The 57671-nt window shown below is 70.3% G+C and carries 38 protein-coding genes (2 of these 38 cut by a window edge); 19 read left to right on the forward strand and 19 right to left on the reverse strand.

Going from position 1 to position 57671, the window contains the following annotated elements; genetic code table 11:
* The 4 genes from JYK02_RS06125 to JYK02_RS06140 all read left to right on the forward strand — a co-directional run.
* A protein-coding gene (locus JYK02_RS06125; RefSeq protein WP_207049417.1) for a non-ribosomal peptide synthetase crosses the window boundary here: on the forward strand, positions 1-12896 show its end. It extends 13228 nt beyond the left edge of the window; the window shows 12896 of its 26124 coding nt (coding positions 13229-26124); its start codon lies off the left edge, out of view; its stop codon occupies positions 12894-12896.
* Entirely contained in the window at positions 12893-13351 is a 459-nt protein-coding gene (locus JYK02_RS06130; protein WP_207049419.1) for a hypothetical protein, read from the forward strand. The genes JYK02_RS06125 and JYK02_RS06130 overlap by 4 nt, the downstream gene beginning before the upstream one ends.
* Before the next feature lie 178 nt (positions 13352-13529).
* Positions 13530-13778, forward strand: a complete 249-nt coding sequence (gene rpmE / locus JYK02_RS06135; RefSeq protein ID WP_014395188.1) for a 50S ribosomal protein L31 — start codon at positions 13530-13532, stop codon at positions 13776-13778.
* Positions 13779-14009: 231 nt separating this feature from the next.
* Positions 14010-14888, forward strand: a complete 879-nt coding sequence (locus tag JYK02_RS06140) for a DNA-methyltransferase (protein ID WP_207049420.1) — start codon at positions 14010-14012, stop codon at positions 14886-14888.
* Positions 14889-14894: 6 nt separating this feature from the next.
* On the opposite strand, the gene JYK02_RS06145 is transcribed toward JYK02_RS06140, so the two are convergent.
* Positions 14895-16649 carry a M1 family metallopeptidase gene (locus tag JYK02_RS06145; RefSeq protein WP_207049422.1) on the reverse strand — a complete coding sequence of 585 codons (1755 nt, stop codon included), beginning with the start codon at positions 16647-16649 and terminating at the stop codon, positions 14895-14897.
* A gap of 129 nt (positions 16650-16778) precedes the next feature.
* Between JYK02_RS06145 and JYK02_RS06150 the strand changes: the two genes are divergently transcribed.
* Together JYK02_RS06150 and JYK02_RS06155 are read left to right on the forward strand one after the other, a co-directional pair.
* Entirely contained in the window at positions 16779-19169 is a 2391-nt protein-coding gene (locus JYK02_RS06150) for a 3-hydroxyacyl-CoA dehydrogenase/enoyl-CoA hydratase family protein (protein WP_207049424.1), read from the forward strand.
* An 81-nt stretch (positions 19170-19250) separates the two neighbouring features.
* On the forward strand, positions 19251-20423 hold the full coding sequence (locus tag JYK02_RS06155) for a thiolase family protein (RefSeq protein ID WP_207049426.1): 1173 nt from the start codon (positions 19251-19253) through the stop codon (positions 20421-20423).
* A 54-nt stretch (positions 20424-20477) separates the two neighbouring features.
* Here JYK02_RS06155 and JYK02_RS06160 read toward each other — a convergent pair whose 3' ends face one another.
* The gene (locus JYK02_RS06160; RefSeq protein ID WP_207049428.1) at positions 20478-22316 is read right to left on the reverse strand and encodes a MutS-related protein; all 1839 of its coding nucleotides are present in this window, start codon (positions 22314-22316) and stop codon (positions 20478-20480) included.
* 166 nt (positions 22317-22482) lie between these two features.
* Here JYK02_RS06160 and JYK02_RS06165 point away from each other — a divergent pair, with 166 nt between their 5' ends.
* Positions 22483-23379, forward strand: coding sequence for a hypothetical protein (locus tag JYK02_RS06165; protein ID WP_207049430.1), 897 nt, complete (start codon positions 22483-22485; stop codon positions 23377-23379).
* A gap of 87 nt (positions 23380-23466) precedes the next feature.
* Here JYK02_RS06165 and mrpC read toward each other — a convergent pair whose 3' ends face one another.
* The 3 genes from mrpC to JYK02_RS06180 all read right to left on the reverse strand — a co-directional run bounded on the left by mrpC (position 23467) and on the right by JYK02_RS06180 (position 26936).
* A complete protein-coding gene (mrpC, locus tag JYK02_RS06170; protein ID WP_014395195.1) occupies positions 23467-24213 on the reverse strand; it encodes a Crp/Fnr family transcriptional regulator MrpC in 747 nt (248 codons plus the stop codon).
* Positions 24214-24478: 265 nt separating this feature from the next.
* Complete coding sequence (locus JYK02_RS06175; protein WP_207049433.1) at positions 24479-25942, reverse strand: sigma-54-dependent transcriptional regulator; 1464 nt, start codon at positions 25940-25942, stop codon at positions 24479-24481.
* 7 nt (positions 25943-25949) lie between these two features.
* Positions 25950-26936 (reverse strand): sensor histidine kinase, encoded by a 987-nt coding sequence (locus JYK02_RS06180; protein WP_207049435.1) that lies wholly within the window; start codon positions 26934-26936, stop codon positions 25950-25952.
* A 76-nt stretch (positions 26937-27012) separates the two neighbouring features.
* On the opposite strand from JYK02_RS06180, the gene JYK02_RS06185 reads away from it, so the two are divergent.
* Together JYK02_RS06185 and JYK02_RS06190 are read left to right on the forward strand one after the other, a co-directional pair.
* On the forward strand, positions 27013-29859 hold the full coding sequence (locus JYK02_RS06185) for a fused MFS/spermidine synthase (protein WP_347402439.1): 2847 nt from the start codon (positions 27013-27015) through the stop codon (positions 29857-29859).
* A 174-nt stretch (positions 29860-30033) separates the two neighbouring features.
* The gene (locus JYK02_RS06190) at positions 30034-30300 is read left to right on the forward strand and encodes a hypothetical protein (protein ID WP_207049444.1); all 267 of its coding nucleotides are present in this window, start codon (positions 30034-30036) and stop codon (positions 30298-30300) included.
* 102 nt (positions 30301-30402) lie between these two features.
* Here JYK02_RS06190 and JYK02_RS06195 read toward each other — a convergent pair whose 3' ends face one another.
* Both JYK02_RS06195 and JYK02_RS06200 read right to left on the reverse strand, forming a co-directional pair.
* Entirely contained in the window at positions 30403-31866 is a 1464-nt protein-coding gene (locus JYK02_RS06195) for a hypothetical protein (protein ID WP_207049446.1), read from the reverse strand.
* 17 nt (positions 31867-31883) lie between these two features.
* Positions 31884-33080: a hypothetical protein gene (locus JYK02_RS06200; RefSeq protein WP_207049447.1), complete on the reverse strand. Its 1197-nt coding sequence runs from the start codon at positions 33078-33080 to the stop codon at positions 31884-31886.
* Positions 33081-33580: 500 nt separating this feature from the next.
* On the opposite strand from JYK02_RS06200, the gene JYK02_RS06205 reads away from it, so the two are divergent.
* Genes JYK02_RS06205 through JYK02_RS06225 form a run of 5 tightly spaced genes read left to right on the forward strand, consistent with a single transcriptional unit; the run spans position 33581 to position 38642 of the window.
* On the forward strand, positions 33581-34909 hold the full coding sequence (locus JYK02_RS06205) for an amidohydrolase family protein (protein ID WP_207049455.1): 1329 nt from the start codon (positions 33581-33583) through the stop codon (positions 34907-34909).
* Positions 34910-34923: 14 nt separating this feature from the next.
* Positions 34924-35910: a class I SAM-dependent methyltransferase gene (locus tag JYK02_RS06210; protein ID WP_207049457.1), complete on the forward strand. Its 987-nt coding sequence runs from the start codon at positions 34924-34926 to the stop codon at positions 35908-35910.
* Positions 35911-35943: 33 nt separating this feature from the next.
* Positions 35944-37164, forward strand: a complete 1221-nt coding sequence (locus tag JYK02_RS06215; RefSeq protein ID WP_207049459.1) for a serine/threonine protein kinase — start codon at positions 35944-35946, stop codon at positions 37162-37164.
* 22 nt (positions 37165-37186) lie between these two features.
* On the forward strand, positions 37187-37984 hold the full coding sequence (gene truA / locus JYK02_RS06220; protein WP_207049466.1) for a tRNA pseudouridine(38-40) synthase TruA: 798 nt from the start codon (positions 37187-37189) through the stop codon (positions 37982-37984).
* Between the two features lie 22 nt (positions 37985-38006).
* Entirely contained in the window at positions 38007-38642 is a 636-nt protein-coding gene (locus JYK02_RS06225) for a hypothetical protein (protein ID WP_347402440.1), read from the forward strand.
* 43 nt (positions 38643-38685) lie between these two features.
* Here the strand turns inward: JYK02_RS06225 and argC are convergent, their stop codons facing one another.
* From argC to JYK02_RS06260, 7 genes are read right to left on the reverse strand one after another with little or no spacing between them, the layout of a single operon-like run.
* On the reverse strand, positions 38686-39756 hold the full coding sequence (gene argC / locus JYK02_RS06230) for an N-acetyl-gamma-glutamyl-phosphate reductase (RefSeq protein WP_207049468.1): 1071 nt from the start codon (positions 39754-39756) through the stop codon (positions 38686-38688).
* Positions 39753-40814, reverse strand: a complete 1062-nt coding sequence (locus JYK02_RS06235) for a DUF1611 domain-containing protein (RefSeq protein WP_207049471.1) — start codon at positions 40812-40814, stop codon at positions 39753-39755. Before JYK02_RS06235 ends, argC begins: the two co-directional genes overlap by 4 nt.
* A 4-nt stretch (positions 40815-40818) precedes the next feature.
* Complete coding sequence (argG, locus tag JYK02_RS06240) at positions 40819-42006, reverse strand: argininosuccinate synthase (protein ID WP_207049473.1); 1188 nt, start codon at positions 42004-42006, stop codon at positions 40819-40821.
* Between the two features lie 40 nt (positions 42007-42046).
* Complete coding sequence (gene argH / locus JYK02_RS06245; protein ID WP_207049475.1) at positions 42047-43396, reverse strand: argininosuccinate lyase; 1350 nt, start codon at positions 43394-43396, stop codon at positions 42047-42049.
* Positions 43389-44459 (reverse strand): M20/M25/M40 family metallo-hydrolase, encoded by a 1071-nt coding sequence (locus tag JYK02_RS06250; RefSeq protein ID WP_207049481.1) that lies wholly within the window; start codon positions 44457-44459, stop codon positions 43389-43391. Before JYK02_RS06250 ends, argH begins: the two co-directional genes overlap by 8 nt.
* Positions 44456-45382 carry an acetylglutamate kinase gene (argB, locus tag JYK02_RS06255; protein ID WP_120563997.1) on the reverse strand — a complete coding sequence of 309 codons (927 nt, stop codon included), beginning with the start codon at positions 45380-45382 and terminating at the stop codon, positions 44456-44458. Before argB ends, JYK02_RS06250 begins: the two co-directional genes overlap by 4 nt.
* Positions 45383-45442: 60 nt before the next feature.
* Positions 45443-46447: an N-acetylornithine carbamoyltransferase gene (locus JYK02_RS06260; protein ID WP_120525612.1), complete on the reverse strand. Its 1005-nt coding sequence runs from the start codon at positions 46445-46447 to the stop codon at positions 45443-45445.
* Positions 46448-46628: 181 nt separating this feature from the next.
* Between JYK02_RS06260 and JYK02_RS06265 the strand changes: the two genes are divergently transcribed.
* Positions 46629-47048, forward strand: coding sequence for an arginine repressor (locus tag JYK02_RS06265; RefSeq protein WP_207049482.1), 420 nt, complete (start codon positions 46629-46631; stop codon positions 47046-47048).
* On the opposite strand, the gene JYK02_RS06270 is transcribed toward JYK02_RS06265, so the two are convergent.
* Positions 47029-47553: a 2'-5' RNA ligase family protein gene (locus JYK02_RS06270; RefSeq protein ID WP_207049483.1), complete on the reverse strand. Its 525-nt coding sequence runs from the start codon at positions 47551-47553 to the stop codon at positions 47029-47031. The two genes, JYK02_RS06265 and JYK02_RS06270, sit on opposite strands and share 20 nt — an antisense overlap.
* Before the next feature lie 79 nt (positions 47554-47632).
* Positions 47633-48331 carry an NADPH-dependent F420 reductase gene (locus tag JYK02_RS06275; RefSeq protein WP_207049484.1) on the reverse strand — a complete coding sequence of 233 codons (699 nt, stop codon included), beginning with the start codon at positions 48329-48331 and terminating at the stop codon, positions 47633-47635.
* A gap of 332 nt (positions 48332-48663) precedes the next feature.
* Between JYK02_RS06275 and JYK02_RS06280 the strand changes: the two genes are divergently transcribed.
* The 3 genes from JYK02_RS06280 to JYK02_RS06290 are packed head-to-tail and all read left to right on the forward strand — an operon-like array spanning position 48664 to position 53391.
* Complete coding sequence (locus JYK02_RS06280) at positions 48664-49464, forward strand: hypothetical protein (RefSeq protein ID WP_207049489.1); 801 nt, start codon at positions 48664-48666, stop codon at positions 49462-49464.
* An 8-nt stretch (positions 49465-49472) separates the two neighbouring features.
* Positions 49473-52634, forward strand: a complete 3162-nt coding sequence (locus JYK02_RS06285) for a serine/threonine-protein kinase (RefSeq protein WP_207049497.1) — start codon at positions 49473-49475, stop codon at positions 52632-52634.
* A 16-nt stretch (positions 52635-52650) separates the two neighbouring features.
* On the forward strand, positions 52651-53391 hold the full coding sequence (locus JYK02_RS06290; RefSeq protein WP_207049499.1) for a glutathione S-transferase C-terminal domain-containing protein: 741 nt from the start codon (positions 52651-52653) through the stop codon (positions 53389-53391).
* Positions 53392-53464: 73 nt separating this feature from the next.
* Here the strand turns inward: JYK02_RS06290 and clpB are convergent, their stop codons facing one another.
* Entirely contained in the window at positions 53465-56089 is a 2625-nt protein-coding gene (gene clpB / locus JYK02_RS06295) for an ATP-dependent chaperone ClpB (RefSeq protein WP_207049516.1), read from the reverse strand.
* 255 nt (positions 56090-56344) lie between these two features.
* Here clpB and JYK02_RS06300 point away from each other — a divergent pair, with 255 nt between their 5' ends.
* Positions 56345-56863 (forward strand): hypothetical protein, encoded by a 519-nt coding sequence (locus JYK02_RS06300; RefSeq protein ID WP_207049518.1) that lies wholly within the window; start codon positions 56345-56347, stop codon positions 56861-56863.
* Positions 56864-56915: 52 nt separating this feature from the next.
* On the opposite strand, the gene JYK02_RS06305 is transcribed toward JYK02_RS06300, so the two are convergent.
* Positions 56916-57578 (reverse strand): hypothetical protein, encoded by a 663-nt coding sequence (locus tag JYK02_RS06305; protein WP_207049527.1) that lies wholly within the window; start codon positions 57576-57578, stop codon positions 56916-56918.
* Positions 57575-57671, reverse strand: partial view of a DUF1844 domain-containing protein gene (locus JYK02_RS06310; protein WP_207049529.1) — the end only. 215 nt of this gene lie beyond the right edge of the window; only the last 97 of its 312 coding nucleotides appear in the window; its start codon lies off the right edge, out of view; it ends in the stop codon at positions 57575-57577. The genes JYK02_RS06305 and JYK02_RS06310 overlap by 4 nt, the downstream gene beginning before the upstream one ends.

Genomic DNA, 57671 nt, shown 5'->3' on the forward strand with positions numbered 1-57671 from the left:
TCGTGCGGGAGATGAGCCTGCTGTACGCGGCCTTCGCGGAGGGCCGTCCATCGCCGCTGCCGGAGCTTCCCGTGCAGTATGGGGACTTCGCGGCCTGGCAGCGGGACTGGTTGCAGGGGGCGACGCTCCAGCGGGAGGTGGACTACTGGAAGCGGAAGCTCGCGGACGCGCCGCCGGTGCTGGAGCTGCCCACGGATCATCCCCGCCCGCCGGTGCGTGGCAGTGCGGGCGCGACGCTGAGCTTCCTCTGGCCGCAGTCACTGGCCGGGTCGTTGCGGGAGCTGGGAAAGCGCGAGGGCGCATCGCTGTACATGGTGCTGCTCGCGGGCTGGCAGATCCTGCTGTCGAGGTACTCAGGGCAGGAAGACATCAGCGTGGGCTCGCCCATCGCGGGTCGCACGCGCGCGGAGGTGGAGGGCCTCATCGGCTTCTTCGTCAACACGCTGGTGTTGCGGACGCAGGTGGCCGGTGGCGCCACGTTCGGTGCGCTCCTGAAGCAGGTTCGTGAGACGGTCCTGGAGGCGCAGGATCACCAGCAGGTGCCGTTCGAGAAGCTGGTGGAGGCGCTCCAGCCCGAGCGCGACCGGCGTCACACGCCCCTGTTCCAGGTGTTGCTGGCGCTCCAGAACCTGCCGGATGGCGAAACCCGCCTGCCGGGCTTGACGCTCAAGTCCGTGAAGTTCGATGGCGCGACGTCGAAGTTCGACTTGAGCCTCTTCTTCATGGAGACGCCGGACGGGCTGCTCGGTGCGATGGAGTACAGCACCCAGTTGTTCGAAGCCGCGACGGTGCGCCGGATGGCGGAGCACCTGCGCATGCTGCTGGAAGGAGTGCTAGCGAGGCCCGAGACAGCAGTGGGCCAGTTGCCGCTGTTGACGGAGGCGGAGCGTCATCAGGTGTTGGTGGAGTGGAACCAGTTGCAGGCGGAGTACGCCCGCGACGCGACGATTCCGCGGCTCTTCGAGGCGCAGGCAAAGCGCACGCCCGACGCTCTCGCGGTGGTGAGCGGCAGTCAGCGCCTGACGTACCAGGAGGTGGAGGCAAGGGCGAACCAGTTGGCGCACCGATTGCGCAAGCTGGGCGTGGGCCCGGAGTCACGAGTCGGCCTGTGCGTAGAGCGCACGGCGGACGTGGTGGTGGGGACGCTGGGCATCCTCAAGGCCGGCGGCGCCTACGTGCCGCTGGATCCGAGCTATCCGAAGGAGCGCCTGGGCTGGCTGCTGGAGGACGCGCAGGGTCCGGCACTGGTGGCGCACTCGCACCTGTTGGAGTCACTGCCCGCGTTCACCGCGCAGGCCGTGTGCCTGGACACGGACGCGACGTTGCCCACGGAGCCGAAGGAGGCGCTGGAAGCAGGACTGCGCCCGGAGAACGTGGCGTACCTCATCTACACGTCAGGAAGCACAGGGCGTCCCAAGGGCGTCGCGGTGACGCACCGGAACGCCGCGGCCTTCCTCGCGTGGGCAACGGAGAGGTTCACGGAAGAGGAAACGAAGGCGGTGCTCGCGGCGACGAGCCTGAACTTCGACCTCTCCGTCTTCGAACTCTTCGCGCCACTGGTGCGAGGCGGCAGCGTGGTGGTGGTGCGCAACGCCCTGCACCTGGCGGAGGAGAAGCCCGAAGCCGAAGTAACGCTCATCAACACGGTGCCCTCGGCGATGGCGCAACTGGTGCGGCTGGGTGCGGTGCCGCCGTCGGTGCGAGTCATCAACCTCGCGGGCGAAGCGCTGCCAGAGACGCTGGCGAAGGCCGTGTACGCGGTGCCCACGGTGCGCAAGCTGTACAACCTCTACGGCCCGTCGGAAGACACGACGTACTCCACGTGGTCGCTGGTGGGGCGCGACGAGGTGCCGAACATCGGCCGGCCTCTCAGCAACACGCGGGCGTACGTGCTGGACCGCTACCTCCAGCCCGTACCCGTGGGCGTAGCAGGAGAGCTGTTCCTCGCTGGAGAAGGTCAGGCGCGTGGCTACCTGCTGAGGCCGGAGCTGACGGCGGAGAAGTTCCTGCCGGAAGTCTACGGCCCCGAAGGCAGCCGCATGTACCGCACAGGCGACCGGGTGCGGTACCGCGCGGGCGGCGTGCTGGAGTACCTGGGCCGGGTGGACTTCCAGGTGAAGGTGCGAGGCTTTCGCATCGAGCTGGGCGAAGTGGAGTCCGCGCTGCGCCAGCAGGACTCAGTGAAGGAAGCGGTGGTGGTCGCGAAGGGAGAGGGTGCGGAGAAGCGCCTCGTGGCGTACGTGGCACCGAAGGCCGGCGCGACGCTGGAAGCGGAAGCACTGAAGGCCAGCCTGCGTCAGCGGCTGCCGGAGTACATGGTGCCGGGCGCGGTGGTGGTGCTCGAAGCGCTGCCGCTCAACGCCAACGGCAAGGTGGACCGAAAGGCCCTGCCGGAGCCGGAGGCCACGGCCTCCACCCGCACGTACGAAGCACCGCGCACGGAGACGGAAGCGAAGCTGGCGGCCATCTGGGCGGAAGTGCTGCGAGTGCCGCAGGTAGGCGTGAAGGACGACTTCTTCGCGCTCGGAGGCCACTCGCTGCTGGTGACGCAGGTGGTATCGCGCATCCGGACGGAGACCGGTGCGGAGCTTCCGCTGCGCGCCATGTTCGAGGCTCCCACCCTCGAGGCCCTGGCCCGACGGATGGAGACGGCGAGCCGTGCCCAGGAGTCCCTGCTGGGCGACACGTTCATGGGCACGATGCCTCCGCTGTCGTTCGCACAGCAGCGGCTGTGGTTCATCGACCAACTGGAGCCGGGCACCGCGCTCTACAACATGCCCGTGGCGGTGCGGCTGGAGGGCTCGCTGGACGTGTCGGCCCTGGAGCGGGCCCTGCATGAGGTCGTGCGTCGCCATGACTCCCTGCGGACCACCTTCGAGGAGCGCGGCGGTCAGGCCATCCAGGTCATCCACCCCACGCTGTCGCTGGAGCTGGGCCGGGTGGACCTGCGGACCGTCGACGAGGCCCGTCGCGAGGCCGAGGCCCACCGGCAGGTGAAGCAGGAGATGCTCCGTCCGTTCGACCTGGGCCGCGGGCCGTTGATCCGCACCCGGTTGTTCACGATCGGGGAGCGCGAGCACGTCCTCGTGGTGACGATGCACCACATCGTGTCGGACGGCTGGTCGCTGGGCGTGTTGATCCGCGAAGTGGGCGCGCTGTACGCGGCCTTCGTCTCCGGACGGCCGTCGCCGCTGCCCGAGCTGCCCGTGCAGTACGCGCGCTACGCCGCCTGGCAGCGCGGCCGGCTCCAGGGTGACGTCCTGGCTCGGCAGGTGGACTACTGGAAGCGGAAGCTCGCCGGCGCGCCGCCGGTGCTGGAGCTGCCCACGGACCGTCCGCGTCCTCCTGAGCGGAGCATCGCGGGAGCCGAGCACGCCTTCACGCTGCCCGAGCCGCTGGCGGAACGCCTTGGCGCCCTGGCCCAGCGTGAGGGCGCGTCGCTGTACATGGTGCTGCTCGCCGGATGGCAGGTGCTGATGGCGCGCTACTCCGGGCAGACGGACATCAGCGTGGGCTCGCCCATCGCGGGCCGCACGCGCGGGGAGCTGGAAGGGCTCATCGGCTTCTTCGTCAACACGCTGGTGCTGCGCGCGAACGTGGAGGGCCGCCTGTCCTTCCGCGAGCTGCTCGCCCAGGTGCGTGAGACCGTGCTGGATGCGTACGAGCACCAGGAGGTGCCGTTCGAGAAGCTGGTGGAGGCGCTGCAGCCGGAGCGCAGCCTCAGCCACACGCCGCTCTTCCAGACGATGCTGGCCCTGCAGAACGTGCCCATGGCCGAGCTGCGGCTGCCGGACCTGGCCCTCAAGCCGGTGGAGGCGGAGAGCCCCATCGCGAAGTTCGACCTGAGCGTGACGCTCATGGAGGGACCGCGCGGGCTCACGGGCTCCCTGGAGTACAGCACGGAGCTGTTCGACGCGGGCTCCGTCCAGCGGATGGTCACGCATTGGATCACGCTCCTCGAAGGAGCGGTGGAGCGTCCGGACACACGCGTGTCCCGCCTGCCCCTGCTGACCGCCACCGAGCGCCGCGAAATGCTGGTGAAGTGGAACGCCACCCGGGCGCCGTTCCCGGAAGCGTGCGTGCACGCGCTCTTCGAGGCGCAGGTCCATCGCACGCCAGAGGCAGTGGCCGCGGTCTTCGAGGGCACGCAACTGACGTACGCGCAGCTGGACGCGCGCGCCAATCAGCTCGCCCATGCCCTGCGCCGTCGCGGCGTTGGGCCCGAGGTCCGCGTCGCGCTCAGCGTCGAGCGTTCGCTCGATGTCGTCATTGGCCTGCTCGGCATCCTGAAGGCCGGTGGCGCCTGGGTGCCCGTGGATCCGCTGCTGCCCCGTGAACGTCTGGCCTTCATGCTGGAGGACAGCGCCGCGCACGTGCTCGTCACCTGGCAGGGGCTGGTGGCGCGCTTCCCGGAAGCGCTGCATGCCCGGGCGCTCTGCCTGGACACGGAGCGCGGCGCTCTCGCGGAGGAGCCAAAGGATGCACTCAGGACGGGCGTGACGCCCGCGAACATGGCGTACCTGCTCTACACGTCCGGCAGTACGGGCACGCCGAAGGGCACGGCGGTGGAGCACCGAGGTGTCGCCAACCTCGTCACCCACGAGGCGGTCGCCTACGGAATCGGGCCCGGCAGTCGCGTGCTCCAGTTCGCGAGCCTCAGCTTCGACCTGTCGGTGGAGGAGATCTTCACCACGCTCTGCAACGGCGCCACGCTGGTGCTCGCGCCGCTGGAGAAGCTGATGCCGGGCGCGCCCCTGCCCGTGCTGCTGCGGGAGCAGCAGCTCTCCGTCGTCAGCCTCACGCCCGCTGCGCTCGCGGCCACCTCTCCCGAGGACCTGCCCGGAGTGCGCACCGTCATCTCCGGCGGAGACGTCCTGCCCACGGAGGTCGTCGCCCGCTGGGCTCCGGGGCGGCGGCTGATCAATTCCTACGGCCCGACGGAGGCCACCGTCATCGCCACGCTGGGTGAGGTGGTCGCGGATGGAAACCTCCCGTCCATCGGCAAGCCGCTGGCGAACGTGCGCGTCTACGTACTCGACCCGCAGGGACAGCCGGTGCCCGTGGGCGTGCGCGGTGAGTTGCACATCGGCGGCGTGGGCGTCGCGCGCGGGTACGCGGGACGTCCGGGCCTCACCGCCGAGCGCTTCGTGCCGGACGCCTTCTCGGGTGAAGAGGGCGCTCGCCTCTACCGCACGGGCGACGTGGTGCGCTGGCGTGCGGACGGTCAGTTGGACTTCGTCGGCCGCACCGACGCCCAGGTGAAGGTGCGTGGCTTCCGCATCGAGCTGGGCGAGGTGGAGACCGCGCTGGCGCAGCAGCCGGGCGTGAGCGAGGCCGTGGTCCTGGTGCGCGGCGACGGCACGGACAAGCGGCTCATCGGCTACGTCGTCGCGAAGGACGGCCACGCGCTGGACGTGGACACGCTGCGCACGGGCCTGCGTCAGCGGATGCCGGAGTACATGGTGCCCTCGGCGCTGATGGTGCTGGACGCCCTGCCGCTCAACGCGAACGGCAAGGTGGACCGCAGGGCGCTGCCGGAACCGGACGCGGCCCGCATGGGCGACGTCTACGTGGCCCCGCGCACCGTGACGGAGGCGAAGCTCGCCACCGTCTGGGCGGAGGTACTGCGCCTGGAGCGCGTGGGCGTGAAGGACAACTTCTTCTCGCTCGGCGGCCACTCGCTGCTGGCCACGCAGGTGGTGTCGCGCATCCGCACGTCGCTGGGCGTGGAGATGCCGCTGCGCCTGCTGTTCGAGTCGCCCACGGTGGAAGCGCTGGCCCAGCGGCTGTCACAGCTGGGGCGCTCCGGCGTGCCGATGCTGAGCGCCGGAGGCCGTCCGGTGTCGCTGCCCCTGTCGTTCGCGCAGCAGCGGCTCTGGTTCATCGACCAGCTGGAGCCGGGCAGCCCGCTCTACAACGTGCCGACGGTGGTGCGGCTGGAGGGCGAGCTGGACGCCTCGGCGCTGGAGCAGGCCCTGCACGGGGTCGTGCGCCGCCATGAGGCCCTGCGCACGACGTTCGAAGAGGAAGCGGGGCAACCGGTCCAGCGCATCCACGAATCCGTGGAGGTGCCGCTGCGCCTCGTGGACCTGGGGATGTCTGGCAATGCGGGGGAGGAGGAGGCCCGGCGCCGGGTGCTGGAGGAGATGGCCCGGCCGTTCGACCTGATGCGGGGTCCGCTCCTGCGCGCGCTGCTGGTGCGCCTGGACGCGCGCGACCACGTGCTCGTCGTCACGATGCACCACTCCGTGTCCGACGGATGGTCCGTGGGCGTCCTGCTCCGGGAGCTCGTCATGCTGTACACCGCGCTGTCACGAGGGCAGTCCTTGAGCCTGCCTCCGCTGCCGGTGCAGTACGCGGACTACGCGGCCTGGCAGCGGGACTGGCTGCGGGATGAGACGCTTCAGCGCGAAGTGGACTACTGGAAGCAGTCGCTGACGGGGGCGCCGCCGGTGCTGGAGCTGCCCACGGACCGTCCGCGTCCGGCGGTGCGCACCAACGCCGGAACGACGCTGGGCTTCATGCTGTCTCCGGAGTTGTCGCGCGGGCTGAGCGCGCTCGCCCAGAAGGAGGGCGCGTCGCTGTTCATGGTGTTGCTGGCGGGATGGCAGGTGCTGCTGTCGCGCTACTCCGGCCAGACGGACATCAGCGTGGGTTCGCCCATCGCGGGCCGTACGCGCGCGGAGGTGGAAGGCCTCATCGGCTTCTTCGTCAACACGCTGGTACTGCGAGCGCAGGTGGATGGGGACCAGTCCTTCCGGACGTTGCTCGCGCAGGTGAGAGAGACGGTGCTGGGCGCGTACGAGCACCAGGACGTGCCGTTCGAGAAGCTGGTGGAAGCGCTCCACCCGGAGCGCAGCCTGAGCCACACGCCGCTCTTCCAGTCGTTGATGTCGCTCCAGAACGTGCCGATGGATGAGGCCCAGCTCCCGGGGCTGGTGCTCAAGCCCCTGTTCCTCGAGGGCCGCACGTCGAAGTTCGACGTGAGCCTCTTCTTCACGGAGACGGCGCAGGGCCTGAGCGGATCGGTGGAGTACAGCACCGACCTGTTCGAGGCCACGACGGTGCGCCGGATGGTGGAGCACCTGAAGGTGCTCCTGGAAGGCATGGTGGCGAAGCCCGAGGCCGCAGTGGGCCGGCTGCCCATGCTCACGGCCGCGGAGCGCCAGCAGGTGCTGGTGACGTGGAACCAGCTGCAGGCGGAGTACGCGCGCGACGCGACGATTCCGCAGCTCTTCGAGGCGCAGTCGAAGCGCACGCCAAACGCCGTGGCAGTGGTGAGCGGCAAGCAGCGCCTGACGTACCGGGAAGTGGAGGCAAGGGCGAACCAGTTGGCGCACCGGCTGCGCAAGCTGGGTGTAGGCCCGGAGTCACGAGTCGGCTTGTGCGTGGAGCGCACGGCGGACGTGGTGGTGGGCACGCTGGGCATTCTCAAGGCCGGCGGCGCCTACGTGCCGCTGGATCCGAGCTACCCGAAGGAACGCCTGGGCTGGCTGCTGGAGGATGCGCAGGGTCCTGCGCTGGTGGCGCACTCGCACCTGCTGGAGTCGCTGCCCGCCTTCACCGCACAGGCCGTCTGCCTGGATAGGGAAGAGGACTGGGCGGACGAGTCCTGCTGCCCGGTGACGTCCGGAGTGCGCCCGGAGAACACGGCGTACCTCATCTACACGTCGGGAAGCACGGGCCGGCCCAAGGGCGTGGCAGTGACGCACCGGAACGCCGTGGCCTTCCTCGCGTGGGCGACGGAGACGTTCACGGAAGAAGAGACGAAGGCTGTACTCGCGGCGACGAGCCTGAACTTCGACCTCTCCGTCTTCGAACTCTTCGCGCCACTGGTGCGAGGCGGCAGCGTGGTGGTGGTCCGCAACGCCCTGCACCTGGCGGAGGAGAAGCCCGAAGCAGAAGTGACGCTCATCAACACCGTGCCGTCAGCGATGGCGCAACTGGTGCGGCTGGGCGCAGTGCCCCCGTCGGTGCGCGTGGTGAACCTCGCGGGCGAAGCGCTGCCGGAGACACTGGCGAAGGCCGTGTACGCGGTGCCCACGGTGCGCAAGCTGTACAACCTCTACGGCCCGTCGGAAGACACGACGTACTCCACGTGGTCGCTTGTGGGGCGCGAAGAGGTGCCGAACATCGGCCGGCCTCTCAGCAATACGCGGGCGTACGTGCTGGACCGCTACCTCCAGCCGGTGCCGGTGGGCGTGGCCGGAGAGCTGTTCCTCGCGGGCGAAGGCCAAGCACGCGGCTACCTGCTGAGGCCGGAGCTGACGGCGGAGAAGTTCCTGCCGGAAGTCTACGGCCCTGAAGGCAGCCGCATGTACCGCACGGGAGACCGGGTGCGGTACCGGGCGGACGGAGTGCTGGAGTACCTGGGCCGGGTGGACTTCCAGGTGAAGGTGCGAGGCTTCCGCATCGAGCTGGGCGAAGTGGAGACCGCGCTGCGCCAGCAGGAGGCCGTGAAGGACGCCGTCGTGGTGGCGAAGGGGGAGGGTGCGGAGAAGCGCCTTGTCGCATACGTGGCACCGAAGGCCGGCGCGACGCTGGAAGCAGAGGCACTGAAGGCCAGCCTGCGTCAGCGGTTGCCGGAGTACATGGTGCCGGGCGCGGTGGTGGTGCTCGAAGCGCTTCCGCTGAACTCCAACGGCAAGGTGGATCGCAAGGCCCTGCCGGAGCCGGAAGCGCCGAAGGCCGGGAGCACCTACGAAGCACCCAGAACAGAGACGGAAGCAAAGCTGGCGGCCATCTGGGCGGAAGTGCTGCGAGTGCCGCAGGTCGGCGTGAAGGACGACTTCTTCGCGCTCGGAGGCCACTCGCTGCTGGCGACCCAGGTCGTGTCACGGGTGCGCATGGAGACGGGCGCGGAGCTGCCGCTGCGCGCGTTGTTCGAAGCGCCCACGGTGGAGGCTCTCGCTCGCCGGCTGGAGAAGGCCGGACGCGCGAAGGCGCCGGCCCTCGTGCCCGTGTCGCGGGAAACGCCGCTGCCGCTGTCGTTCGCGCAGCAGCGGTTGTGGTTCATCGATCAGCTGGAGCCGGGCACGGCGCTCTACAACGTGCCCGTGGCGATCCGGCTGGAAGGCCACCTGGACGTAGGCGCCCTGGAGCGGGCCCTGCGTGAGGTCGTGCGCCGTCACGAAGCCCTGCGCACGACGTTCGTCGCGGGCAACCCCGAACCGGTGCAGCGGACCACGTCCGACAGCGCCTTCAAGCTGGCGGTGGACGACCTGACGTCGAACGCCTCCTCGCTCCAGCGGCGCGTGGAACTCGAAGTGCTGCGGCCCTTCGAGCTGGCACACGGTCCCCTCATCCGGGCGCTGCTGCTGAAGCTGGCCGAGCAGGAGCACGTGCTCGTCGTCACGATGCACCACATCGTGTCGGACGGGTGGTCGCTCGGCGTGTTGATCCGCGAGGTCAGCGCGCTCTACGCGGCCTTCGTGCAGGGCCTGCCCTCGCCGCTGCCGGAGCTGCCGGTGCAGTACGCGGACTACGCGGCGTGGCAGCGCGGCTGGTTGCAGGGCCCGACGCTCCAGCGGGAAGTGGACTACTGGAAGCAGAAGCTCGCCGGTGCGCCGCCGGTGCTGGAGCTGCCCACGGATCGTCCGCGGCCCGCCGTGCGAGGCAACGCGGGCGCAACCCAGGGCTTCCTCTGGCCGCAATCGCTGGCCCAGGACCTGCGAGCCCTCGCGCAGCGCGAAGGTGCCTCGCTGTACATGGTGCTGCTGGCGGGCTGGCAGGTGCTGCTGTCGCGCTACAGCGGCCAGCAGGACATCAGCGTGGGTTCGCCCATCGCGGGCCGCATGCGCGCGGAGGTGGAGGGGCTCATCGGTTTCTTCGTCAACACGCTGGTGCTGCGGACGGACCTGTCCGGAGACCCCAGCTTCCGGGGCCTGCTCCAGCAGGTGCGCGAGACGGTCCTGGAGGCGCAGGAGCACCAGGAGGTCCCCTTCGAGAGGCTGGTGGAGGCGCTCCAGCCCGAGCGCAGCCGCAGCCATACACCGCTGTTCCAGTCGCTGCTGGCGCTCCAGAACGTGCCCGTGGGTGAGGCCCGGCTGCCCGGAATGACACTCAAGCCCGTGGAGCTCCCGGGCGGGACGTCGAAGTTCGACGTGAGCGTCTTCTTCGTGGAGACCGCGGATGGATTGAGCGGAACGCTGGAGTACAGCACCGACCTGTTCGAGGCCGCGACGATGCGCCGGATGGTGGAGCACCTGCGCGTGCTGCTCGAGGGCGTGGTGGCGAAGCCGGAGGAGGCCGTGGGCCGGCTGCCCATGCTCACGCCCGCGGAGCGTCATCAGGTGCTGGTGACGTGGAATCAGTCGCAGGTGGAGTACGCGCGCGACGCGACGATTCCTCGGCTCTTCGAAGCGCAGGCGAAGCGCACGCCGGATGCTGTTGCCGTGGTGAGCGGCGAGCAGCGCCTGACGTACCGGGAGGTGGAGGCGAGGGCGAACCAACTGGCGCACCGGCTGCGCAAGCTGGGCGTAGGCCCGGAGTCGCGAGTCGGCCTGTGCGTGGAGCGCACAGCGGACGTCGTGGTGGGAACGCTGGGCATCCTCAAGGCTGGCGGCGCCTACGTGCCGTTGGATCCGAGCTACCCGAAGGAGCGCCTGGGCTGGTTGCTGGAGGATGCGCAGGGCCCTGCGCTCGTGGCGCACTCGCACCTGCTGGAGTCACTGCCGGCGTTCACCACGCAGGCCGTGTGCCTGGACACGGACGCGACGTTGTCCACGGAGCCGAAGGAGGCGCCAAAAGCAGGACTGCGCCCAGAGAACACGGCGTACCTCATCTACACATCGGGAAGCACGGGCCGTCCGAAGGGCGTAGCGGTGACGCATCGGAACGCGGCGGCCTTCCTGGCCTGGGCGACGGAGACGTTCACGGAAGAGGAGACGAAGGGGGTGCTCGCGGCGACGAGCCTGAACTTCGACCTCTCCGTCTTCGAACTCTTCGCGCCACTGGTGCGAGGCGGCAGCGTGGTGGTGGTGCGCAATGCCTTGCACCTGCTGGAAGAGAAGCCCGAAGCAGAAGTGACGCTCATCAACACGGTGCCCTCGGCAATGGCGCAACTGGTGCGGCTGGGCGCGGTGCCCCCGTCGGTGCGCGTGGTGAACCTCGCGGGCGAAGCGCTGCCAGAGACGCTGGCGAAGGCCGTGTACGCGGTGCCCACGGTGCGCAAGCTGTACAACCTCTACGGCCCGTCGGAAGACACGACGTATTCCACGTGGTCGCTGGTGGGGCGCGAAGAGGTACCGAACATCGGCCGGCCTCTCAGCAACACGCGCGCGTACGTGCTGGACCGCTACCTCCAGCCCGTACCCGTGGGTGTGGCCGGAGAGCTGTTCCTCGCAGGCGAAGGCCAGGCGCGGGGCTACCTGCTGAGGCCGGAGCTGACGGCGGAGAAGTTCCTGCCGGAGGCCTACGGCCCTGAAGGCAGCCGCATGTACCGCACGGGAGACCGGGTGCGGTACCGGGCGGACGGCGTGCTGGAGTACCTGGGCCGGGTGGACTTCCAGGTGAAGGTGCGAGGCTTCCGCATCGAGCTGGGCGAAGTGGAGTCCGCGCTGCGCCAGCAGGACTCGGTGAAGGAAGCCGTCGTCGTGGCGAAGGGGGAGGGTGCGGAGAAGCGCCTCGTGGCGTACGTGGCACCGAAGGCCGGCGCGACGCTGGAAGCGGAGGCACTGAAGGCCAGCCTGCGTCAGCGGCTACCGGAGTACATGGTGCCGGGCGCGGTGGTGGTGCTCGAAGCGCTGCCGCTCAACGCCAACGGCAAGGTGGACCGCAAGGCCCTGCCGGAGCCGGACGTCTCCGCGGCCCACACCGAAACCTTCGTCGCGCCCCGTGACGCGCTGGAGTCCCAGCTCGCCACGGTGTGGGAAGAGGTCCTGGGCGTGCAGCCCATCGGTGTCCGCACCAGCTTCTTCGCGCTGGGCGGTCACTCGCTGCTCGCGGTCCGCATGGTGGCCGAGCTGCGCGAACGCCTGGGCCGTGAAGTGCCCCTGGCCGCGCTCTTCCAGCACCCCACCGTGGAGGAGCTGGCGAAGCTGCTGCGCGACGAAGCCGGAGCGTGGTCGCCGCTCGTCCCGCTGGAGAAGGGCGAGCCGGGCCGCAGGCCCCTGTTCCTCGTCCACCCGGGCGGCGGCAACGTGCTCGCGTACCCGGAGTTGGCGCGGCAGTTGGGGCCCCACCAGCCCGTCATCGGCATCCAGGCGCGGGGCCTCCAGGTGGGCCAGGCCGTCGTGGAGACCGTGGAGGAGATGGCCGCCCTGTACGTGGACGCCATCCGCGCGGAGCAGCCCGAGGGGCCCTACCTCCTCGCGGGCTGGTCGCTCGGCGGCGTCATCGCCTTCGAGATGGCCCGTCAGCTGCGCGCGAAGGGACAGGCCGTGGGGCTGCTGGCGCTCGTGGATGCCTATGTCCCCGGCGTGCAGCCGCCTTCCGCCGAGGCCCCGGCGAAGGACCCCGACGCCAGCGTGCGCGTCGCCTTCGCCCAGACGGTGGCCCAGGCCTTCTCCCTGACCCTGCCCGTCACGGACGAGGCCCTGGAGCGCATGGACGACGACGCCATGCTGGGGACGCTGCTCGCCGTGGGCGTCCAGGCCGGCCTCCTGGAGGAAGCGACGGGCCGCGAGCAATTGCGCGCCCTGTTCCGCGTCTACCAGTCCAACCTGCGCGCCATGGACCGCTACACCCCCGGCCCCTACGAGGGCCCGGCCCTGCTCCTCTCCGCCACCGGGGCGACGCCCACCCCGGGCGTGCCGCGCCACCGGGGCTGGGCGCCCTGGGTCCGGGGGGGACTGGACGTGAGGGACGTCCCTGGGGGACACCATCAGCTCATGCAGGAGCCGTACGTGCGGCACGTGGCCACGCTGTTGCGCGAGGCCCTGGAGGACAAGTCATGACCGTTGAAACATCCGAGACATCGCGCGGGGGCTCGCCATGGCCCAACCGCCTCATCCTGGCCGTGTGGTTCGTGTGCTTCTCCGTGGGCTCCCTGGTCCACATCCTCACCGTGGCCAAGTTCGGCCTCTTCGCGAACGACCCGTCGGATCCGCTGCCCACGGGCTTCGTCGTCGTGAACGAGCTGTTCACCGTCCTCAACCCGCTCACCATCCTGCTGCTCATCTTCAAGCGGCGCGCGGGCATCGTGTCGGCGCTGGGCGTGGTGGCGCTCGTCTTCGCCCTCAACATCGCGCTGATGGTGTGGTTCTGGGTCGCGAAGCACCACCTGCACACCGTGTGGCTGTACCTCAACGGCACCATGGGCGTGTTCATGGCCGCCACCGCCCGGCGCCTGTGGCGGGCCGCCCCTCCGGCGGGGGCCCTCCCACCCGTCACCACCCCGAGTCCTACCTAGCCCCCGTCCCCCTGGCTGGTCCCCAGTCGGCCCCGGGGGAGGCGTCCCCGAGGAGAAACCCTCCGTCCGGACGCGCATCCTTGAGAATGGACGGGGCGGTCGGTATAAGCCCCGACCCACTACAACGCTGGACCTCCCTCCCATCCTGGGCGGGGGCAAGGCGCACTGGAGAGAAGCCATGAAGCCCGAACTGCACCCGGTCTATCCGCCCTCCCGCATCACCTGCGCGTGCGGCAACGTCGTCGAGACCAAGTCCACCCGCGGCTCGTTCAGCGTGGAAGTCTGCTCGAACTGCCACCCGTTCTTCACCGGCAAGTACAAGCTGCTGGACACGGCCGGCCGCATCGACCGCTTCAAGAAGAAGTACGCGAACAACGCGCCGGCCGCCAAGAAGGGCGCGAAGGCCGCCGAGCCCGAGAAGGCGTAGTCCTTCGGCTCTACAGCATCCGCAGTACCCCACGAGCAGGGTCGTGGAGGGCCTCGAAGGACAGAGGCGCTCCCCGCCCTGCTCGCGGTGTTTCAGCTCCAGGCGCTCGTCAAATTTTCGCGCGCGATTCGAGTGCTACAGGCAATCACAGGCTGATTTCTTTACGTAGCACCCAACCGACCGCACAGTCCGCCGCGTCCCAGAGACGTCTGTCCCAAAGACGGAGGCGTGATGTTCGCGGAAGCTGCTGCCCCTGCCCTGAAGATTGTCCGACGCTCCCAGAACGACAGCGTCTTCGCGAAGCGCGGGGAGGCCTACACGCTGCTGCAGGGCGACAGCCTGGAGCTGATGGCCCAGCTGCCCGAGCAGTCCTTCGACCTCATCTTCGCGGACCCGCCGTACTTCCTCTCCAACGGCGGCACCACCTGCAAGAACGGCAAGCGCGTCTCCGTGGCCAAGGGCCAGTGGGACGTGTCCCGCGGGGTGGAGGAGGACCACGCCTTCACCACCAAGTGGCTCGCCGCCTGCCAGCGCCTGCTGCGCCCCACCGGCACGCTGTGGGTGAGCGGCACGCAGCACGTCATCTTCAACGCCGGCTTCGCGATGCAGAAGCTGGGCTACAAGCTGCTCAACACCGTCACCTGGTACAAGCCCAACGCGAGCCCCAACCTGGCGTGCCGCTACTTCACGCACTCCACGGAGCTGCTCATCTGGGCCTCGCCGTCGTCCGGCGGCAAGCTGAAGCACGTCTTCAACTACCAGCGCATGAAGGCGGAGAACGGCGGCAAGCAGATGCGCGACGTGTGGAACCTGCCGCGCAACGGTGAAGAGGAGCTCACCGCCGACGGCTCCGGCCGCATGTGGACGCAGACGGCTCCGCGCGGCGAGGAGAAGGCCTTCGGCAGCCACCCCACCCAGAAGCCGGTGGCCCTGCTGGAGCGCATCCTGGAGGCGAGCTGCCCGGAGAACTCGCTCATCCTGGACCCCTTCAACGGCAGCGGCACCACCGGCGTGGCCGCCCTGAAGCACGGCCACCGCTACGTGGGCATCGACATGAACCCGGAGTACCTGACCCTGTCCAAGAAGCGCCTGGACGCGGCCCTCAAGTAGTCCGTCTCACGCGCGGGCGAGGATGAGCTCGACTCCCTGCCGCGCGATGGGGTGGTACCTCGCCCCGTGCTTCTCGAACGCCGCGCGCGCCACCTTGCGGTGGTCGCGCGACGAGGCGAGCACGCTGTAGAGCGGCTTCAAGTACTTCATCCGCCCCACCTCGCCGAGGAACGCTTCCGCCCGGCCCAGGGGCGCGTCGAAGCCCGCGCGCAGCGCCGCCACCAGCCACGCCACCAGCACCTCCGAGTTGCGGCTGTCCGTGAGCGCGTACTTCGCGTCCAGCTCGCGGAAGACGCCCGGTGCCGTGTCCGCCGGCATGGACTCCAGGAAGAGCTGCCACTCGGTGGGCGTCCAGTCCTTCGTGTCCTGCTGCGAAGGCACCTTGCCGCGCAGCTTCTCCAGCGCCTCCAGCCGCGCGGACGCAGGGCGGGGCGCGCTCTCCGGCACGCCGGGCCGGTTGAGGTACGCGTCCGCGTCCACCTTCGCCAGCGCTCCGGGCAGCTCGGCTTCCGTGAAGCGGACGAACTCCTCCGTGGTGAGCGCCTGGAAGCGGTACTTCGCCAGGTAGCGGCGCAGGAAGCCGTCGAAGGTGGGGCGGCCCACCGCGTCCTCCAGCGCGCGCAGGAGCAGGTAGCCCTTCTCGTAGGGAATCTGGGAGAAGGCCTCGTCGGGGTCCACGCCGGACAGGTGCGTGCGCAGCGCGGTGAGCTGCGGGTGCGCGCGGAAGTGGTGCAGCGCCTCGTCCAGCGAGCGGCGCCCCAGGGCCGCGTGCAGCGCCGCGACCTCCGGCCCCGCCAGCGCCTCCAGGATGCGGCGCTCGGCGAAGACGGTGAAGCCCTCGTTGAGCCAGAAGTGCTCCGCGGACGCGTTCGTCACCAGGTTGCCCGTCCACGAGTGCGCCAGCTCATGCGCCACCACGTTCACCAGGCTCTTGTCGCCCGCGATGAGCGTGGGCGTGAGGAACGTCAGGCGCGGGTTCTCCATGCCGCCGTATGGGAACGACGGCGGCATGAGCAGCAGGTCGAAGCGCTCCCAGTCGTACGGCCCGAAGAGGGACTCCGCGGCCTTGAGCATGTCGTCCACGCCCGCGAACTCGTCCGCCGCATCCTCAAGCGCCTCCGGCTCCGCCCACACGCGCGAGCGCGGCCCCAGCTCCTTCGACGTGAGGCTGCCCACCGCGAACGCCAGCAGGTACGGCGGCACCGGCTGCGGCATCTCGTAGTGCTCCTCCGCCTCCACGCCGTGCTCCTCGCGGCCCACGAAGGACGCCGCCATCACGGACTTGAGCTGCTTGGGCACGCGCAGGGACGCGCGGTAGCGGATGCGGATGCGCGGCGTGTCCTGCAGCGGCACCACGCTGCGCGCGTGGATGGCCTGGCACTGGCTGAACAGGAACGGCTGCTGTCCGCCCGCCGTCTGCGGCGGCGACAGCCACTGCAGCGCGCTGGCCTCCGGCGATGTCCGGTAGCGCACCGTGAGCTGCTTCACCCCCGCCGGCAGCTCAATCCGCAGCCGGCTCCCCAGGATGGGTTCGGGAGGGGAGAGGATGTAGGGCAAGGGGCGACCCTGGGCATCCACCACGCCCCGGATGTCCAGGTCGCGGGTGTCCAGGTCGAGGGGCCCCGCTGACGCCTCCTTGAGGGTCAGCGTGGCCTCCGCGTGCAGGCGGCGCGTCCGGAAATCGACGCGGGCCTTCCAGTCCAGCGTTTCGGTCTCAGGCTGCGTGCTGTCGTTGTACGAGTGCGGGTCGAGGCGAGCCATGGGGGGACGACTTGTAGTCGGGGAGCCGACCTCCTGGCGAGCACACCCGACGGCAATGCCGGTTGACTTCCGGGTCAATCGCCTACATTTGTGCAGTCCCCTACTTCCTTTCAAGGGAGCGAATTTCCGATGACGACCCGGATCCGAAAAGTGGCGGTGCTTGGCGCTGGCGTGATGGGCAGCGGCATCGCCGCGCATCTGGCCAACTCCGGCGTGCGCGCCCTGTTGCTGGACATCGTTCCGCCCAAGGCTGCTCCGGGCGAGGACACCGCTTCCAAGGCGTTCCGCAACAAGTTCGCCCAGGGCGCGCTGGCGAACCTGCGCAAGGCGAAGCCCAGCCCCATCGTGTCCGAGCAGGTGCTGGCGGCCATCGAAGTGGGCAACCTGGAGGACGACCTCCAGCGGCTGGGCGAGTGCGATTGGATCATCGAGGTCGTGAAGGAGGACCTGGCCGTCAAGCAGGCCCTGTTCGCCAAGGTGGAGAAGCACGCCCGCAAGGACGCCATCATCTCCTCCAACACCTCCGGCCTCTCCATCGTGGGCATGACCGAAGGCCGCGGCGCGGAGTTCAAGAAGAACTTCCTCGTCACGCACTTCTTCAACCCCGTGCGCTACATGAAGCTGCTGGAGCTCGTGGCCGGCCAGGAGACGAACCCGGAGGTCGTGAAGACCGTCCACAAGTTCGGTGAAGAGGTCCTGGGCAAGGGCATCGTCTACGGCAAGGACACCACCAACTTCATCGCGAACCGCATTGGCGTGTACGGGATGATGCGGACCATCTCCGAGATGCAGAAGACGGAGATGACCATCGAAGAGGTGGACAAGATCTTTGGCCCGGCCATGGGCCGTCCCAAGTCCGCCGTCTTCCGCACCGCGGACATCGTGGGCCTGGACACGTTCACCCACGTGGCGAAGAACTGTTACGACACGCTGACCCACGACGAGGAGCGCAGCGTCTTCGCCGCCCCCGACTTCCTCCAGAAGATGGTGGAGAAGGGGATGCTGGGCGACAAGACGGGCGGCGGCTTCTACAAGAAGGACAAGTCCGCGGGCGGCAAGGACATCCTCGCGCTGGACCTGAAGACGCTGGAGTACCGGCCGCAGGCGAAGGTGCGCTTCGACTCGCTGGGCGCCGCGAAGGACATCGAGAACGTCAAGGAGCGCGTGGCGTCCGTGATGAACGCGGACGACAAGGCCGGCAAGTTCGCCGAGCGCGTCACCCTGGACGTGCTGGCGTACTCCAGCCGCCGCATCCCGGAGATCGCGGACGACCTGGTCAACGTGGACCGCGGCGTGCGCTGGGGCTTCGGCTGGGACCTGGGCCCCTTCGAGGTCTGGGACGCCTACGGTGTCCAGAAGGGCGTGGAGCGCATGAAGGCGCTGGGCCTCAAGCCCGCCGCCTGGGTGGAGGAGATGCTAGCCAAGGGCCGCACGTCCTTCTACGGCGTGCAGGACGGCCGCGACACCTACTGGGACATCCCGTCCAAGTCCGTGAAGCCCGTCGTTGAGAACGCGCGCACGTCCCGCGTGGAGTACCTCAAGCGCGGCAACAAGAAGATCACCGGCAACGACAGCGCGTCGCTGTGGGACATGGGCGACGGTGTCACGCTCTTGGAGTTCCACTCCAAGATGAACTCCATCGACGATGACATCATCGCGATGATGAACACCGCGCTGGATGAGACGGAGAAGAACTTCAAGGGCCTCGTCATCGGCAACGACGGGTCCAACTTCTCCGCGGGCGCGAACATCATGGCCATGCTGATGGCGGCCAAGAGCGAGGACTTCGACTCCATCCGCAAGATGGCGTCCGCGTTCCAGCAGGCCAACCAGCGCATGCGCTACAGCCCCGTGCCCGTCGTGACGGCGCCCTTCAACCTCACGCTGGGCGGCGGCGCGGAGGTCACCATGGGTGGCAACGCGGTGCAGGCCAGCGCGGAGCTGTACATGGGCCTCGTGGAAGTGGGCGTGGGCCTCATCCCGGGCGGCGGCGGCACCATGATGCTGCTGCGCAACGTGTTCGGCGCGTACGCGGCGGACAAGGACTTCGACGCGCTGCCCTTCCTCAAGAAGGTGTTCCTCGCCATCGGCACCGCGAAGGTGGCGACGAGCGCGGAGGAGGCCCGCGAGTTCGGCTTCCTGTCGCAGCAGGACGGCATCACGGGCAACCGCGACTTCCTGCTGTCGGACGCGAAGTCGCGCGTGCTGGGCCTGGCGAACGGCGGCTTCCGCCCGCCGCGTCCCACGCGCTTCCGGCTGCCGGGCCCGAACGGCGCGGCCACCATCGACATGATGCTGTACGACATGCAGCTCAACAATCAGATCAGCGCCCACGACCGGAAGATCGCCCAGAAGCTGGCGCGCGTGCTGTCCGGTGGTGACACCAGCCCGTCCGTGCTGGTGACCGAGGACAAGCTGCTGGAGCTGGAGATGGAAGCGTTCCTGAGCCTCATCGGCGAGGAGAAGACCCAGGACCGCATGATGTTCATGCTCGAGAAGGGCAAGCCGCTGCGCAACTAGCGCGAGGCGTTTACCCAATGGTTTTCCAGACGCGAATTCCGAAGCACGCCCGGACGCTGTCCGGGCAGGGAGACATCTAAAATGTCCGGTCGAGTCGTGATTGCCAGCGCGGTGCGCACCCCCTTCACCCGCGCCCACAAGGGAGAGTTCAAGGACACGCGGCCGGATACGCTCGCGGCCCTTGCCATCAAGGAGGCCGTCGCCCAGGTCCCCGGCCTGAAGCCGACGGACGTGGAGGACGTCATCCTGGGCTGTGCCATGCCGGAGGCCGAGCAGGGCATGAACGTGGCCCGCAACGCGAGCCTGCTCGCGGGGCTGCCGGACACCGTTCCGGGCATGACCATCAACCGCTTCTGTTCCTCGGGCGTGCAGTCCGTGGCGCAGGCGGCGCAGGGCATCAAGTCCGGCATGCTCCAGGTCGCCATCGCGGGCGGCACGGAGTCCATGACGATGGTGCCCATGGGTGGCAACAAGGTCTCCGCCAACCCGGAAATCATGGAGAAGATCCCGGAGGTCTACACCTCCATGGGCGCCACGGCGGAGAACATCGCCACGCGCTACAGCGTCACGCGTGAGGACGCGGACAAGTTCGCGGCGGAGTCCCAGCGCCGCGCGGCCACCGCGCGCGAGCAGGGGAAGTTCAAGGAGGAGATCTTCCCCGTCACCACGACGATGTTCGACGAGGACGGTTCCAAGAAGGAAGTCACCGTCACCGTGGACACCATCCTGCGCCCGGAGACGACGGTGGAGGGCCTGGCCAAGCTGCGCCCGGCCTTCAACGCCAAGGGCGTGGTGACGGCGGGCAACGCGTCGCCGCTGACGGACGGCGCGGCGGCCGCGGTGGTGATGAGCGAGGAGAAGGCGAAGGAGCTCAACGTCAAGCCGCTGGGCTACTTCGTGGACTACGTGGTCGCCGGCGTGCCGCCGGAGGTCATGGGCATTGGCCCCGTGCCCGCCATCCGCAAGCTGCTGGAGCGCAACAAGCTGAAGATTGAGGACATCAGCGTGTTCGAGCTCAACGAGGCCTTCGCGGCGCAGGCGCTGCACTGCATCCGCGAGCTGGGCATCCCGCTGGACAAGGTGAACCCGAACGGCGGCGCCATCGCCCTGGGCCACCCGCTGGGCGTGTCCGGTGCGCGCATGGTGGCCACCATCCTGCGCGAGCTGAAGCGCCGGGACGGCCGCTACGGCGTGGTGAGCATGTGCATCGGCGGCGGCATGGGTGCCGCGGCGCTGGTGGAGCTGGCGAAGTAGTCCGCTTTCCGCTTCGCGCCCCCTGTCACACGAAGGGGGCGCGAAGGGGATGAGTCAGGAGGCCGGGGCGTCCGGGTCGTTCACCGGGACGCCCGCCAGGCGCAGCACCCGCAGCGCGTTGGTGGTGTCCACCACCCCCTGCCGGAGCCGGTAGTCGAACACCATCTTCCCGTCCTCCAGGTGGTCGCGGAAGTGGACGTTCACCACGTGCGAGCCCGGCTCGTCCGCCAGCACCGCCAATGACAAATCATGCGTCGTCACCGCGCCACACGCGCCGGAGGCGAGCAGCAGCCGCAGTACCTCACGCGAGGCAATCTGGCGCTCGCGGGTGTTGGTGCCCAGCAGGATTTCGTCCAGCAGGAAGAGGGCCTGGCCCTTCGCGGCCGCCGCCGCGTCCAGCACCGTCTTCAGCCGCAGCACCTCCGCGTGGAAGTACGACACGCCGCGCTCCAGCGAGTCCTTCACGCGCATGCTGGTGAGCACCTGCACCGGGGACAGCCGGAACGCCGCCGCGCACACCGGCGCGCCCGCCAGCGCCAGCACCACGTTGGCGCCCAGCGCGCGCATCAGCGTCGTCTTGCCGCTCATGTTGGAGCCCGTGATCAGCAGCGCATGGCGCGGGCCGGGCAGGGACACGTCGTTGGGCACGGGCGCGTCCAGGAGCGGGTGGCCCAGCGCGGTGGCCATCACGCTCGGGCCCTGGGCCTCCAGCTGGGGCCAGGTGAACGCGGGACGGTCATGCGCGAGCCCTCCCAGGCAGCAGAGGGCCTCCAATTCCGCGAGCCCCTCGAACCACTGGCGCACGTCCCGGCCGTGGGCGGCGCGCCAGCCCTCCAGCGCGAAGAGGGCGTGGATGTCCCAGAGCGTGAGCCAGTGCACCAGGGCGTGGAACTGGTGACGCTTGAACTCGATGAGCGAGTACAGCCGGCTGAAGCGCCGGAACAGCGCGGACACCGGAGGGCCGCCTTCCGCCCGCAGGCCGGCCTGGAGCTGCTTCAGGCGCGGGTGCTCGAAGGTCTGCCCCTCCACGCGCTCGAAGAGGGACGCGTAGCGCACGAAGCCGCGCTCGCCCTGTTCCACGGCGTCGTCCATCCGCTTCAGCGTGCGCCGCGTGGCCACCGCGATGCCCAACTGCGCGAACAACCCCAGCCACACGAGGCTGTCTGGAATCACGCCCACCGTGCCCAGGATGAAGAGCGCGAGCGTCACCGGGGGCAGCAGCACCGCCAGCGGGCGCGACCAGCGGATGGCGTCCAGCGACGGGCCGGCCTCCGCCCACTGGATGAACAGGGCGGGGTCCGCCTTGTCCTTCGCCACCACGCGGGCGTCCGCGCAGAGGTCCTGGCGGAAGTCCACGCGCGGGGCCAGCTCGCGCGCGGCGCCCTGCCGGGTCACCACCGTCTGCGCGTCCGCGGGCGCGGACAGCCACGCCGCCAGCCGCTCCTCGCCCGCGCGCGTCGCTGTTTCATTGATGAGCTGGAAGAGGCTGCCCTGGCCAAAGACATCCAGGTCCGTGGCGTACAGGTGGTTGGGGGAGAGGAAGCGCTCACCCTTGTCGGTGAAGGCGTGCCAGCCACCCTCCAGCCGCGCCAGGCCGCGCTCGTTGAGCAGGACGAAGAGGCGCGCGCGCTGCTCCTTGAGGAACACCTGGTGGTGCAGCACCGCCAGCAGGCCGTAGACGGCGAGCGCGCCCGCCGCCGCCCACCACCAGGGCTTGGGCAGCCGGCCCATCAGCGTCAGCGCCGCGATGACGAGCGCCACGACGAAGGCCACGGTGCGCAGGTTGGCGTACCTCGCGCTGACGCGGTCCAGTGCCGTCAGGTCCGCCTGGGCGGCGGCGCGTCGGTCGGTGTACGTGCGATGGGGGCTCGGGGACTCGTTGGGGACGGGCACGATGGCCGCGCATGCTGTGCGGTGGCACCTCCGAGGGCAAGCGCGCAACGCGCTCCGTCACGCTTCGCGGACACCCGGCGTTGACTTCCCGTGGGCCCCCGGGATTTGAATGTGACGCGTGAGGGGCGGTCGGGCCGGCCGTGCCTCGCGGAGGGGGTTCCACCCCATGTCGTTCCCCAAGGTCGTACTGGGCGGAGGGCTCCTCGCGGGCCTGCTCGCCGCGCCTCCCGCCGAAGCGCGCTTCGGCAAGCGCTCGGACTCCCACGAAACGTCGAAGCCCGTCCACAAGGCGTCCGCCATTGGCTCGGACGATGACGGCGATTCGAAGAACGAGGACGAGAACCAGAACCGCTCATCGAAGACGACGACCGTGTCCTCGACGGATGACTGCTGCAGCGCCAGCGTGTCCGACGACGCCGCCGGCCTCATCCTGGGGGTCGTCTTCGAGCTGCTGTTTCGTGGAGTGGGGGAGGCCATCGCCGCCACGGGCACCCACCACGGTCACGACATCGATGCTCCGGACGCGGCCCCCCAGCGCAACTCCCTGCGGCACGCCGTGCCGTTCTCCTTCCGCGCGGGCGTGCTGGCGTCGTCCATCGAGGGTGGCCTGGGCCTGGACTTCAACATCGGCTGGGACGTGGAGCGCTTCGGCGCGGACCTGCGGATGTCGCGGCTCATCGGCACGCGAGAGGCCTCGACGTACCTCGACACACGCAACCTCGGAGCGATGCACGTGACGTACTCCCCCCTCGTCCGGGAGGACCTGCGGCTGCGCGTGGAGGCGGGCGTCTCCCTGCTGGACCTCCCCGGGCGCCTCTACGTGGGCCCCAGCGCGGGCGTGTCCGTGGAGGCGTGCGTCCTGGGCCCCCTGGACGTGGAGGCGCGCCTGCAGTTGACGCCCGGGCCCTACCAGCAGGCGGACGGGCACGCGGGCCTGGCGCTGCACCTGGGCAGCCTCATGCTGCGGGGCGGGGTGCGCTACCTCAACATGGATTCCGAGGTGGCCCCGCTGGGACTGGCCCTTGGCTTCTCCCCCGAGTTCGGCATGGGCTTCACGTTCTGAAAAACACCACGGGCCCGGCCGCGGATGCGGTCGAGCCCGTTGGACGTCACGGTCCCCCTCGCGGGGAACGCGTGGCCTGCTTTTCGCCTACTTCTCCTTGGAGGCCAGCTTGCGCAGGGCCTTCTGGTCACGCACGCAGAGGATGCGGCCGACGTTGCCGAGCACGCCCTCGCGCTTCATCTCGTTGATGAGCGTGGACACGAAGGAGCGCGAGGCGCCCACCAGGTCCGCCAGGTCCTGCTGGGTGATGCCGCGCAGGTCCGTCTCACCGCCGTGCGGGCAGCGCTCGCCGTGCGCCTCCACCAGCGTCAGGAGGGTGTCCGCCAGACGGGCCGGGACTTCCTTGAAGGTCAGGCCCAGCACGCGCTTGCGCAGCGAGCGCACGCGGTCCGCGTAGGCGCGCACCACGTCCACCGCCAGGGCCGGACGGGCCTCCAACTGGGCGCGGAAGTCACGGCCCTCGATGCTCCACACCTCGGCCTCGCCCGCCGCCACGGCCATCTCCTCGATGGGCGTGCCCTCGGGGCGGAACAGCTCGCCGAACAGGTCGCCCGGGCGCAGGATGGACACCACCGAGCGGGTGCTGTTCTTGCCAATGCGCATCAGGCGCACGCGGCCGGACTTCAGCAGGTACACGCGGTCCGACGTGTCGCCGGGGCGGTAGATGGTGGAGTTGTGCGGGAAGGACTCGACCTTGAAGTAGCCCTTGAAGTCGATCGCTTCCTGGCCAGGGACCAGCTTGTTCGCGGTCACCATCATGCCGGACGACGTCGCCTGCAGGGGCGCCACGACGTTGGAACCGATGGGGCCGAGGGGGCGGTTGAAGCCGTGCATGGGAGTCTCCTGGAAAGACGGAAGGGGATGGGGAAGGTTGGTCGCTGCTGCTGCTGCGGACGGACCTTGCCCTTTCCAAGAGGCGTGCCACGGGCACTTGAAGTATTCCCAGGGGAACAGTTCGAGGAATGCCGGGTACTTAGCGCTACAGCCCGGCTCCGTCCCCCCAACTGTGTCCAAAACCTGAAACAGAACGTTCAAACAGTCTGATCAGTTTGAACGAAACGTTAAAGGGGCGCACCGGTTTGTCCGGGCTGGGACAGTGTCAGGAAGCATCCTTCACCGGATAAGGGTGCACCTGTGGACCATGACCCTGTGCAAGACCGAACTTTTGAAGCTTTCGTTCAAGGGTCGGACGGCTGATGCCGAGAATCTGACAGGTGCGTCCCTTGTGGCCCTTGGTGACGGCCATGGCGCGGGCAATGAGCTGCCGCTCGGCCTCTTCCAGGGTGGGGATGAGGCTCACGTCGTCCACGGCGGGGGCGGCGAACATGCTGCTCGCGGCGCCGGGGGCGCGGTGGGGGTCCAGGGGCCCTGACGGGTGGACCTCCAGGGCGGGCAGGTCGTCGCCGCGCAGCACGTCTCCGGGGGCGAGCACCACGGCGCGGGTGAGGACGTTCTCCAGCTCGCGCACGTTGCCGCGCCAGGGCAGGCGCGTGAGGCGTTCCATGACCTCCTGGGGCACGCGGGTGACGCGCTTGTGCACCTTCTCGTTGATGCGCTCCAGGAGGTGTTTCACCAGCGGGGGGATGTCCTCGCGCCGCTCACGCAGGGGCGGGATGACGAGGGTGATGACCTTGAGGCGCTGGTAGAGGTCCTCGCGGAAGCGGCCCTGATCCACCTCGTCCGCGAGGTTGCGGTGGGTGGCGGCGATGACGCGCGCGCGCAGCTTCACGCGCTTGACGCCGCCCACGCGCTCGAACTCGCGCTCCTGGAGCACGCGCAGCAGCTTCGCCTGGAGCATCAGCGACATGTCGCCAATCTCATCCAGGAACACGGTGCCGTCCTCGGCCAGCTCGAACTTGCCGGGCTTGGTGCCCACGGCGCCGGTGAAGGCGCCCTTCTCGTGGCCGAACAGCTCGCTCTCCAAGAGCGTGTCCACGATGGCGGAGCAGTTGATGCCGATGAAGGGGCGGGGCTCGTCGTAGGAGTAGTTGTGGATGACGCGGGCGATGAGCTCCTTGCCCGTGCCGCTCTCGCCGTTGATCAACACCGTCGCGGTGCTGCTCGCGACCTTGCCAATCTCCTTCACCAGTTGCTGCATGGAGGGGCTGGTGCCCACGATGTCGCCCAGGCGGACGACGGCGTTCTCGCGGTGGACCTCGTCCGCGCGGCGCGACAGCTGGCGGTACTCCAGCGCGCGCTCCACCACGAGGTCCAGGGCGGCCGGGTCCGGGAAGGGCTTGTGGATGTAGTCGAACGCACCGGCCTTCATGGCCCGGATGGTCGTCTCCATGTCGTGGTAGGCGGTGACGAGGATGATGCGCGCGTCGCCGCACAGCCCCTTCATCTCCTCGATGATCTCCAGGCCGGTGCGGTCCGGGAGCATCATGTCCAGGATGACCACGCTGGGCATGTTCTCCTGGGCGGCCTTGAGGCCCGCGGCGGCGCTGGTGGCCGTCACGACCTGGTAGCGCGGCTGCCCGTCGTCCTGCGAAATCTCCTCGAAGTGCATCGTGAGGGTTTCGAGCAGCGACACGTCATCGTCGACGATGAGGAGGGTCTCCATGGGGTCCTCAGGCGGCGAACGTCAGCGTGAACACCATCCCTGGCTCCGCACTCCCCTGGGCCGCCACGTCGCCCCCCACACCCGTCATCACCCGCCGCAGGGCGGCCAGGGACAGCCCCGCGCCCCGCGCCAGCCGCGAGCCGAAGGGGTCGAACAGCGAGCCCCGCTCCTCCGGGGGCAGGGCCGCCGCCGGATCATCCAGGATGAGGCTGACGTGGCCCGGGTCGGGCTGGCGCAGCGTCACCTGGACGCGGCCCTCTTCGGGCAGGCCCATGGCGACATTGAGCAGGACTTGAGCGAGCACGGGCCTCAACCGGTTGGGATCCACCCTCACGCGGGGCAGGTCCGCCTCTTCCTTCACGTCCACCTCGATGCGGCGCTCGGCCAGTTCCGGGGCCACCATGGCGGTCGCCTCCTGGACGACCGAGCGCAGCGCGTGGGCGTCCAGGTTCGCGGCGCTCTCCCGGCCGTATTCGGAGAGCAGCCAGAGCATGCGCTCCATGGTGCGGATCTCCCGGTTGGCGATGGTGAGCCGCCGCTTGTCCCGGTCCGACAGGCCGGTGTTCCGGGCCAGCGTCTGCACCGCCATCTTCACGGAGGAGAGCGGGTTGCGGATCTCATGGCTGAGCGACGACGACAGCTTGGAGATCTGCACCGGCGGCGCGCCCTCCAGCACGGTGCCCAGGTCGAGCACGCCCGCCGCGGCCTCCTCGCCATCCATGCCCAGCACGAGCCGCAGGTGGGACGCGGGCGGGTTGCCGGTGGGGCCGCCCGCGGAGATGGTGACGAACTCCACCGCGCGGCGATCCTCGCGCGCTCGCGCATCCAGCTCGCGGGCGCGCTCCTGTGGAACCCCGAGCGCGGTGTGCAGGGGCATGCCCACGAGCGCCTTGGCGTCGCGGCGCAGCACCTGGGCGCAATCCCCCTCGGCACGTGTCACCCGGAGGTGGGGGGACCAGGCGAGCTGCGCGGCTTGCAGGAGTTGGGCGTTCATTGGTGGACCTGAAACATACCGGGTAACGTCGAGTGCTGTCCCTATGACCCGCACCCCACGTCCTCCGAAGAACCTTGTGGCCGCCCTTCTGTTCCTGTCCGGGGCGACCGCGCTCGTCTACGAGCTGGTCTGGTCCAAATACCTGGGGAACGTGCTGGGCAACAGCGGGCAGGCGCACGCCGTCGTGCTGGCCACGTTCATGGGGGGCCTGGCGCTGGGGGCGTTTGTCTTCGGGCGGACAGCGGACCGGGTGAAGAGCCCGCTGGCCCTCTACGGCGTGCTGGAGCTGGGCGTGGGGCTGTACGCGCTGGCGTTCCCCTACGTGCTGGGTGGGCTGGAGCACCTCTGGCTGGCCCTGGCGCCCCACGTTCCGGAAGGCCTGCGGGTGGCGCCGCGCCTGCTCGTGTCCTCGCTGTCGCTGGTGGTGCCCACGCTGCTGATGGGCGGCACGCTGCCGGCGCTGGTGCGCCACTTCGCGGCGAGCCTGGCGGGCGTGCGCAAGGAGCTGGCGCGGCTGTATGCCATCAACAGCCTGGGCGCGGCGGTGGGTGTGTACGTGGCGGGCACGCGGCTGGTGCCGCTGGTGGGCCTGTCCGCGTCCGCGCAGATCGCCGCCGGGCTCAACGTGTTCCTCGCACTGGCGGCGTTGGCGCTGGCCCGGCAGCACCCACCGGCGGTGCTGGTGGGCGCGGCTCCGGGCGCGGAGGACGTGGCCTATCCCCGGCGGGCGGTGCGGGCGGCGCTCATCGGCGTGATGCTGTCTGGCTTCACGTCCATGCTGTATCAGGTGACGTGGATCCGCCTGCTGGCCATCGTGCTGGGCGCGTCCACGTATGCCTTCACGCTCATCCTGACGGCGTTCATCCTGGGCATCGGCCTGGGCAGCTTCTGGCTGATGACGCGCAAGGAGGGTGGGGACTCGCTGAAGCTGTATGGCTGGACGCAGGTGGGGCTGGTGTTGAGCCTCTGCGTGGCGCTGCCGTTGTACGTGCGGCTGCCGCACCTGTTCCGCTGGTCCGAGTGGATGCTCACGCGCGCGGTGGAGACGTGGCCCATCTTCCAGGGCATCACCTTCGCGTTCTGCTGCGTGGTGCTGCTGGTGCCCACGTTCATCATGGGCGCGGCGTTCCCCGCGGCGGCCCGCGTGGCCACGGCGAAGGTGTCCGAGGTGGGGCGCGAGCTGGGCGGCGTCTACCTTTGGAACACGGCGGGCACGCTGTCCGGCTCCGTGCTGGGAGGGCTGGTGCTGATGCCCTTCTGGGGCATGCAGGGCAACTTCATCGCGGGCGCGGTGGTGAACCTGATTGCCGCGGCCCTGGCGTTCCGTGCGCTGTCTCCGCCGAAGGAAGGGGAGGGCGCGCCGGCTCCGGCCTGGCGGACCTTCGCGCCGGTGGGTGTGGCGGCGGTGCTGGCGGCGGTGGTGCTGGGCAGCATGCATGGCTGGCCGCAGCGGCTGTCCAGCATCGCGGCGATGCGCGCGTACGAGAAGCCCCCTGAGAGTTACGCGAAGCTGGTGGAGTCCAACGAGAAGCGCATCACGCCCCGGTTCTACGCGGACGACACCTTCGCCACGGTGATGGTGGGGGACCTGCCGAGCGAGAACCTCCGCTTCATGAAGATCAACGGCAAGACGGACGCCACGAACGGCGGCGACATCGAGACGCAGGTGATGGCAGGCCAGCTGGGCGCGTTGTTGCACCCTCGCGAGCCGAAGAACGCGCTGCTCATCGGCTCGGGCGCGGCCATCACGGCGGGCAGCGTGCTGTCCCACCCGCTGGAGCGCCTGGACATGGTGGAGATCTCGCCAGCCGTCATTGAAGCGGCGCGCCTGTTCAAGGCGGACAACCGGAACGTGCTGGATGACCCGCGCATGCACATCCACATCGACGACGCGAAGACGTTCATGGCGCTGGCGCCCATCAAGTACGACCTCATCGTCAGCGTGCCGTCCAACCCCTGGGTGACGGGCGTGTCCGGCCTCTTCACGCGCGACTTCTTCCAACTGGTGGACAAGCACCTGACGGACGACGGCGTGCTGGTGCAGTGGATCCACACCTACGAGAGCAACCGCGAGCTGGTGCGGCTGGTGATGCGCACGCTGCACGACACCTTCCCGCACGCCACGACGTGGCTGGGGCCGGAGGACCTGGTGATGGTGGCCAGCCGCAAGCCGCTGTCGTTCGACGCGGCGGCGGTGGCGGCGCGCATGGCCCGGCCGGACGTGAAGGCGGACCTGGCGCGGGTGGAGATCCATGACCTGTTCGGCTTGCTGTCCAAGCAGGTGCACACCGAGGCCGGACAGAAGGACTTCGCGGGCGAGGGCCCCATCAACACGGACGACCACAACCTGCTGGAGTACGCGTCTCCGGTGGCCTTCTTCCTCGCGAACCTGGACGTGCGGGTGAAGGACGAGCGCCGGGCGCCGGACTCGGGACCGGGGCTGCTGCTGCACCAGTACCTGCGCGAGCACCCGCCCACCGCCGAGCAGGTCGCGGGGCTGTACCGCAACGTGGATCGCTACCACTCGGAGAAGGACCCGGTGGTCCGGGGCGTGGCGGCGCTGTGGCGGTCGCTGGCGCCGGAGGACCCGGCGTCCGCGCTCGCGCTGGGCAAGGCGGTGCTGGCGCAGGGGGACCTGACGCTGGCGGCGTCGCTGCTGGAGCCGGAGGTGGCGAAGGGCGGCCGTTCCCCGGAGCTGATCACCGAGTACCTCAAGCTGGTGACGGCCCAGGCGTGGTCCGCGCGCACGGTGTGGACGCCCATGAAGGTGGATGGGGCGCTCTCGGTGGGCCGGGAGGTGGCGGCGAAACACCCCCAGAACGCGGCGCTGCGGAGGGCCTTCAAGGCCTACTGCGAGGCCCTGCCACCGGCCGCCTGCGAGTCCCCGGTCCGGACGCCGACCGCGGCGCCCGGCGGGCCCTGAAACAGGGGCTGATCAGCCCTTGAGAGGCTCCAGGTCCGCGATATTCCTTGAGTCGGCCCCCCATCCTCCCGATGACGGATGGAGGTGCTTGCCCGCCCGTAATACTGTCTGTATCGACCCTGACTTCCCGCAGGGTGTGTCTCTCCACCGCTGCAACGACCCCCGGAGTTTCCCATGAACGCGATCGCGAAGGCCCCGAAGAAGCAGTTCCGCAAGAACCGTGGTCAGGGCATGACCGAGTACATCATCATCGTTGCCCTCATCGCGATCGCCGCCATCGGCGTCATCACCCTGTTCGGCGACAACATCCGCAAGCTGTTCGGCGCCTCGGCCGCGGCGCTGGCCGGTGAGGACAACGTGGCGAACGACGGCCAGACGGCGTCCAACGACCTGAAGAAGAAGACGATGAAGACCTTCGGTCAGAACAACACCTACAACTGAGCCGCTTCCGCGGTTCGTCCGGGAGATGCCGGCGCCCTCGCGGTGCTGGCGTCCCGGTGGATGGCAGGTCCCTCCGGATGGAAGGGCCTGCCATTCGTGTTTCTAGGTGCGCTCGCGGGCCCAGAGGACCCAGCCGTTCGCCCGCGTCAGCTCGCGCCAGCCGCCGCGCTCCCGGAGGTGGTCCAACAGGAGGTGGCCCGGGTTCTGCGTGTCCCAGACGATGTAGTCGGGGGCATAGGCCTCCAGCGCCTGCTCCCAGCCGGGCTCGGACCACAGGAGCTGTTCGTAGGCCCGGTGGATGGCGGCGGGGAACGGATCATTCCGGCTGTCGATGTAGACCTTGTACGGGGCGCCCGCGAAGTAGGAGATGGGCCCGCCCATGACGAAGCGGTTGAGCACGCGGCCCGGCGGCTGCCGGCCCAGGGCCTGGAGCACGGGCAGGGGAATGCTGGGGTGTGTCCCCTGCTCCACGGGACGGGGCGCGCCCGCGTGCAGCGTGATGAGGCTGGCCACCAGGACGGCGGGCCACAGCGCCAGGGACGTACCGGTACTCCACGAGGCCAGGGCGCGCTCGAGCCGCGACAGCAGGCGGGGGAGGGCGGGCGCGTCCGCGGTGCCCGTGCGCGCGTGCTCCACCAGGGCGAGCGCGACGAGCACGGCGGCGAACGGCGCGTGGCGCTGGACCTTCAGCGCGGCGACCCCCAGCACGAGCGAGGGCAGGAGGGACGCGGCCCGCCGCACCGGGGCGCGGCCGATGACGAAGAGGCACGCGCCGAAGAGCAGCAGGTAGACCCAGCTCCAGCGCAGCTCCAGGTCCAGGGGGCCCCACTCGTTGATGCGCTGGGTGGACGGCAGGAGCGAGTGCTGGATGGGATACAGGTAGATGTGAGGGCCGTCTGGCGACACGCCCGCGACGAGGAACATCGCGAGCGCCGCGGCGAGCGCGGTCCCGCAACGGCGCAGTGACGCGGGGCTGCGGTCATCCAGGGCCGTGCCCATCGCGGTGGACGCGAGCACCGCCGGCCCCAGCAGCCAGCTGCCATGCAGGTTGGCCCAGGCGAGGCCCAGGAGGGGGAAGGCCCAGAGCACCTTCTCCTGGCCCTGCCGCCAGGCCTGGACACCCAGGATCGCGAGGACGAAGAACAGGTGTCCCACGTGGAAGGGGCGCTCCTCGAGCCAGGTGTGGGCCTGGACGGCCGAAACAAGGCCCAGACACAGCAGCACGAGCAGGTGGGAGGGCCGCGGGTCCGCGCGCCGCAGGGCGACCCAGAGCAGGACCCCGTTGGCCGCCACGAGCGCGGCGACGAAGAGCGAAGGCCCCGCGGCGCCCAGGACCTTCACGAGCAGGACGCAGAGCACGCCGAAGCCCCACTCGTGGGGGACCCAGCCCGCGGTGCCCGTCACGCTGAAGGGATCCACGCGGGTGAAGCCGTGCTCCAGCACATAGCGGCCGCCCGCCATGTGGAAGAACAGGTCGTAGTTGCGCAGGGGCCGCAGCCCCAACCAGAAGATGAGCCCCAGCGCGAACACGGCCACGGGGGCGGGCAGGAAGCGACGGAACCGCATGGCGTTTGCGTAAACCCCTACCGCGCGGACAGGGGCGGGCGGGGGCCGCTGGAGAAGCCCAGGCGGCGCAGCATCACCTGCCGGATGGATGGGATGCGGAAGCGGAAGATGAAGGCGTCCGCGAAGTAGTGCGCGAGCACGCACGCGAAGCTCAGGCAGGTCAGCGCACGGAGCAGGGGATGCGCCTGCGCGCCACCGCCGATGCCCAGTGAGCCGCGCATGGGCCCCTCCAGCAGGAAGCCATGCACCACGCCCAACGCGAACAGCGGGAGCATGGAGGCAATCATCGCGGGCCAGATGAGCTTCTGGCTGAGGCGGGGAGCGTCGCCTTCGCGCGGCTCCAGCATGCGGGCGCTGAGCACGTAGTACTCCAGGCCGTGCATGCCCGGGAGCATCACGTAGCCCCAGGACGGGGCCACGAGCGCCAGGCCCGTCGCCGTGGCCATGCCCAGGAGGTAGAGCACCTTGGGGCCGCTGGCGGTGCCGGAGCGGAGCACGCTCCGGAAGAGCAGCAGGAAGTAGCCCAGCCAGACGGCGATGAGCAGGGGTAGCGTCTGCCACGGCAGCACCGCGCCCTGACCCACGTCGAGGTACGCGGGGGCTCCGGGGGCGGCGGACTCGGCGACGAAGAAGATGCGGACGAGGAGGACGGAGAGCAGCAGCGGGACGTAGAGCTGCTGGAGCTTGCGCTCGAGCGGGGAGGGTGAGGCCAGGCCCTCCTGTCCGCCGCGCAGGCCGTGCAGGGACCACAGGCCCCGGTGTTGCGACAGGGTGTGGTGCATGCCGAAGACGTTGAAGATGACGGCCACGGCGAAGGTGTGGATGGAGCGGTCGGCGTAGAAGGTGAAGAACAGCGCGGTTCCCACTCCGAGCATGGCCAGCGCACCGGCCAGGATGGTGCGCGGCTGCTTGGGGGCGGCGGTCAGCACGTCACGGTGCACGCCGAAGAGCAGGAACGTCAGGATGACGTGCGTGGCGTTGCCCAGGAGGTTCTGGGCCGTCCACCCCAGCAGCCGGTGGGCGTTGTCCTCGGCGTCCGGGGCGAGGAACGTGCTGGCGACAGCGGCCACCAGCGTCAGCGCCAGGGGGATGCCCAGGATGGCGAGGTCGGCCCGGGGGGAGAACAGCCACAGGCGGCGAAAGCGCAGGGTGCCGGGGGCGGCCGGCGTGTCCTGCTCCGTGGCGGTGGCGACTCCGGGGCTCAGCGGTGTCATGGGATTGGGAGTATACCGGGTCCCCAGGGGCCCAGGACCCGCGCTGCCCTGCCTGCCGGGCGGGGAGGAGGGGACGGGCCGCAGGAGGTGCGACAGATGCTGGGGGGAAGACCGATCGCCACGGGGCACCCGCGTCCTACGGGGAGTGGATGCGTCTGGCGGTGTTCGGGCTTTTGTTTGTCGGCCTCGTGGCTTGTATGGCCTGGGAGTGCCCGCTGCTGGGCGGACCCCTGTTCTGGATCCTCTGGGCAGCGTGGTTGGCCGGCTCGGTGTTCTTTCTCGGGCGGCGTGCCTGGTTGATCCATGTCTCACGGTCTTCGACCTATGACGCCATCGATGAGCGGATGAGGCGCAATGGGAGGTGGCGGGTCGAATTGCTCGACCCGGCGTCGTCGCAGGAGACATGCGACCCTGGAGCCTGCATGGATTTGCCGCTCGGGGACTCTGTGTAGGGGACGGGGTTCATCCGCCACCCACCCCGTGCTAAAACGGGGATGTCCATGGAAGGCCGACTGCTTCTGAAGAACTGCGCCGTGTTCCGTGCGGACGGTCGCGTCCGCCACGGCATGGCCGTCGTGGTCGAAGAGGGCATCATCCGCCGCGTCGCTCCGGACGCCGAGGTGCCCGTGCTCCCCGGTGACTGGGAAGTGGCGTGTCGCGGCCGGCTCGTCGCCCCCGGCCTCGTGGACTGTCACTCGCACATGGTCAACGGGCAGCTCCTGCCCCCCAATGGCGACTTCCTCCTGCGTCAGCCCCGCTCGCGCCTGGAGCGCATGCGCGGCGTGGCCAACCTCCTCACCGCCGAGGACGTGGAGATCCTCACCCGCTTCGCCGCCGCTCGCGCGCTGCTGGATGGCGTCTCCCTCGTCGTCGACCACCTGTCCTGCCCCAGCGACGTCGCTGGCGCCCTGGAGGCCCAGGCCCGCGCCGCGAACTCGCTGGGCATCCGCCTGGTCACGTCCCACTCCACGCACAGCCTGGATGGCGCCGCCGTGGCCGACTCCCAGGCCGATGCCAACGCCGAATTCGTCCGCCGCTACCGGGAACACCCTCGCGTCCGGGGCGCCCTGGGCTTCCATGCGTCCTACACCTGCGAGGACGCCCTCCTGTCCCGCATCGCGGGGCACCGCCAGGAGCTGAACGCGTCCGTCGTCTTCCACCTCGCGGAGAACGAGGACGACCTCTCCACGACCTACTCCACGCACGGCCGCCGCGTCGTGCCGCGCCTGGATGCGCTGGGCCTGCTGGGGCCTCACGCCATCGCCGGCTACCCTCGCGCCGTGGAGCGCTCCGAGGCGGAACGGCTGGCCGCCTCCGGCACGTTCATCGCCCTCACTCCCCGCGCCACGCGCTCCATGGACCGCGCGGCCGAATCCGCTGACGGCGCGCTGTCCAGCCTCCACCTCGTGGGTCTGGGCACTGGCGGCCATGGCACCCTCCAGGAGGAACTCGCCGGGGCGCTCGTCAGCATGCTGTCCCTGGCGCGCTCCGGGCGCATGCCGGACCTGGATGATTCGCTGGCGCACCTGTTCGTCAGCGGCCCCGCGGAGCTCTGCACCCGCCTGTATGGCAAGCCTTCGGGCGGCGTGGACGAGGGCAGCATCGCGGACCTCGTCGTCTACGACGCCATCCCCGCCGCCGACCCGGAGACGGGCTACTCGCCGTTCCTCCTGGGCCAGCTCGTCGCCGCCCGCGTGGCGTGGACCATCGTCGATGGCCGCGTCTGCGTCCGCGAAGGGCAGCTGCTGGGCAATGACTACGTGGAGCTGGCCCGCGACGCCGCCGCCGCGCTCGCTCGCGTCTGGTCCCGCGCACGGCTGGGTTCGTAGGGTAGAAGGGGCGCGTGAGTGCCCTGCCTCCCCAGCTCGTGGACCTGCTGCGCGCTTCCCGCTCCCGCCGGGGGGCGCTGCTCGCCGACCCCGCCACCTCCGCGTTCCGCCTGCTGAACGGCGCCGCGGATGGCGTGCCCGAAGTGACCGCGGATGTCTTTGGCGACGTCGTCGTGGTGAGCCTCTACCGCGACCTGACGGAACCGGAAGAGGCCACGCTGCTCGACGCCGCTGTCTCCGCGTGGGCTCCCCGGAGCGTCTACCTCAAGCGCCGTCCCCGGGAGGCGCGCGTGCTCGCCAACGTGGCGAAGGACGCGCTGGCTCCGGAGTCCGCGGCTCGCGGTGAGCCCGTGGAGGACTTCGTCGCGAAGGAGAACGGCCTGTCCTTCCACATCCGCCCGGGACAAGGCCTCTCCGTGGGGCTCTACCTGGACATGCGCGACACGCGCGCGTGGCTCCAGTCCCAGGCCTCCGGGCTCACCGTCCTCAATCTCTTCGCGTACACGTGCGCCTTCGGCGTCGCCGCGACCGCCGGGGGCGCGAAGCGCGTGCTCAACATGGACGCCAGCCGCCGCGTGCTCGAGTGGGGCGAGGAAAACGCGCGCCTCAACGGTCAATCCGTGGACCGCTATGACTACGTGGCTGGCGATGTCTTCGATTGGCTCGGACGGCTCGCGAAGAAGGGGGAGTCCTTCGACGTCGTGGTCGCGGACCCTCCGTCGTTCTCCACCACGAAGACGACGCGCTTCTCCGCCGCTCGCGACTACGCCCGGCTGGCCGAGGCCGCCGCGAAGGTGGTGGCTCCCAAGGGACGCCTGGTCGCCTGCTGCAACCTGGCGGGACTGCCCTCGCGCCGCTTCGAAACGATGGTGATGGAAGGCGTGACGCGGGCTGGCAGGACGGGGAAGGCAGTGGGGTCGCTCGGTCCCTCGGGGCTCGACTTTCCGGCCCCTCCTGGCGAGGAACCGGCGCTCAAGGTGCACGTCGTCCAACTTCGTTAGCGCCTCCGGGTAGGGCGCGGCTAGATTGCTTCCATGGCTCCCGCCGCCTCCTCGCCCCCGCGCGACGCGTTCCGCTTCGGCAACTACCGGCTCATCGACCGGATCGCCGTGGGGGGCATGGCGGAGATCTTCCTCGCGCACCAGGTGGATGCGAGCGGTGACGAGACGCCCATCGTCATCAAGCGCATCCGTCCGCACCTGTCCAAGCACGCGGCCTTCGTGAAGATGTTCCTCAACGAGGCGCGGCTGGCCGCCCAGCTCAACCACCCCAACATCGTGCAGATCCACGACCTGGGGAAGATCGTCGACAGCTACTTCATCGCCATGGAGTACGTGTCCGGCCGCGACATGCGCCGCGTCGTGCCCAAGGCCGAGTCCATGGGGATTCCGTTCCCCATGGTGTACGCGCTGAAGATTGCCTCCTGCGTCTGCGCGGGCCTGCACTACGCGCACACGAAGAAGGACCGCTACGGCAACCCGCTCAACATCGTCCACCGCGACGTGACGCCGGAGAACATCGTCGTCGCGTTCGACGGCTCGGTGAAGGTGCTCGACTTCGGCATCGCCAAGGCCGCCAACCAGGTGGAGGAGACGCGCTCGGGGGAGATCAAGGGCAAGCTCAGCTACCTCTCCCCGGAGCAGTGCCTGGGCCGGACGCTGGACTGCCGCAGCGACATCTTCTCGCTGGGCACCGTCCTCTACGAGTGGCTCACCGGCTTCAAGCTCTTCACCGGCGAGTCCGACGTCGCCGTCATGCGCAGCATCACCGAGGCGAAGATCTACGCGCCGTCGTACTTCCGCGAGGACCTGCCGGAGCGCGTGGAGGCCATCCTGATGCGCGCGCTCGCCCGCGACCGCGAGCGCCGCTACCAGACGGCGCTGGACATGCAGCGCGACCTGGATGCGTTCCTGGACGCGTATGACTTCACGCCCACGCCGCTGCACCTGGCCAACTTCGTCAAGCAGCTCTTCGAGGACGAGCGCCCGCAGGAGCTGAAGCGGCTGTCCACGCGCCAGTCCTCCGCGCCCACGTCGGAAGTGGCGCTGGAGCTGTCGGAGGTGGTGGCGTCCGTGGAAGGCCCGCCCACGGAGGCCATGCGCATGGATGACCTCCCCGCCACCGAGCCGCGCCTGCTCGCGCTCACCCTGGACCCCTCGCTGTACGAGAAGCTGGAGTCCCAGGCGCGCAAGGCGAACGTCTCCTTGGCGAAGCTCGCGGCGGATGTGCTGGAGGGCTGGCTGAAGTCGCGTTGATCCGCGTGCCCCTGCTCACCCCATGCCCCGGCTGAAGCTGACGCTCGAATACGAAGGCACCCGGTACGTGGGCTGGCAGGTGCAGCCCAACGGGCCGTCCATCCAGTCCACGCTCCAAGACGCGCTCCAGAAGCTCGTGGGCGAACGCGTGTTCGTGGCTTCCGCCGGCCGCACCGACGCGGGCGTGCATGCGACGGGGCAGGTGGCTTGCTTCGACTCGCCGCGTGTGCTGCCGATGAAGGCATACACGATGGGGCTCAATGGCATCCTTCCGCCGGACATCGCGGTGGTGGCCGCGGAGGAGGTGGCCCCGGACTTCGATCCGCGCCGCTGGTCGCGCGGCAAGCGCTACCGCTACCGGCTGAGCAACCGGCGCACGCGGTCCCCGCTGCTGCGCACGACGCACTGGGAGCTGTTCGCTCCGCTGGACGTGGAGGCCATGCTCCGCGCGTCGCAGGCCCTCATCGGCCGGCACGACTTCTCCGCGTTCCGCGCCGCGGACTGCCAGGCGAAGCATGCGGTGCGCGAGATCCGGCAGGTGCGCGTGGAGGGAGCCTCCGGCGACACCGTGGCCGTCGTGGTGGAGGGCACCGCGTTCCTCAAGCACATGGTGCGCAACCTGGTGGGCACGCTGGTGGAGGTGGGCAAGGGCCGCCGCCCCGAGGCCTGGGTGTCGGAGGTGCTGGCCTCGCGCGAGCGCAAGCTGGCCGGGGCCACGGCGCCGCCACAGGGGCTGGTGCTGGAGGAGGTCTTCTACGGCGACGGCCCGCCCCCTCGCTCGGCGGGGGACGCGGCTGTCGGGGAAGAGGACGAAGGGTGAGAGTGCGCTAGGCTTTGGGCCCGTGAGCTCCAAACCCAGTGCCCTCGAGCCCCTGCGCGTCCGCGTCCGCCGCTTCCAGTTCATCGTCGGACTGGGCTTCCTGTCGCTGGTGCTGGGGGCCATGCTCAGCGTGTCGCTGGTGCTGCGCCTGCACTCGCGGGTGAACGCGCTGCCCTCGGACTTCCTGCGCATCCCGATGGCGGTGGTGCTGGAGGACCTGTGGGTGCTCGCGGTGCTGCCGGCGCTCTGCTACGGCGCGGCCCGCGTCGTCGCACTGCGCACGTGGACCACGGCCGTGGGGGCCGCTGTCTCCGGGGGCGTGTTCGTGGTCGCGCTCAACTTCGTGCGCGACGGCCTGGAGGGCCTCACCTCGGGCTGGAGCTTCGCGTCCGGGCTGCGCCTCGTGGCCTTCGTGGGCGGCATCCTGCTGAGCGCCCGGGCCATCCGCGCGGGCCGTGCCGCCGCGGAGAAGGGCTCCGCCGCCGCGCAGGAGAAGGCCGCCGCGCGCAAGTCGGAGTACGACGAGTTCCTCAAGGCCGCTGAAGCAGGAGGCGCCCGTCTGGAGCAGCGCGAGGGGGCGGCTTCCCCGGACACCTCCGCCGCACCCGAGGGGACGGCTGCTTCCCCGGGCGACGCGACGAAGACGCCCGCGGCTTGAGGCGGCTCCGGTTTCGTGCCGAAGCCGCCTCGCGTTCCACGTCCTACGGGTAGCAGGCCGCCTGGCGCAGGCCGGTGTCCTCGGGGTAGCCAAGGGCCACGTTGAAGTTCTGCACGGCCTGTCCGGCCATGCCCTTCACCAGGTTGTCCAGCGCCGCCATCACCGCCACGGAGCGGCCCTTCGTCGCCACGGAGATGTCGCAGAAGTTGCTGCCCGCGACGGCCGCCACGCGCGGCGTGCCCTCCACGATGCGCACGAACTTCGAGCCCTCGTAGTAGCGGCGGTACTTCTCCGTCAGCGACTGCGTCACCACCGCGCCGCCGTGCTCCGGCCACTCGAACTGCACGGTGGCGAAGATGCCGCGCACCATGGGCGCCGAGTGCGGCACGAAGGCCAGCCGGTGCCGCTGGGCACCATGGGCCACCAGCATCACCTCCACCTCCGCCTCGTGCTGGTGCTCCAGCGGCTTGTACGCGCGGAAGTCGTGCGCGCGCGTCGGGTGGTGCGTGCCCTCGCCCGGCAGCGAGCCGGAACCCGACGAGCCCGTGACGCCCGACACCGCCAAAAGCCCCAGCCCCGGCGTGGCCGCGATGGGCAACAGCGCCAGTTGCACCGCCGTCGCGAAGCAGCCCGGGTTGGCGATGCGCTTCGCCGTCTTCACCTGCTCACGCTTCCACTCCGTGAGGCCGTAGGTGAACGTGCCCAGCAGGTCCGGGGACGGGTGCGGCCGGCCGTAGGCGCCCGCGTACCGGCCCGGGTGGTCCAGGCGGAAGTCGGACGACAGGTCCACCAGCAGCATCCGGTCCGTGAGCCCCGCGTCCGCCCACTGCTTCTCCAGCCCGGCGAACTGCGTCGCCAGGTCGCCGTGGCCCAGCGCGCTGAACACCACCGGGCGCTGCGAGTCCGCGAGCCAGCGCCAGTCCGGCTCCGCCTCGAAGCGGCCGTCCACCAGCCCGCGCAGGTGCGGGTGCACCTTGTGGATGGGCGAGCCCGCGTGGTGCCGGGACACCACGCGGATGCCGGCGTTGCCAGGGTGGCCCGCGAGCAGCCGCAGCAGCTCGCCTCCGCCGAAACCGGAGGCCCCCAGGATGTAGATGTGCGCAGGCGACGTCATGACTTCCTCCCCGCACCGAGCTTCGGCGCGAGCTTCTCCACGATGAGATTCCCCAGGGCGTTGGGATCCGCGCGCGCGTTGCGAGCGGGCAGCCCCACCACCTGCTCCACGAAGCGCACGCCCACCGCGTTGTCCGTGGCGGGCCCGGCCACCATGTCCATCTCGATGCCGTACACCTCGCGCAGGTGCCGCACGCCGCCGGCCGCGCCCACCGGGTCGTTCGCGCACAGGATGTACGCGCCGCCCAGCGCCTTGAGCTCCGGGTCCGCCAGGATGGCCTGCACGCCGTACTCGCCCATGATGCCGTCGCCCGTCTCCGCGACGATGACGTCCACCTCCTGGGCCGCCATCTCCGAGAAGACGATGCGCGCCACCTTGGACGCCGTGCGCGCGCCGGTGCACACGACGCCCGCGTCGGTGAAGTCCATCACCACGTCCGCGCCGCTGTCCTGCATGGACAGCGTGTCGCGCATCAGCGACACGCCCGTGAGCTTCGCGCCGCCCACGCGGTAGCCCGCCTGGGAGAGCTTGCGCACCACGACGCTGGCCGCGTACGTCTTGCCCGCGTTCATGCAGGTGCCCACCACGTACACCACGGGGCACGTCACCGCCCGCGACGTGCCCTTGAGCGCGCCGGTGGAGATGTGCGCGTGCTGGCCCGCGCGCGACTGGAACTCCGGGAAGGTGAGGACCTGGCCCAGCACCTCCGCCTCGAACGGCGGCCCCACGCCCGGGTTGTGCGAGGTGCACTTCCCGATGACGCCGCCCATGTTGAGGATGTTGAGCTTGTCGCCCACCGTGACGGACGCGGGCACGACGCCCTCGTAGCCGTGCAGGGCGTTGCGGTGGCCCAGCGCGCCCACGACGATGTCGCCCGCGTGGAGCGTGACGAGCCGGCCGTTCACGTCCTCCAGCTGGTTGTAGACGCTCTTCTCCCCGTGGATGCGCACCGCGATGACGGCGCCCTCTTCGCACTTCACCTCGTCCGTGAGGTGCACGGTGCGCCCCACCTGGAGGTTGCGGGTGACACTTCCGACCTTGTCGACGTGGATCTTCATGTCGTCACTTCGCTTTCTGCGAGAGCATCTGCGCGACGCCGTAGAGCTTGGCGAACCCCGCCGCCTCCGTCCCCGTCCACAACACGTTGGCCTCTCCGTACGTCGCCACCTTCGCGTCCATCAGCGAGTGCGGCGAACGCACGCCTTCCACGACGTGGGCGCGCGGGGTGAGCACCAGCTTCACCTCGCCCGTCACGCGGTCCTGCGAGGAGGCGAGGAACGCCTCCAGGTCCTTCACCAGCGGGTCGAAGAAGTGCCCCTCGTGCAGCAGCGACCCGTACAGGTTGCCCACCGTCTCCTTCCAGAAGAGCTGCTTGCCCGACAGCACCAGCTTCTCCAGCTCGCGGTGCGACGCGATGAGCAGGTGCGCCGCGGGCGCCTCGAAGCCCACGCGGCCCTTGATGCCCAGGATGGTGTCGCCCAGGTGCACGCCCCGGCCAATGCCGTACGGCCTGCCCAGCGCGTTGAGCTTCTCCACCACGTCCACCGCCGACAGCGCCTTGCCGTCGAGCGCCACCGGCACGCCCTTGTCGAAGGAGATGATCAGCGGCAGCGGCTTCAGGTCGGTGGGAATCTCCCCACCGGGGAAGGCCGCTTCCGGCAGGGTGCTCCACGAGTCCAGCGTCTCGCGGCCGCCCACGGACGTGCCCCACATGCCCTCGTTGACGGAGTACGTGCCCGTCTTCGCCGGCAGGTGGAAGCCGCGCTCCGCGAGGAAGGAAATCTCCTGCTGGCGGGAGAGCGCCAGGTCGCGGATGGGCGTGATGAGCTGGAGCTGCGGCGCGAGCGTGCGGAAGGCCACGTCGAAGCGGACCTGATCATTCCCCGCGCCGGTGCTGCCGTGGGCCACGGCCTGCACGCCCAGCTTCTCCGCCATGCGCACGGCCTCCACGGCCTGGCACGCGCGCTCCGCGGAGACGCTCAGCGGGTAGAGCTGGCCGCGCAGCACGTTGCCGGCGATGAGGAAGCGCAGGTAGCCCTGGAACAGGGTGTCGCGCGCGTCCACCGTGTGGTGCGCCACCGCGCCCAGCTTCTGGGACAGGGCCTGGATGCGCTGCAGCTGCTCGGGCGGGAAGCCGCCCGTGTCCACGGTGACGGTGGTGACGTCCCAGCCCTGCTCACGCAGGTACACCGTGCAGAAGGCGGTATCGAGGCCACCGGAGAACGCCAGCACCACGGACTTCTTGCTCATCTTCGGACTCCTGTTGCTGCGAAAGGGGGTGAGGAAGGTTTCAGGGGGCCCAGACGCGTGAAGCGGCCTCGGCCTGCTGGGCATGGGTGCGCGTGAGCCAGTCGCGCGCGTCCGCCAGTTCCTCGCGCGCGGTGGCGAGGCCCAGGTTGCCGGCGCCACCCAGGTGGGTGGCCGTCAGCGCGCCACGGTCCGGCTGGAAGGTGCCTTCGTTGAGCTGACGGCCCACCTCGCGGTACGCGTCGCGGAAGGGCTGGCCCTTCGCCACGAGCGCGTAGGCGTGGTGCGCGGCGTAGAGCGTGTCGTCGCACGCCGCGCGCGCCTTCTCCGCGTTCACCTTCAGCGCGGGCACCAGCCGCGCCAGGACCTCCAGAAGCGCCTTCGCGCTGGTGAGGGCCTGGAGGGTGGGGCGCTTCAGCAACTGGAAGTCACGGTGGTAGCTGGAGGGAAGCCCGCCGGCCACCGCCTCCACCTGGTGCGCAAGGCCGCGCAGCTCGCGGCAGCGGCCCCGGGCCAGCTCCACCACGTCCGGGTTCTTCTTCTGCGGCATGATGGACGAGCCGGTCGTGAAGGCATCCGGCAGGGCCAGGAAGCCGAACTCGTCCATGCTGTAGAGCTGCACGTCCCAAAGCCACTTCTCCAGAGTGCCCGCCACCGAGCACGCCCAGGTGAGCAGCGCTGCTTCATGCCGCCCCCGACTGTCCTGCGCGTCGATGGGGCTGCGTTGAACTCGACTAAAACCGAGCAACCGCGCGACATATTCACGGTCGATGGGCAGCGGCACGCCGAAGCCCGCGGCGGCGCCCAGCGGGCAGCGGTCGAGCCGCCCCCACACGCCCTTCAGCGCCTCCAGCTCCTCCAGCAGCCCTTCGGCGAACGCCATGCCCCACAGGCCGAAGGTGGACGGCATCGCGCGGCGCAGGTGCGTGTAGCCGGGCAGGGGCAGGTCCGCATGCGCCTGCGCGAAGTCGAGGAACGTGCCGGCCAGCTCCGCCGTGCGCGCACCCAGCGCGAGCAGTTCCTCGCGCATGAAGAGGCGCAGGGCGAGCAGCACCTGGTCGTTGCGCGAGCGCGCCAGGTGGATGCGCTTGCCCGCCTCGCCGGTGCGCTCCACGAGCGCGGCCTCCAGCGCGGTGTGGCCGTCCTCCTGCTCCGGGCGGATGGTGAAGCGGCCCGCTCGGGCCTCGTCGTGCAGCGCGTGCAGGGCGCTCACGAGCGACGCGGCGGCGTCAGGCGCGAGCAGCCCCACGTGCGCGAGCATGCGGGCGTGCGCGGCGCTGCCCAGCGCGTCGTGCGGGACGAGCGACAGGTCCACCACCGGGTCATCGCCCACGGTGAAGGCGTGGATGGCCGCGTCCAGCGGCTGGCCCTTGCCCCACAATGTCTCAGCCACGCGACACCTCCCCGGCATAGCCGTGCAGCAGTCGTCGATAGAACGCGAGCCCCGCCTCCAGCTCCGCGCGCGTGAGGTACTCGTTCGCCTGGTGGCTCCGGAGCGTGTCGCCCGGACCCACCTTCACCGCGGGCAGGTCGCCCAGGAACGCCCAGTCGGACGTGGTGCTGGAGCCCACGGTCGCCTGTCCCGACGCCGCCACCGCCGCGCGCACCAGCGGGTGCGACGCGTCCGTGCCCTTGGGCAGGTAGCGCGCGGAGTGCACCACCACCTCGCTCTCCAGCGCACGGCCCACGTCCTCCGCCACCTTCGCGTGGTCCATGCCCGGCGTGGTGCGCAGGTCCACGAAGAACTCGCACCGGTCCGGCACCTGGTTGCGCGCGAGGCCCCCGGACACCTGCGTCACCTGCGCTCGCGCCTCACCCAACAGCGGGTGCGCGGGGAAGCGCAACGCGGACACGGCCTGGATGTCCCGGGCCGCCTTGAGGATGGCGTTGGATTCCGAGCCCAGGCCACCCGTGTGCGCGTGCGCGACGTGGCCGCTCTTGCCGTGCGCCACGCAGCGCAGGAGCAGCATGCCCCGCTGCGCCGTGCAGGGCTTGAGCGACGTGGGCTCTCCCACGATGGCGGCGTCCAGCGGCCCCAGCGCGGGCAACAGTGGCCCCAGCCCCTTGCCGCCCGTCTCCTCCTCGGCGGTGAGCGCGAAGACGCACTCCACACCGGAAGGCGCGCCTTCTTCGAGGAGCGCCTTCGCGGTGAGGAGCATGGCGGTGACGCAGCCCTTGGCGTCGTTGGCGCCCAGGCCGTAGAGCGTGTCGTCCTTCCACACGGCCTCGTGCGGCTCGGTGTTCCACCCGGCGCACGGCTTCACCGTGTCCAGGTGCGAGTTGACGAGCAGGCGCTTCGGCCCGCTGCCCACGCTGAACCACACGTTGTGGCCCTGGCGGTGCACGCGGGCACCCCAGGACTCCGCATGGCCCGCGACGAGGTCCGCGATGCGGGCCTCGTCGCCGGAGACGCTGGGCGTGGCGACCAGCGCGGTGAGCAGCTCGGCGGGGTTCAACCCTTGGCCTCGCCGTGCTTCACCGGGTGCTCGCGCACGACCATGGTGCCGCTGCCCTCGTTGGTGAAGACCTCCTCCAACAGGGCGTCGGACTGCTTGCCGCTCACCAGGTGCACGCTGCCCACGCCGCCCACGAGCGCGTGGCGCATGGCGTGCGCCTTCGGACGCATGCCGCCCGTGAGCCGCCCTTCCGCCTCCAGGGACGCCAGGTCCGACAGCGTGGCCAGCGAGATGAGCGACGACGGGTCGGAGACGTCCTTGAGGAGCCCCGGCACCTCCACCATGAAGAACAGCTTTTCGGCATGCAGCGCCGCCGCCAGGGCCGCCGCCACCGTGTCCGCGTTGGTGTTGTACACGGCGCCGTCCTGGCCACCCGACAGCGGGGCGATGACGGGCACGTAGTCCGCGCTGCGCAGATGCTCCACGACGCGCGTGTCCACGGACTCGATGTCGCCCACGAGGCCGTAGTCCACCATGCGGCCCTGGGTTTCACCGGGCTCCGTCACCAGCACGGGCGGGCGCTTGCGCGCCTTGATGAGGCCCGCGTCCACGCCGGACAGGCCCACCGCGGGCACGCCCGCGGCCTGGAGGTCCGCTAGCAGGTCCGTGTGCAGCTTGCCCGCGAGCACCATCTTCGCCGCGTCCAGCACGGGCGCGGAGGTGATGCGGCGGCCCGCCACCTTCTCGATGGGCAGGTGCAGGGCGTCACAGAGCGAGTCCAGCTCCGGACCGCCGCCGTGCACCACGACGGGGCGGATGGAGAAGGCCCACAGCAGGGCGATCTGCTCGCACGCCGTCTTGCGCGTGCGCGGATCCGTCAGCACGGCGCCGCCCAGCTTCACCACGAAGGTCTTGCTGCGGAACTGCTTCACGTACTTCGCCGCGTTGCGGAGTGCGGCGTACGGGTCGGGAGACAAAGGCACGGTGGACCTCTGGAAATTCAAAAGGGGACGAAGAAGGGTGGGGCGGCGGGCTGTGACGGCTCAGCCGCCGCGCATCCAGGCCAGGAGGGCGCGCTGCACGTGGTAGCGGTTGCCCGCCTCGTCCACGACGCGGCTGCTCGCGTGGTCCAGCACCTCGTCGGCGACCTCCACGTTGCGGCGCACGGGCAGGCAGTGCAGGAACGCCGCGTCCTTCGCGGCCTTCGCCATGTGCCGGCGCGTGGGCATCCAGCCCGAGTACGACGCGAGCAGCGCCGCCACGTCCGTGGGCGTGCTGGCCGTCTGAGCCGTGGGGCCCCAGGACTTGGCGTACACGGCGCGGCTGCCCACCAGCGCCTCGTCCTGGTCGTGCGTGTACGTGATGCTGCCGCCGGTGGCCTTGGCGTACGCCTCGGCTTCCGCGCGCACGGCCGGGTGCAGGTCGAAGCCCGGCGGATGCGCCACGCGCACCTCGCAGCCCGCGGCTGCCGCGGACAAGAGGAACGAGTTGGGAACGGCCTTGGGCAGCGGCTTGATGTGCGGCGCCCAGGTGAGCGTCACCGGCAGCTTCTTCGTGGTGCCGAACGTCTCGCGCAGCGTGAGCGCGTCCGCCAGGCCCTGGCAGGGGTGCTCGCGCGCGGACTCCATGCTCACCACCGGCACGGTGGCCCACTTGCGGAAGGCGTTGATGACGGGGTCGGCCTCGTCCTCCTCGTCACCGCCGCCCTGGGAGAAGGTGCGGATGCCGAGCATGTCCACGAAGCGCGACAGGACGGGCGACGCCTCCTTGATGTGCTCCGCGCGGTCCGCGTTCATCACCGCGCCGGGACGGTCCTCCAGCTTCCACACGCCAGAGCCCACGTCGAGCACGATGGCGTGCCCGCCCGCGCGCAGCATCACCGCCTCGAAGGAGGTGCGCGTGCGCAGCGACGGATTGAAGAACACCATGCCCAGGATCTTCCCGGGGAACAGCGCCCCAGGGTCCTTCTGCTTCCACGCGGCCGCCTGCGAGAGGACCGCCTCGACGCCTTCCGGGCCCAGGTCCTGGATGCGGGTGACATGCTTCATGGGCTTCGTGCTCCCCCGGCCGCGCCGGATGGATGGGGTACTGCTGAATATGCACTCGAATTCATGCATATTCGCTGAGGAGGCGCGGATATTATGCAGAACGGCGCAGCGCGCAAGAACATTCACTGGGATTTTTCATCCGCCTTGCGTGCGTATTCAGCCGCATGCATGGTGAACGTGAATGAACCTGGACGACGCCATCCTTCAGCTCATCTCCCGGCAGGACGTTCCGGATCAGGCGGTGCTCCAGGAGCTGCTGGAGCAGGCGGGGCACGCGCCCAGCCAGTCCACGCTGTCGCGGCGGCTGAAGAAGCTGCACGTGCAGAAGGTGAACGGGCGCTACCAGCGCACGGAGCCGCCGGTGGCGCCGGTGCCGCTCGCGCCGAGCGTCACCATCATCGAGGCGCCACCCAACATGCTGGTGCTGAAGACGGCGCCCGGCTACGCGCAGATCTTCGGGCTGGCGCTGGACCGCGAGGAGGTGGAGGGCCTGGCGGGCACGGTGGCGGGCGACGACACCATCTTCATCGCGGTGAGGGATCCGTCGCTGTTGCAGGACGTGCGCGAAGCGGTGGAGCAGCTCATCCAGCGCGGCCCGTGAACGGGAAGCGGCGCACGAGCTCCCACGGGCCTCCGAGGTAGCGCCAGAGCAGCAGCGCTGGAGCCGTGGACTCGAAGGCGGCCCAGTCCGCGCCCAGCTCCGCGAGCGCGGCCTTCGCTTCCTCGGGAGTGGTCTTGTTCATCAGCGTGACGTGGGGCCGGAAGGGCTGACGGTCCTGCGGCGTGATCCACTCCGCGAACGCGCGGGACAGCTCGCGGTGCACCGGGACCAGTTCCTGGGCCTCCACGTCCACGGCCATGCCGCGTCCCAGGCTTCGCAGCCTTCCGAAGCGCAGCGTGGGGGCGGGACGCTCGGTGACGACCTCGAGCGCGGCCTCCACGGCGTCCTGTTCTGATGCGGGCAGGTGGTGGAAGAGGGAGACGTGCGCGGGGATGACGTTGCGCTCGGGCGGGAAGTAGCGGCGGCGAAGCCCGTCCAGGCGCGCGAAGGTCTCCGGCTCCATCTCGGCGGTGACGAGCAGCGGGGCTTCGGAGGAGGAGGTCATGAGTGCTCGCGCACTCTACGCGACGACCCGCGGCGGCGGCGGGAGGGGCCCCCCGCCGCGCCGTCCGACTCCGCTGGGCTCACTTCTGTGATTCGAGGAAGTTCTTCAGCCAGGTGTTGGAGGCGTTGCGGTACTCCGGAATGCGCGAGCGCTCGGCCGCGGCCAGGGCCTTCTTCACGCCCGCGGCGTCGAGGTCGTGGGTGTAGACCGGGGTGCCGGGCTGCTGGCGCCAGGAGTCGGCGAGGCTGCCCGCGTCGATGCCGTCGAAGCCCAGCTCCTCCACGAGCTTGAGCACCTTCGCGCGGTGCTCGGGCGGGTCTCCCGCGATGGGCAGCGCGACGCGGCCGGGCGTGCCCTTCGGGGTGCCCTTGTCCAGCAGGCTCTGGAAGAAGATGTTGTTGAAGGCCTTGATGACCGGGCGGCCGATGAGCTTCGCGACCCACTCGCTCTCCACCGTGCCGGCTTCGAGCTCCGCGATGTTTCCGTCGCGCACGGGGTAGTAGTTGCCCGTGTCGATGACGACGACGTCCTTCGGCACGTTCGCGAAGAGGCCCTTCGGCAGGTCGGGGACCGCCTTCTGGGGAATGGTCACGACGACGACCTCGCCGGCGTTCGCCGCCTCCTGGACGGTGACGGCCTTCGCGCCCGTCTCCTTCGCCAGGTCGCGCAGGGTGTCCGGCCCGCGGGAGTTCGCGATGGACACCTCATGCCCCAGCTTCGTCCACCTGCGAGCCAGGGTTCCGCCGATCAGCCCCGCGCCAATGATTCCGATCTTCATGTCGTCCTCCGGGTAGTGGGTCCCACGACTTCAAGCGCCGGTCGGATGCACGACCCGCGACCGCGATGCGCGGCCGGGTTGGATTTCCGCGCGAGCACGGCCTACCAGGAGGGGCGCCGGCGCCAACGCCGTGGGTTGGCCGCTGACCGGGGCGCCTTCCAAGCGCAGGGGGCTCTTCCGCATTGCCCGGGCCTTTCGCTAACGTCCTGGATTCACCGGTCCTTTGGGGGCCCGGCCTCGCTGCCATGGCGAACCTTCCATCCGAGCTGGTCGCGGCATTCCGGGGGGCCGCGCGACCCCTGACTCCCGAGGAGGAGGCGGGGCTCGAGCCCGTGCTGACCGCCATCGTGGAGCGCTGCGAGGCGGCGTGGCCGGGCGGGTGGCTTGCTCCCAAGGCGTTCGTCGCGCACCTGGGCCTGCACACGCCCCCGGGCGAGCCCCCCACGCAGGCCCTCGCCGCGCTGCACTGCGAGGACCTGTACCTGGCGCTGGCGGCGGTGGAGGGCCAGCGGGCCGCGCTGGATGCGCTGGACGCGACGGTGCTGGTGCCCGCGGGACGCGCGGTGCGGCGCGTGGAGGACTCGGGGGCCTTCGTGGACGAGGTGCTCCAGCTCACGCGCCTGCGGCTGCTGGTGGAGGAGGGTGGCCGTGCGCCGCGCCTCACGGAGTACGCGGGCCGGGGACCGCTGCGGCGGTGGGCGGAGGCCGTGGCGCTGGGCGTCGCGCTGGCGCTCAAGCGCAGGCCGGAGCGCAGCACGCCGCTGGATGACGCGCTCATCGCGGCGGACCTGGGCGCGGCGGATCCGGAGCTGGAGCACATCCGCCACCGCTACCGTCCCGCCTTCCGCGCTGCCTTCGCGGAGGCCCTGGCCGCGCTCTCCGCGCGGGACCGCAACCTGCTGCGCATGGGGCTGGTGCAGGGCCTGGGCGTGGAGTCGCTGGGCGCGCTGCACCAGGTGCACGCCTCCACGGTGTCGCGGTGGATGGCGAAGGCGCGCGAGGCGCTCCTGGAGAACACGCGGGCGGGCCTGGCCCGGAGGCTCGCGCTCAACACGTCCCAGCTCGACAGCCTGCTGCGCGTCCTCGACGGCAGCCTGGAGCTCAGCCTCGCGTCCCTCTTGAAGAAAGGGTGAGCCCACCCATGTCCGAGTCCTCCGCCCATCTCGTGGAGGTCGAGCTGCTCGACCTCGCGGATGGCATTCCGTCGCAGTCCCTGCGCGAGCGCGCCGAGACCCACCTGGATGCCTGCGCGGTCTGCCGGGAGGCCCTGGCGGACTTCCTGCGGGTGCGCGCCGCTTCCGCGCCCGACGTGCACGCCGCGCCCACGGCCGTGGTGCTGTCGGAGGCGCCGCGCACGCGGGCTTCGAGGACGGGCTATCCGCAGGTGGCGCAGGGCACGCTGCTGGGGCGCTACGTGGTGCTGGAGCGGCTGGGCGCGGGCGGGATGGGCGTCGTCCACGCGGCGTATGATCCGAGCCTCGACCGGCGCATCGGCCTGAAGCTGCTGCGCACGCTGTCCTCGACGGGCGGTGCCGCGGGGCTGACGGAGCAGCTGCTTCGTGAGGCCCAGGCCGCCGCGCGCACCCGCCACCCGCATGTCGTCACGGTGCACGACGTGGGGACGTTCGGGGACGTGGTCTTCATCGCGATGGAGCTGGTGGACGGGGGCACGCTGCGCCAGCACCTGAAGGCGTCCGCGAGGCCGTGGCGCGACGTGGTGCGGTTGTATCTGCAGGCGGGCCGGGGGCTCGCGGCGGCGCACGCGGCGGGCGTGGTGCACCGGGACTTCAAGCCGGACAACGTCCTCGTGGACAAGGAGGGCCGCGCCCGCGTGACGGACTTCGGGCTGGCGCGCCTGGAGTCCACCGAAGGCATGGACGCCCCTTCGCTGGCCTCGGGTGAGGCCGTGCCTCCGGCGGCGGGCCCCGCGCGGGCTCCGGCCGAGGCCGCGTCCCTGAAGAAGGCCCCGCTGGTCACCAGCGTCGCCGGCACTCCCGGATACATCGCGCCGGAGGTGCTCACGGGCGCTCCGGCCGATGCCCGGTCGGATCAGTACGCGTTCTGCGTGTCGCTGTACGAAGGGCTGCACGGCCAGAGGCCCTCCTCCGCCGAAGCGGGCGGCCTCGCGAACCGGAGCAACATCCCTCGCGCCGTGCACGCGCTCATCGTGCGCGGACTGTCGCGTGCGCCCTCGGAGCGCCATCCCTCCATGACGGTCCTGCTCGACGCGTTGGAGCGGGCGGCGTTCCCGCGCACCGGCGCGAAGATGGCGGCGGCGGGCGTGGGCGCGGGCCTGCTCGCCATCGTGGCAGCGTTGGTGGTCGCACGCGGCCCTTCGCCCTGCGCGGAGGACCCTTCGCGCTTCCAGGGCGTCTGGGACGCGGACCGCAAGGCGGCGCTGCTCAAGGCCTTCCAGGCCACGGGCGCACCGGACGCCGTCGCGGCCTACGAGACCACGGCCCGCGCGCTGGATGCCTATGTCTCCGGCTGGAGCGACAGCCGGCGCGATGCGTGCCTCGCCACGCACGAACACGGCACCCAGTCCACCGCGGTGCTGGACCTGCGCACGAACTGCCTGGAGCGCCGCCGCCGGGAGCTGACCTCGCTGACCGAGGTGCTCCTCTCCGCGGACCGGGCGGGCGTCGCAACCGCGCCGGAAGCCGCGCAGGCGTTGAGCCCGCTCTCGCGCTGCGCGGACGTGGAGGCCCTGTCCCAGCCCGTGCCTCCGCCGGAGCGCCCCGAGGTCGCCGCTCGCGTGAAGGCCGCGTACGCGAAGCTGGACGACGCGCGGGCCCGCCTGGGCGCGGACCGGTGGCAGGACGCCGTGGACCGCGTCGCTCCCATCATCAAAGAGGCCGAGGCGCTGGGCTACCAGCCGCTCCTCGGCGAAGCCCTGCTCATCGAAGGCGAAGCCCGCGCCTTCCTGCGCGACGAGGCCGCGGAACCCGCGCTGCGCCGCGCGATGCTCGCGTCCCTGTCCGGGCGCGACGATCTGCGCGCCGCGGAGGCCGCCGTCCATCAGGTCTTCGTCGACGGCGAAGTGACCCAGCGCCCGGAGCAGGCGAAGGCCCACGCCGACGAGGCCCGGGCGCTCCTGGCGCGCTCCGGCGGCAACCCGGAGCTGGAGTCGCAGTTGCTCGTGTACGAAGGCAACTCGCTGGAACAGCAGTCGCGTTCCTCGGAAGCACTGCCGCTCATCCAGCAGGGGCTGGCGCTCCAGGAGCGGCTGCATGGCCGAGACTCACCCCGGCTTGCCCGCGGGCTGCTCACCCTGGCCTCCACCCAGCGGTCCATGGGGCGCAAGGAGGATGCGCTCGCGACCGTCCAGCGCGCCCGGAATATCCTGGAGGCCGCCTACGGCCCGGACCACCCGAAGGTCGCCATCACCCTCAACAACATTGGCGGCACCCTGGTGGAACTGCAGCGCTACCAGGAGGGCCAGGAGGCCTTCCTGGAGGTCCTGCGCCGCTATGAGCGCATCTACGGTCCGGATCACCAGCCCCTGCGCTACGTCGCCGGTCTGCGAGGGAACCTGAGCGCGGCGGCCTACCGCATGGGGCGCTACGACGAGGCCGAGCGCCACATGCACGAGGCCCGGGCCATCTACAACCAGCTGTTCCCCAAGGGCTCCGTCTTCCGCATCCGCACGGGCACCAACCTGTCCCAGATCCTCATGAACCAGAGCCGGATGGCCGAGGCCCAGGCGCTGCTCCAGCAGATGGAGGAGGAGGCGATGGTGGGCCGGGCCGATGGCCGCAAGGACCCCATCTTCGCGGCGCCAGCACGCTGCATGGCGGAGGCCTGGATGCGGCTGGATCAGCCCGCGCGCGCCGTCGCGGAGGCGAAGCGCGCCGTGGCCATCGTGCGGGAGCTGGAGGCGGAGAGCGAACTGGGCGAGGTGCTGCGCGTCCTGACCCTGGCCCTCATCCAGGCGAAGCAGCTCAACGAGGCCCGGGACGCGGCGCGCGAGCTCCTGGCCCTGCACCACAAGCTCGCGGGCGCGGAGGCCCGGCCTCCCATGGAGGTGGCGGAGATGCTGGCCGAACTTGCCCTGGCAAGGGGCGAGGTGGAGCAGGCCCTCCCGTGGGCGGAGCAGGCCCTGGAGGCCTGGAACCAGACGGCGGCCTCCCCCCTGGAGATGGCCAACATCCGCTTCGTCCTGGCCCGCGCGCTGCGCCGCGCCCACCGCGAGCCGGAGCGGGCCCGCGCGCTGGCCGCCGCGGCCCGCGACGCCGTGCTCCCCACCCCCGAGCCCCGGATGCTCAAGCTCTCCGAGCTGGACGCGTTCCTGAGCGCGCCCTGATAGGGTCCCGCCCCCTATGCGAACCCTCGTCGGACTGACCTCTTCGGGCTGGACGGAGAAGGCCCGGTGGGCGTTGGACCACCACCGCGTCACCTACCGCTACCAGGACTACGTCCCCCTCATCCAGGAGCGCTGGCTGCGCAAGCAGGTGGCGCCCGGCGTGAAGCCCTCCGTGCCGCTGCTCGTGGATCCGCCCCAGGCCGCGACGCACGGCTCGTTCGCCATCGCGAAGCGCGCGGAGGAGCTGGGGCAGGGGAGCCCGCTGTTCCCGGCCGCGCACCTGGACGCCATCACCGCGTGGAACGACACCAGCGAAGAGGTGCTGGACCTGGCGCGCGCCTACGCCATGCCGCGCATGCTGACGATCTCCCGCGCCCAGGCGGAGGCCCTGCCGAAGTTCGTCCCCGGCTTCCTGCGCCCGCTGTTCGCGCCCTCCGCGCGCCTGGGCATGCGCTACGTGGTGAAGAAGCACCAGGTGGCGGATGGCACGCCGGAGGTCATCGAGGCCAAGGTCGCCCCCGCCTACGACAAGCTGCGCGCGGCGCTGGGCGGCCGGCCCTACCTGCTGGCGGCGGGCTTCACCTACGCGGACATCACCACCGCGGCGATGCTCGTGCTCCTGGGGCCGCCGGCGGACCGGCACCTGCCCATGGGGCCGGGCACGCGCGAGGTGTGGACCCATCCAGGGCTCGCCGCGCGCTTCCCGGACCTGCTCGCGTGGCGCGACGCGCTCTACGACAAGCACCGCCGCACCTGATGAAGACAACGGGCCGCCTCCCCGTGAGGGAAGGCGGCCCGCCTTGAAGCGAAGCCCCGGTGCGTGAAGCGGACTACGCCGTCTTCTTCACGCCCTTGGAGTTGTCCACCAGCACCTTGGCGAAGGTGAGCCCGTCGGGGCCCGCGTCCGCCTGGATGTGCTCGCCCGGCGCGAACTCGCCGTTGAGCACCTGGAGCGCGAGCGGATCCAGCAGGTACTTCTGCACGGCCCGCTTCAGCGGCCGGGCGCCGTACGTCGGGTCGTAGCCGCGCTCCGCCAGGAGCTCCCGCGCGCTGTCCGTGAGGTCCAGCGTCAGGCGCTTGGCCTGGAGCAGCTTCTGCAGCTTGCCCAGCTGGATGTCGACGATGCGGTAGATGTCCTTCTTGCGCAGCGGCTCGAAGACGACGATCTCGTCCACGCGGTTGAGGAACTCCGGCCGGAAGTGGCCGCGCAGCGCCTCCATCACCTCGCCGCGCGTCTTCTCGTTGAGCGTGTCCGTGCCCGCCATGCCCTCCTGGATGGCCTGCGAGCCGATGTTGGACGTGAGGATGAGCACCGTGTTGCGGAAGTCCACCGTGCGGCCCTGGCTGTCCGTCACCCGGCCTTCGTCCAGGATCTGCAGCAGGATGTTGAACACGTCGTGGTGTGCCTTCTCGATCTCATCGAAGAGCACCACCGTGTACGGCCTGCGGCGCACGGCCTCCGTGAGCTGGCCGCCCTCCTCGTAGCCGACGTAGCCCGGGGGCGCGCCCACGAGCCGCGACACCGCGTGCTTCTCCATGTACTCGGACATGTCGATGCGGACCATGGCCGTGTCGTCGTCGAAGAGGAACTCCGCCAGCGCCTTCGCCGTCTCCGTCTTGCCCACGCCCGTGGGGCCCAGGAAGATGAACGAGCCGATGGGACGGTTCGGGTCCTGCAGCCCGCTGCGCGCGCGGCGCACGGCGTTGGACACGGCTTCAATCGCGCTGCGCTGACCGATGACGCGCTCGGCGAGCCGGTCCTCCATCTTGACCAGCTTCTGCATCTCGCCCTCCATCAGCTTGGAGACCGGGATGCCCGTCCACTTGGCCACGACCGACGCGATGTCCTCGGAGTCCACCTCCTCCTTGAGGAACTTCTGGTGCTTCTGCAGCTCCGCCAGCTTCTCGTTCTGCGCCGTGACTTCCTTCTCCAGGCCCGGGATGACGCCGAACTTCAGCTCGGCGGCGCGGTTCAGGTCGCCCTGGCGCTCGGCGGCGGCCTGGTCGTTGCGCGCCTTCTCCTGCTTCTCCTTGAGCGTGCGCAGCGCCGCGATGGCCTTCTTCTCCTCGTCCCAGTGCGCCTTGAGCGAGTTGAACTTCTCGTTGAGGTTCGCGAGCTCCTTCTCGATGGTGGCCAGGCGCTCGCGCGAGTGCGGGTCCGTCTCCTTGCGCAGGCCCTCGCGCTCGATTTCGAGCTGCGTCACCTTGCGGCGGATGTCGTCGATCTCCGTGGGCATGGAGTCGATCTCGATGCGCAGGCGGCTGGAGGCCTCGTCGACCAGGTCGATGGCCTTGTCCGGCAGGAAGCGGTCCGCGATGTACCGGTGGCTGAGCGTGGCCGCCGCGACGAGCGCGGAGTCCTGGATGCGCACGCCGTGGTGGACCTCGTAGCGCTCCTTGAGGCCACGCAGGATGCTGATGGTGTCGTGCACCGTGGGCTCGCCCACGAACACCGGCTGGAAGCGGCGCTCCAGCGCGGCGTCCTTCTCGATGTGCTTGCGGTACTCATCCAGCGTCGTCGCGCCAATGCAGTGCAGCTCGCCGCGCGCGAGCGCCGGCTTGAGCATGTTGCCCGCGTCCATGGCGCCTTCCGCCTTCCCGGCGCCCACGAGCGTGTGCATCTCGTCGATGAAGAGGATGATTTCGCCGGCCGCGTCCGCGACCTCCTTGAGGACCGCCTTGAGGCGCTCCTCGAACTCGCCGCGGTACTTCGCGCCGGCCACCATCGCCCCCAGGTCCAGGGTGATGAGGCGCTTGTTCTTCAGGCCCTCCGGCACGTCGCCGTCCACGATGCGGCGCGCGAGCCCTTCGGCGATGGCCGTCTTGCCCACGCCCGGCTCACCGATGAGGACGGGGTTGTTCTTGGTGCGGCGGCTGAGCACTTGGATGCAGCGGCGGATCTCCTCGTCGCGTCCGATGACGGGGTCCAGCTTGCCGCTGCGCGCGGCCTCCGTGAGGTCGCGGCCGTACTTCTCCAGCGCCTGGTAGGTGGACTCCGCGTCGGCGCTCGTCACGCGCGCGGAACCGCGGACCTCCTTGAGGCCCGCCTGCACGCGCTCGCGCGTCACGCCGGAGGACTTCATGGCCTCGCCGACGGCGCCCTTGTCCTGGGTCAGCGCGAGCAGCAGGTGCTCGGAGGACGTGAAGTCGTCCTTCAGCGCCTTGGCCTCGTCCTCCGCCTTGTCGAAGGTCTTCATCAGGCGCTGGCTGAGCATGGCGCTCTCGCCGCCCTGGATGCGCGGGAGCTTCTGGAGCGCTTCGCCCAGCCGGCCCGCGAACAGCTTCACGTCCACGCCAATCTTGCGCAGCAGGGGGTCGACGATGCCGTCCTTCTGCCCCAGCAGCGCCGTGGCCAGGTGCTCCGGCTCGTAGTGGGGATTGTCGGCCCGGCGGGCCAGGGACTGACCCTCCTGGATCGCCTCCTGCGCCTTCACCGTGTATTTGTCGAGTCGCATGAACTCAACGTAAGGGCCAGGGACCCCTTGGCAAGGCGACACTGCCGGTGCGCCCTGCGATTTCCCCGGAATACTTTGAGCCGCTGGAAGCAGCCGGGAAAGCGTGGAGGCGAAGTTGCCAGGGGGTAGGGGGGTCGGTTATAGGCGGCGCCCATCCTTGGGGGCTTCACTCTGGACGCACACGGCGGCTATCTCGTTCGACTCGACACCTTTTCCGGGTTGGCGCTGGTGCGTCTGGCCCGGGAGGCCCTGTCGATGGACAGCGTCCCGGCCGCCACGGCGCTGCGCGTCACCATCAACCGCCGCCGCAAGGTGGTGCGCTTGGCCTTCCTGGGGCCCTTCTCCCAGGGCCGGCAGGGCGCCCACTGGTACGCCGCCCACCACGCCCTGGCCCGCCTGCTGTCCGCCGCCGCCAACGCCACCGTGCACGCCTACGTGTACGACGCCGACGAGGGCGAGGAAGTCATCGCCTACGGCAATGGCCGCCGGGTGGGTGGGGAGAAGGTGGTGTACGAGGACGCCGAGCTGCCGTGCCCCCTGGAGGAGCTGGATGACGCGGCGTTCGCCCGGCTCCAGTCCCGCTGGCCCATGGGGCACCTGGCCTACGTCTACGGGCTGACCCGGGACGAGCTCTTGCGCATCCCCAAGGCCCCGCTGGCCCGCGTGCTGCCCCTGGAGGGCACGGCCGCCGGCTCCGAAGCGGACGCGATGGCCGCCCTGGAAGCGCTGCTCCTGGGGCCGGCGCAGCCCCGAGCCGAGTCGGACGTCGGCTGACGCAGGCGGGACGGCTGCTTTCGCCGCGCTGCGTCAGTCCCGTGCGACGACTTCAGGGGTCTTCGGTGGGCCCGTCGAGCGTGTGGATGGCCTCGCGCACGCCCTCGCTGCGGAAGTACTGGGCAATCAGGGCGAAGCCGCCGGCGACGAGCACCGTGGGCAGCACCGCGCTGAGGGTCATCAGGGAGGGCACGAGCGCGTAGAGCTGCTGCGCGGCGGCCGGGTCCTGGAACTCCGGCAGGCCCTTGAGCCCCTGCACCATGGCCTGGCTGGTGTGCCGGGCCACGACGGTCCACTGGGCCCCGTCGATGGTGCGCATCAGCGCGGCGAAGATGCCCGCGCCGCCCAACAGCTGCCGGAAGCCGTCCCGGGGCATGCCCTCCGGGGAGCGCAGCATGCGGCTGGAGGCGAAGAAGAGCAGGGTGCAGGCCACCGTCAGGCCGGTCAGCACCAGGGCGCGGGACTCGCGCATGGGGGAGAGCGCGGACAGCTGCGCCTCCATGATGGCCTGGGTGACGGCGGGGTCCTTGCCCAGCAGGGACAGGGTGGGGGTGTGCTCCCGCTGCGCTTCGCGGTGGGCCTCGAAGTTCATCATGACGGAGGCCTCGCTGCAGGCGAGGAACCCCGTCAGGGTGGAGAGCGCCAGGCACAGCGCGGCGGCGATGCGGACGCCCCGGGGCAGCGCCCCCGGGCGGGTGACTTCAGGAGGCTTCACTTCCGGCTCGCCTCCACGTAGCGCAGGCGCAGGTCGGACAGGAGGTTGTCCACGAGCTTCTCCTCCTCGGCGGTGAGGTTGCCGCGCGTCTTC

Origin of the sequence: Corallococcus macrosporus (assembly GCF_017302985.1) — a bacterium.
Taxonomy (GTDB): Bacteria; Myxococcota; Myxococcia; order Myxococcales; family Myxococcaceae; genus Corallococcus; species Corallococcus macrosporus_A.

Excerpts from the sequence above, each read along its gene's own strand:
- JYK02_RS06130 (WP_207049419.1), top strand. The coding sequence starts at position 12,893 with ATGACCGTTGAAACATCCGAGACATCGCGCGGGGGCTCGCCATGGCCC.
- rpmE (WP_014395188.1), top strand. The coding sequence starts at position 13,530 with ATGAAGCCCGAACTGCACCCGGTCTATCCGCCCTCCCGCATCACCTGC.
- JYK02_RS06140 (WP_207049420.1), top strand. The coding sequence starts at position 14,010 with ATGTTCGCGGAAGCTGCTGCCCCTGCCCTGAAGATTGTCCGACGCTCC.
- JYK02_RS06145 (WP_207049422.1), bottom strand. The coding sequence starts at position 16,649 with ATGGCTCGCCTCGACCCGCACTCGTACAACGACAGCACGCAGCCTGAG.
- JYK02_RS06150 (WP_207049424.1), top strand. The coding sequence starts at position 16,779 with ATGACGACCCGGATCCGAAAAGTGGCGGTGCTTGGCGCTGGCGTGATG.
- JYK02_RS06155 (WP_207049426.1), top strand. The coding sequence starts at position 19,251 with ATGTCCGGTCGAGTCGTGATTGCCAGCGCGGTGCGCACCCCCTTCACC.
- JYK02_RS06165 (WP_207049430.1), top strand. The coding sequence starts at position 22,483 with ATGTCGTTCCCCAAGGTCGTACTGGGCGGAGGGCTCCTCGCGGGCCTG.
- mrpC (WP_014395195.1), bottom strand. The coding sequence starts at position 24,213 with ATGCACGGCTTCAACCGCCCCCTCGGCCCCATCGGTTCCAACGTCGTG.
- JYK02_RS06175 (WP_207049433.1), bottom strand. The coding sequence starts at position 25,942 with ATGGAGACCCTCCTCATCGTCGACGATGACGTGTCGCTGCTCGAAACC.
- JYK02_RS06180 (WP_207049435.1), bottom strand. The coding sequence starts at position 26,936 with ATGAACGCCCAACTCCTGCAAGCCGCGCAGCTCGCCTGGTCCCCCCAC.
- JYK02_RS06190 (WP_207049444.1), top strand. The coding sequence starts at position 30,034 with ATGAACGCGATCGCGAAGGCCCCGAAGAAGCAGTTCCGCAAGAACCGT.
- JYK02_RS06195 (WP_207049446.1), bottom strand. The coding sequence starts at position 31,866 with ATGCGGTTCCGTCGCTTCCTGCCCGCCCCCGTGGCCGTGTTCGCGCTG.
- JYK02_RS06200 (WP_207049447.1), bottom strand. The coding sequence starts at position 33,080 with ATGACACCGCTGAGCCCCGGAGTCGCCACCGCCACGGAGCAGGACACG.
- JYK02_RS06205 (WP_207049455.1), top strand. The coding sequence starts at position 33,581 with ATGGAAGGCCGACTGCTTCTGAAGAACTGCGCCGTGTTCCGTGCGGAC.
- JYK02_RS06215 (WP_207049459.1), top strand. The coding sequence starts at position 35,944 with ATGGCTCCCGCCGCCTCCTCGCCCCCGCGCGACGCGTTCCGCTTCGGC.
- truA (WP_207049466.1), top strand. The coding sequence starts at position 37,187 with ATGCCCCGGCTGAAGCTGACGCTCGAATACGAAGGCACCCGGTACGTG.
- argC (WP_207049468.1), bottom strand. The coding sequence starts at position 39,756 with ATGACGTCGCCTGCGCACATCTACATCCTGGGGGCCTCCGGTTTCGGC.
- JYK02_RS06235 (WP_207049471.1), bottom strand. The coding sequence starts at position 40,814 with ATGAAGATCCACGTCGACAAGGTCGGAAGTGTCACCCGCAACCTCCAG.
- argG (WP_207049473.1), bottom strand. The coding sequence starts at position 42,006 with ATGAGCAAGAAGTCCGTGGTGCTGGCGTTCTCCGGTGGCCTCGATACC.
- JYK02_RS06260 (WP_120525612.1), bottom strand. The coding sequence starts at position 46,447 with ATGAAGCATGTCACCCGCATCCAGGACCTGGGCCCGGAAGGCGTCGAG.
- JYK02_RS06265 (WP_207049482.1), top strand. The coding sequence starts at position 46,629 with ATGAACCTGGACGACGCCATCCTTCAGCTCATCTCCCGGCAGGACGTT.
- JYK02_RS06270 (WP_207049483.1), bottom strand. The coding sequence starts at position 47,553 with ATGACCTCCTCCTCCGAAGCCCCGCTGCTCGTCACCGCCGAGATGGAG.
- JYK02_RS06275 (WP_207049484.1), bottom strand. The coding sequence starts at position 48,331 with ATGAAGATCGGAATCATTGGCGCGGGGCTGATCGGCGGAACCCTGGCT.
- JYK02_RS06285 (WP_207049497.1), top strand. The coding sequence starts at position 49,473 with ATGTCCGAGTCCTCCGCCCATCTCGTGGAGGTCGAGCTGCTCGACCTC.
- JYK02_RS06290 (WP_207049499.1), top strand. The coding sequence starts at position 52,651 with ATGCGAACCCTCGTCGGACTGACCTCTTCGGGCTGGACGGAGAAGGCC.
- clpB (WP_207049516.1), bottom strand. The coding sequence starts at position 56,089 with ATGCGACTCGACAAATACACGGTGAAGGCGCAGGAGGCGATCCAGGAG.
- JYK02_RS06300 (WP_207049518.1), top strand. The coding sequence starts at position 56,345 with ATGGACAGCGTCCCGGCCGCCACGGCGCTGCGCGTCACCATCAACCGC.